Genomic DNA, 57,671 nt, shown 5'->3' on the forward strand with positions numbered 1-57,671 from the left:
ACCTCCGGGGGGGGGGGCCCGGGGGGGGCCGCCCGGCCCCCCCGCCCCTGTCTCGACGTCCCTCCCGACGCCCCGCGCTCAGCCGCTCGGCTGCGTCAGGTCGTAGAACGTCGCCGACCCCACCGTGACCTTCTTGAAGTTGGCCGTGACCCACGAGCTGATCTGCGAGGAGGTGCCGGAGTTGCCGCCACCGCCCATGGCGCCGCCCGAGATGAAGTAGTGGATCTTGCCGTCCGCCACGTACTTCTTGAACTGGGCCAGCGTCGGGGACGGGTCGGTGCCGTTGAAGCCGCCTATCGCCATCACCGGCTTGCCGGTGGCCAGCTGGTAGCTCGCGGAGTTCTGGGAACCGATGGCCGCGGCCGCCCAGGTGTACTGATCCGCGTTCTTCGACAGCAGCGCCTTGGCCGCCGAGCTGACGCTCGCGCCGTTGAGCAGACCGCCCGCGCCACCGCCGCCCATGCCACCCTCACCCGTACGACCACCGGGCATACCGCCCTGCTGGTTCTGGCCCTGGGTGTTGCCGTTGCCCTGCTGGTTCTGACCGGGGAAGCCACCGGTGCCGCCCGTCGGGGGCTGGCCCATGCCGCCGCCCCGCTGGGTGTTGCCGTTCCCGTTCTGCTGGTTCTGACCCGGCATGCCGCCGCCGAAGGCACCTCGGCCGGCTCCCCCGGGTCGGCCACCCCGGCCGCCCCGGCCACCCATCATGCTCGCGCCGGCCGGACCGGCCGTCACGATGGAGCCGGTGTGCCCGGTGTTCACCGTCGAGAGCGTGTACGCGGCCGGACCCGCGACTGCGGCCGCGAAGCTCAACGCCACCGCTGCGAGGGCAAGTTGACGCCCGAGCTTGGCCGCGAAGATCAGGCCGAGCGCGCCGACCAGACCCCCGATGAGGACGAGCCACTTGAGCCAGGGCAGGTAGTCGGACGTGCGGTTGAGGAGGACGTACCCCCAGGCCGCGGAGGCGGTGACCGACCCGGCGAGGGTGAGCGAGGCCCAGATCTTGGACCGCTCCTCCCACAGGACCGTGGCGCCCATACCGACGATGGCGGCGATATAGGGGGCCAGGGCGATCGTGTAGTACTGGTGGAAGATGCCGGCCATGTAGCTGAAGATGACCGTCGTCATCAGCAGCGCGCCGCCCCAGGCGAGGAACGAAGTGAGGGCCAGGTCGGTCCGCTTGGCCAGGGGGGTCCCCCCGCTCGGGCGAAGCCGAGAGCGGGGAAAGGTGAGCACGATGCCCGCGACGAGCAGGATCAGCGCGGCCGGGAGCAGCCACGAGATCTGGCTGCCGACCTCGGAGTTGAACATCCGGTTCCAGCCGGTCTCGCCCCACTGGCCGGTGCCGCCCCCGCCGCCACCGCCGCCGACACTGCCGGTCTCGTCGCCGTTGATGCGGCCGAGGCCGTTGTAGCCGAACGTCAGCTCGAGGAAGGAGTTGTTCTGCGAGCCGCCGATGTACGGACGGGAGGACGCGGGCCACAGCTCCACGATCGCGACCCACCAGCCACCGGAGACGACCATCGCGACCGCCGACAGACCGAGCTGCGCGAACCGCTTCCGCAGCTTCACCGGCGCGCAGACCGCGTACAGGACCGCGAGCGGCGGCAGGATCAGGAAGGCCTGCAGGGTCTTCGCGAGAAAGGCGAAGCCGACGGCGACACCCGCCCAGACCAGCCACTTCGTCCGGCCGTCCGCCAGAGCGCGGATCACGCAGTAGACCGTGACGGTCATGAGCAGCGCGAGCATCGCGTCCGGGTTGTTGAACCGGAACATCAGCGCGGCGACGGGAGTCAGCGCGAGCACCGCGCCCGCGATCAGACCTGCCGCCGGGCTGAACCGGCGGCGTACGGCCGCGTACAGGACGCCGACCGTGGCCACGCCCATCAGCACCTCGGGGACGAGGATCGCCCACGAACTGAGGCCGAAGATCCGCACCGACAGGTCCATCGGCCACAGCGAGGCCGGGGGCTTGTCGACGGTGATGGCGTTGGCCGAGTCGAGCGAGCCGAAGAACATCGCCTTCCAGCTCTGGCTCCCGGCCTGCACGGCCGCGGAGTAGAAGGAGTTGGCATACCCGGAGGCGCTCAGGTTGTACAGATAGAGCACCGCGGTGGCGAGCAGCAGACCGAGGAAGGCGGGGCGCACCCAGCGCGGGTCCTCGGGCCGGCCTCTCCAGGCCCGCCGGAACAACGGCTGCTTGGGTTCACCGGACTCGGGGGCGGCGGCGGGCACGACCGGCTCCGCGGGGAGCGTGGTGGTCGGCGGCCCCCACGCGAGCCCGGAGTTCTCGGCGGGACTCGCACCCCCCGGATGGCTCGTACTCGTATCGGAGTGTGTCGTCATCGCTCGTTCCTCGGATCGTGATCGTGCGGGCGCACCGCCTGCAACTGCATGGTCGAGTCCCCCCAGGTGCGGTCCGCGGCTTCGCCGGCGCGGAACTGGGCTGTGTCGTACGGAGATTGGGGCGCCGTCGGGCGCTGGGGCAGCGGTGGGTGCGCTGCCGAGGTGTGCTCGTGCCGGTCCGTCGGATAGGTGGGCGAGGCCGGATTGTGCGAGGCCACCACCTGCGGCGACGGCGTCTCCTCGCGGCGGTCCGGGAAGACCCAGGCGCGGAAGAGCAGGAACCGCAGCACGGTCGCCGCGAGGTTGGCGGCGATCAGGACGGCCAGCTCGGTGGAGTGCGAGGGGTCGGTTGTCGCCGCGTTCAGGGCGGCGAGGGAGCCGCTGGTGAGGGCGAGACCGATACCGAAGACGACCAGGCCCTGCGCCTGATGGCGGACGGCGCCGCCCCGGCCGCGTACGCCGAAGGTCAGCCGCCGGTTGGCCGCCGTGTTGGCGACCGCCGACACGAGCAGGGCGAGCGCGTTGGCGACCTGCGACCCCGAGAAGGAGCGGAAGCCGCTGTAGAGCAGCAGATAGAAGAGCGTGGACAGGCCGCCGACCACGCAGAAGCCGACGAGCTGGCGGGCCAGGCCCTTGGGTACGTCGACCAGCTCGCGGTCGCGCGGGTCGTCCCCGAAGGGCCGGCCGAGCCGGTCGAGCGGCAGCGAACCGGTGGCGAGAGCGCGTCCCACCCGCCACACCCCCTTGAGGTCGTCCGTCGCGGTCTTCACGATGTGCACCGTCGAGTCCGGGTCGTCGACCCAGTCGACCGGTACCTCATGGATGCGCAGTCCGGCACGCTCGGCGAGCACCAGCATCTCGGTGTCGAAGAACCAGCCGGTGTCCTCGACAAGGGGCAGCAGCACTTGAGCAACGTCACGCCGGATCGCCTTGAAGCCGCACTGCGCGTCCGAGAAGCGGGCCTGCAGCGAACCACGCAGGATCAGGTTGTACGTGCGGCTGATGAACTCCCGCTTGGCGCCGCGTACGACACGGGAGCTCCTCGACAGCCGGGAGCCGATCGCGAGGTCCGAGTGACCGGAGATCAGCGGCGCCACCAGCGGAAGCAGCGCGTTCAGATCGGTGGACAGGTCCACGTCCATGTACGCGAGGATCGGCGCGTCGGACGCCGACCACACGGTCCGCAGCGCCCGGCCGCGGCCCTTCTGCTCCAGCCGGAAGGACCTGACCTCCGGTATCTCCGCCTCCAGCCGCGCGGCCACCTGTGGGGTGGTGTCCGTCGACGCGTTGTCCGCCACCGTGATGCGGAACGCGTACGGGAAGGTGCGCTTGAGGTGCTCGTGCAGTCTGAGCACACATGGCTGGAGGTCCTTCTCCTCGTTGTAGACGGGGATCACTACGTCCAGGACAGGCGTACCAGCGTCTCCGGCCGGGAGGTGCTCCCGCGCCGGCAGGTTGCCGGGAGAAGAGTCGGTTCGCATGGAAGCGACTCTCGTCAAGCGCCCTGTTGCACCCATGTGGTGGCGCTGTGCTGTGCCTGTGAGTGCGATTGCCACAGTGTTTCCGGGGAAAGCGCAGGCAAATGGAGGGTGAACACGGTCCTGCCGGGCACGCTGTCCACGGTCACGGCACCACCGTGCGCGGCCGCGACGGCCTGCACGATGGCGAGCCCCAGACCGGTCGAGCCGGAGGTGCGGGAGCGCGAGGAATCACCGCGCGCGAACCGTTCGAAGACACGCGGCAGCAGATCAGCCGGAATGCCCGGACCGTCGTCCTGGACGTCCACGCACAGCCACGGCCCGTGCCGGTGCACGCGCGCCGTGACGGTCGTCCCCGGCGGTGTGTGCGTGCGTGCGTTCGCGAACAGATTGACCATGACCTGTTGCAGACGTGCGGCGTCCGCCGACACCAGAGCGGGCTCCTCTGGCAGTTCGAGCCGCCAGTTGTGATCCCGCCCGGCCGCCCGCGCGTCGCTCACCGCGTCGATGACCAGGGGTACGAGGTCGGTCTGCTCGTACTGCAACGGCCGGCCGGCGTCGAGTCGCGCCAGCAGCAGCAGATCCTCGACGAGCAGGGTCATCCGCCCGGCCTCGGACTCGATCCGCCCGAGCGCGTGCCGGGTGTCGGGCCCGGTCTCCTCCCGGCCGCGTCTGGTCAGCTCGGCGTACCCGCGAATGGAGGCCAACGGCGTTCGCAGCTCATGGCTGGCGTCCGCGACGAACTGCCGTACGCGCGTCTCGCTCTGCTGGCGGGCGTGCAGCGCCCCGTGGATGTGGTCGAGCATCCGGTTGAGCGCGGCGCCGACCTGTCCGACCTCGGTGTGCGGATCCGCCTCCGACTCGGGGACCCGCTCGTAGAGGGTCACCTCACCGGTGTGCAGGGGGAGTTCGGAGACGCGGGTGGCGGTGGCGGCGACTTTGCGGAGGGGGCGCAGGGCCAGGCCGACGAGCACACTGCCCGCGATGGCGGCGGCCACCAGACCGGCACCGGTGACGCTCACCTCGACGATGACGAGGGTGTTGATGGTGTTGGTGACGGATTTGGTGGGCAGGGCGGCGTAGAAGTTGCCCTTGCCGCCGTGGGCGTACATGACGCGGTACTCGCCCAGGCCCGGGATGTCGACGGTGTGGATGCCGGTCTTGGAGACGGAACCGAGTACGGCCTTCTGCGCATCTGTGAGCTCGACGGCCTTCATCTTCTCGACGACACCGCTTGAGGACTCCTCCTTTGCGACAACCGCCTGGGTGACCTCACCGCCGGCGTCGACCGCGGCGGCGATGGTGTCCCGCTGCGTCGGGCCCTGGGTGACGAAGGCATTGAGCCTGTCGCCCGTCGAGGAGCCACCGGAGGTGGTCGCCGACGAGCCGCCGTCCGGCTCCCTGGGATACTGATTGCCGTGGCCCAGATTTCCCGGGGGACCCCCGGCACGCTTGGCGGCCTCGGTGACCTGGCCGTTCAGCTGCTGATACAGATGCTGCCCCAGCGCGATGGTCGTCACCGTGCCGATGACCGCGCAGACCACGGCGATGAGGGCCACCGCCGAGACGACGAGCCGCGTCCGCAGCGTGCGCGGCTGTCGACCTCGCCTCTTCTGCGTACGCGGCCGTCGTCGTCCGCTCATGACGCGGCGGGCTTGATCAGGTAACCGGCCCCACGCCGGGTGTGGATCATCGGCTCGCGGCCCGCGTCGATCTTCCGCCGCAAATACGAGATGTACAGCTCGACCACGTTGGCCTGGCCACCGAAGTCGTACGACCACACACGGTCGAGTATCTGTGCCTTGCTGAGCACCCGGCGCGGATTGCGCATCAGGAAGCGCAGCAGCTCGAACTCGGTCGCGGTGAGGTGGATGTTCTCGCCGGCCCGCGAGACCTCGTGGCTGTCCTCGTCCAGGGTGAGATCGCCGACCATCAGCACGGAGTCGGAGCGCCGGTCGGCGGCACCGGAACGGCGGATGAGCCCGCGCAGCCGGGCCACGACCTCTTCGAGGCTGAACGGCTTGGTGACATAGTCGTCGCCACCGGCGGTGAGTCCGGCGATCCGGTCCTCGACGGCGTCCTTCGCGGTCAGGAACAGCACGGGAACATCAGGCAGTTCACGACGCAGCCGCCCGAGGACGGCCAGCCCGTCCATGTCGGGCAGCATCATGTCGAGAACGACGGCGTCGGGCCGGAACTCGCGGGCGGTCTGCACCGCACCCTGTCCGTCACCCGCGCTGCGGATCTGCCAGCCTTCATAACGAAGGGCCATGGACAGCAGCTCAGTGATCGACAGCTCGTCGTCCACCACAAGCACTCGGACGGGGCTCCCGTCCGGCCTCAGCAGTTCGGTGCGCCCCTGGGGCGAGGTCGTGGTCATAGCGGACACCTTGCTGGGCGCCGCTGAGAGCATCCTTTCGGGAACCTGTGATTTCCCTGAGAAACACACAGGTGCCTCTCAGGGAACTCCTGGGAAGATCACGCGGCTCCCAGGAAGACCGATCAGGGGGCGATCTCGAAGAGGCGTGCCCCGTTCTCGTAGCAGACCGCCCGCAGCCAGTCGTCCCCCAGTCCGAGCCGTTCCAGAGCGTGCAGTTGGTGGACGTACGCGTACGGGATGTTCGGGAAGTCGGTGCCGAGCAGGACCCGGTCGCCGAGGTCAGCGAGCCGGGGGAGCAGCTCGCGGGGAAACGGGGCGAGCCGCTCGCTGAAGTCCGTGAACGCCATCGTCGTGTCGAGCCGCACCTCGCCGTACCGCTCGGCCAGCGCGAGGAAGTCCTCGTACTCGGGCATCCCCATGTGCGCGACGACGAGCCGCAGCCGGGGATGCCGGGCGAGGACGTCGGCGACCGGAGCGGGCCCGGTGTGCTTGCCGGGCGAGGGGCCGGATCCGCAGTGCATGACGACGGGGATCCCGGCCTCGGCGAGCAGTCCCCACACGGGATCGAGCAGTCGGTCCGCCGGGTCGTACGCCCCCACCTGCACATGCGCCTTGAAGACCCGCGCGCCCGCGCCCACGGCCTCGCGTACGTACGTCTCGACGCCCGGCTCGGGGAAGAGGGTCGCCGTGTGCAGACAGTCGGGCGTCCGGCGGGCGAAGTCGACGGCCCAGGAGTTGAGCCACTGGGCCATGCCGGGCTTGTGCGGATAGAGCATGGCGGTGAAGGCCCGCACCCCGAACTCCCGGATCACCGCGAGCCGTTCGTCCTCGTCCGCGCGATAGGTGATCGGCCACTCGACGCCGCCGGTCATGGTGCCGAGCCCGTCGAAGTAGTCCCACACCTTGCGCAGCACCCGCTCGGGCATGAAGTGCGTGTGCACGTCGACGAGCCCGGGGAGCCCGAGCCGCCCCCAGAACCGGGTGACGTCCTCGCTACCGGGCACGCTCGAACCCATGGCTGTGCTCGACCTTGGCGATGTGGAGGGTGTAGCGCTCGTACCACTCGGCACGGCCGCGCTTCTGTGCCGCGCGGTGCTCGGCATGGGCACTCCATTCCTTGATGGCGTCCTCGTCGCGGAAGTACCCGACGGTGATGGCCAGGCCGCCCGGCGTACGCGCGTGATCCATCCCCAGATAGCCGGGGATGTCCTTCACCAGCTCTTCCATCCGCTCGGCGGTCTCGCCGTATCCCACGTCGTCCGCGGTCCGTACGGAGGTGAACACGACGGCGTAGTAAGGGGGTGCATGGGCGGTGACAGGTGCAAGAGAGTGATCGCTCATGTCCGCCACTCTCGGTCCGGGCGCCCGGCTCCGTCCAGCACCTTTCCGAAGGGGATCCCAAAGGGATCGAAGTCTTGACCATCCTCCTCCTTCTCAGAAGAGCCCGTCCTGTACGCCACTGTCCCTCAGCGCCCTGACCGGCACCGTCAACCCGCTGTCCGCGCCCCCCACAGGGGTCAGGTCCCACCCGGTCATCAGCCGCGTATCCACGACGGCGACCCCACGCTCGGTCGCAAGGTGCAGATCGGGTCCGGCGGCGGCGAGCAGCTCACCACTGACCACACCTCCCGCGACCAGCCCGCGCACGACACCTTGCACGGGCGGCAGCCCCGCGAGCCCGAACACATCGGTGTGGTCGACGGGTTCGAACGGTGCCCGCCGGAGCGACTCGGGCCAGGCGTCGAGACGGTCCACGCGCGCGTGCAGCTCCCGGATCTCGGCCACCCGCTCGCCGGGCCCCGGCAGGCCCGCCCGCACCGCCCGCTTGTCGGCGTACGGAATCCGGTCGGGCACCTTGAGCGCGGCCCGCAGCAACTCCTCGGCCCGCCGCGCGGCCATCAACGGCCCCTGCCCCAGCCAGCTGAAGGTGACGGCACCCTGCTCAAGAAGCCGCGCGGACCCCCGCTCGACTCCGGTGATCCCGACTTTCACCATTCCGGGCCCGAACCACGCCAGATACACGTGGTACGGCCGCGGATCATCGGCCATCGTGTCGGCGGCCACGGAATGCGCCCGGTCCAGCCGCGCACACTCCTCGCACCGGGCCCCCGTACTCCGCTCCGACACCACGGCCCCCACGGGACACTCATGGCCCCGAGCCCCCACACACGTCCGCACACCCCCCTCCACCACCCCGAACGCCACCCGCTGACCCCGGACCAGCGAGCTTCTCCGCCCCCCGTCCCACACCAGCACGGCCCCGTCCACCGACCACCGCAGCCCCGAACACCTCCACGCCTGCCGCACACCAACGACATTAGAGGGCGGCACTGACAATGGGTCTGACCAGGGATGTTGCGGGCTGCGTCGCTCTGAGCGACGCTTCGTGCAAGATCGCCACAACAACCGAGCGGGCAAACTCACCTCGCCGCCTGACAGCCAACCGATCCGGTACCGTACGGCGAAGCCCGAAGTCGCAACTTCGTTTTTGCGACTTCGGGCCTCTCTCACCGCGCTCCTACAGCGCTCCCACGGCGCTACGGCAGCACGTACACCGGCGCCCCGTCCGGCGCGCAGCCCTCCTGCCGCATGCAGCCCCGCTTGAGCAGCATCCGTACACAGTCATGGACGCGCGCCTGCGCCAGTCCCGTCCGGCCGGCGATCTCCTCCAGGCGGTAACGGGCACCTCCCCGCAGCAGCGCCGGCGCCAGGCAGGCCGCCACCGCGTGGACGTCCTCCGTGACGACGAGGTTCTTCGCCTTCCAGGCGGCGAGGAGTTCCTGAGGCGTCAGTTTCGGGGGGGTCGGCGGCCCCGGGACGGTCGGCAGGGCGAGCCAGAGCGTTGGCGATCTGCCGCAGCGCCTCAGCGATCGCGCTCTGGCTGTCGCTGATCTCCCGCTGGCTGCGGCTGATCTCCCGCAACAGCTCGCCGCGCTCCTCCTCCTGGAAGGCGAGCAGCATCTCGTCGGCCCGGACGTTCCGCTCTTCGAGCCGCACGATGGCGTCGGCGACCTGCTGAGGCATGACGTACGCGGTGCCGCCGCTGGGGGCGGGCTGCACGGGGGGCCGGTTCGAGGGAGTACGTGCCGTCTCGCTGGAGGGTCTCGATGACGTCGGAGACCCAGTTCCTGAACGGAGCACACTCGTGCTTGGTGCAACCGTTGACAAGCCTGATAAGGCCCCGCAGGTTCACCATCTTCATCGACTTCTTAAGCCCATGACCTGCAATCTTGCTCAAAGCGTCTACTCCATAGACGCTTCGCGCAAGATCATCCAAGGTCCGTTGGCAATCTGCTGCAACGTGCCAGAGCAAAGCCTGGCGTGTGTTCGCGTACGCCGTCCTCCACGACTGCTTCACCCGTGCGGGCAAGCTGATGGGCGACTACACGCAGGAGCTGCGCGAAGCGCAGGCCTGATCCCCGGAGCGGGGCTCCTACCTCCGTGAGCTCGGCACGATTCGAACCTGCAACCTTCCGATCCGGGGGTCCGTGCCCTGAAGGGCGCGCCCAGCCAGAGCAACGCTGTTTATGTTGCTCACCTCCGTGTGCGCCAGCGCTGACCAACAACCGCGGCACTGCACCCCCACCCACCGCTCGCAGCCGGAAGGGGCGTCTCTCACTCAGAGACGCCCCTTCCACGTTCCAGTCCTAGGACGAAGCGGTCATCCGCGCCGCCGAAGCGATCGTCGAGCGGGCCTCGCGTTCGGTGAGGCCCGCCTGGACGGCGGCTTGGACGAGGGGGTCGGTCAGTTGGGGGCCGATGCCGTTCTCGTAGGCGCGGCACGCGGCCCAGAAGAGGCGGGTGTTGCGCTGGCCCTCGTGGGCGGCGAGGACGAACTGGACCAGGCCCTGGCCGTGCCGGCCGGTCGCCGCGGGCGTGGCGTGGTGCCTACGCGGCGGGGGCGTGAGCAGGCGCAGGAGTTCGCGCGGGCAGGGCGCGGGTGCCAGCCGGGCGGTGCCCGGAGCCGTGCCGTACACGCCGTGTTCGGTGCGTGAGCCGGGGCCGACGAGGTATCCGCCGGCCCCGCGGATGTCGATGCCGGGGGCCAGGCGGCTCGCCGAGTTGGGGACGACCACGTCCGGCGGTCCGCTCAGCCAGAGGTGACGGCCGCCGCTGGGGGTCAGGACGACGACGGTGTCCGGGATCGTGAAGAGGTGGCGCAGGGCCAGTTCGCGGAGGGCCGCCGAGGAGTCCGTATCGGATTTGGTGTCGAGGTCGATGCCGATGAGATGGTGCGGATGCAGTCCGCAGGCGATGCCGTAGCCGGTGGCCCAGGGGGCGGCGGCGAAGAGTGCGCGGATGCGCCGGGGGTCGGTCGACGCGTCGTACACCCCGTGTCCGAAGCGGCCGCATTCGCCGTGACAAGGGGAGGGTTCGGGGTCGTCCCGGTGAGGGGAGCGCAGGGCCGGAAGCTTCGTTCGGGACAGCGGGATCACCGCGAGCCCGCGCTCGGCTGCGGACAGGGCGTGGGCCAGGGCCAGGGTCGTGGCCTGCCGGTCGATGGTGGCCATGCCCTCCATGTTCGTACGAGTGTTCGAAAAAGGGAAGGGCTCACCGGACACACGAGGGCGCGGGGTGGCCGATGGGTGAGATTGGCCGAAAATGTGCCGGAACGCTTCAGCCTTTGCGGCGCCCGGGATGGGGTCGCCCCCGGGCGCCGAGCAGGGGGTTTGTCTGCGTGAAGGTGGTTTATCGACATGTCCTCACGCTTGCGGGCGAATCACGGCTTCCGGGGTGGTTCGCCGGGGATTCGGTGGGCAACTCTGGATTCGCGACGTCGAGAACAACGCCGGGGCGGTCGGCCAACTGCCTGGGAACAAGCCGTATTTCACGTACGTCCCGGTTGACCGCCGGTGCGTACAACCGGTTTATGGAGGAATTCACATGGCAAGCATCCGTACCGCCCGCGTTCTCGCCGCGGTAGCGGCCCTGCCTCTCGCCGCCGCTCTCTTCAGCGGTATCGCGGCAGCGGACAACGGCGCCTTCGCGGCAGACGGATCGAACGCGGGCGTGGCGACCAGCAGCGGCAGCGGCGTCGGACACGACAACTACGGCAACTCCTCCACCACTCAGCAGCAAGCGGTCGGCTCAGGTGCTTCGAACCAGAGCAGCACGGCCCAGGTGAACGGTTCCGCCTTCACGGACATCGACCAGTCGAACACCGTCGTCAACTTCGCCGAGCTCTGGTGAGCCGGGGGCCGATGCGCTCTCATCGGCCCGGAAACTCCCGTGGGGGGTTGCGCTCTGTGGGGTGGTAACGCGTCTGCGCGGCGGTGCTTCGGTGCCGTCGCGCAGACGTTTTTCCGGCGGGGCGCGGTCGGTCTTCCAAGGCGGGGCGCGGTCGGTCTTTCAAGGCGGGGCGCGGGCCGTCCCGGTGACCTTGACACTGCGGGGCGCAGGCCGTCCCGGTGGCCTTGACAGTGCACGGTACCTGACGGACAGTCAGAAATCCTTGTCCGTACGAGGTCCGGGAGGGCCGCCGCCGTGCACCTCGCCCCCACCGAGCGCCAGCAGCGGCTGCGCGCCGAACTTCGTACGTACTTCCGGGACCTCATGCCCGACGGGCCGCCGCCCGCGGAAGACCCCGGACGACAGCGCGCACTGCTGCGCCGCATCGGCGCCGACGCGCTGCTCGGGCTCGGCTGGCCGGTCGCGTACGGCGGCCAAGGGCGCGGAGCGGACGAGCAGTTCGTGTTCTTCGACGAGGCCTACCGGGCCGGCGCACCGGTGTCGATGGTCACGCTGAACACCGTCGGACCGACGCTCATGAAGTACGGGAGTCAGCAGCAGAAGGACTACTTCCTGCCCCGCATCCTGAGCGGGGACCTCGTCTTCGCCATCGGGTACTCGGAGCCCTCGGCGGGAACGGACCTCGCCTCTCTGCGGACGCGCGCCGTGCGGGAGGGCGCGCACTGGCGGATCGACGGGCAGAAGATCTTCACCTCCAACGCCCAGAACGCCGACTGGATCTGGCTCGCCTGCCGGACCGACCCGGACGCCCCCAAGCACCAGGGCATCTCGATCCTCCTCGTGCCCACGGACGCGCCGGGCTTCTCGTGGACGCCGATCGAGACGGTGGGCGGCCTGACGACCACGGCCACGTATTACGACGGGATCCGCGTTCCGGCCGCGAACCTGGTCGGCGAGCAGAACGGCGGCTGGGGTCTCATCACCAACCAGCTCAACCACGAGCGGGTCGCGCTCGCCGCGATCGGCATGCAGGCCGAGGACTTCTACGCGGCCGCGCTGGAGGCGGCGCGTACACCCGATCCGGTGACCGGTCGGCGCCGCATTGACGAGCCGTGGGTGCGTTTTCAGCTGGCCGAAGTGCATGCCCGGCTGGCGGCATCACGCCTGCTCAACTGGCGTTTGGTGGGGGATGTGGGGGCCGGTCGACTGGCGCCGGGAGACGCGAGCGGCGTGAAAGTCATGGGAACGGAATCGGCGGTCGAGTCGTACCGAATATGTCAGCACATCGTGGGAGCGGAGGCACTGGTCCGCTCCGGTTCGCCCGGGGTCTTCGCGGACGGCGAGCTGGAGCGGATGAACAGGGCGGCACAGATCAACACCTTCGGGGGCGGGGTGAGCGAGGTGCAGCGGGAGATCGTGGCGACGATGCGGCTCGGGATGAAGAGGGGGCGGCGGTGAAGGGAGACATCGGGGAGAGTGCCGACGCTCACGGGCGTGCGGACAAGGATCGGGGCGAGCGGCGGGACGAGGCCCGGGAGGAGCGGCGGGACGGACAGCGGGACGAGCTGTACGCGCGACTCAAGGGGTACGAGGGGCAGGCCGCCGCCACGGACGGCGTGGGCAAGGACCCGGTCAACGAGCCGATGATCCGGCACTGGTGCGAGGCGATGGGCGACACCAGTCCGGCGTACCAGGGGCCGGACGCCGTGGCGCCGCCCACCATGCTCCAGGTGTGGACGATGGGCGGCCTCTGCGGGCACACGGGCCGCTCGGACGCGTACGACGAGCTGCTCGGCCTCCTCGACGGGGCCGGATTCACCTCGGTGGTGGCCACCGACTGCGAACAGGAATATCTGCGACCGCTGCGCCCCGGGGACGAGATCAGCTTCGACGCGGTGATCGAGTCGGTCTCCGAGCGCAAGACGACCAAGCTGGGGACGGGGCACTTCGTCACGACGCGCATGGACATACGGACAACGGGGGGCGAGCTCGCCGGGACACACCGCTTCCGGATCCTCAAGTACGCGCCCGCGCGCCGGAAGCCGAAGGGCAGGCGTCCCCGCCCGGTGATCAACCGGGACAACGCCGGCTTCTGGGAGGGCGTCGAGCGGCACAAGCTGCTGATCCAGCGGTGCACGGGCTGCCGGACCCTGAGATTCCCGTGGCTGCCGGGCTGCAACGCGTGCGGCTGCCTGGAGTGGGAGACGGTCGAGGCGAGCGGTGCGGGGACCGTCTTCTCGTACGTCGTCATGCACCACCCGCACTTCCCCGCCTTCACGGAATCCGATCACGCCGCTGACGCGGCGGGGCCGTACGCGGTCGCGCTGATCGAGCTCGCCGAGGGCGTGCGGATCGTGAGCAACGTAGTGGGGGTGCCGTACGACAAGGTGCGGATCGGAACGCCGGTACGGCTCGAATTCCGATGGTACGACGAGGAGTTGGAGCTGCCGGTGTTCCGTGCCGGTGACGGCGGCGAAGGGGGTGGGCGCTGATGGACTTCACGCCCACGGAGGAGCAGACGGCCGCCCGTGATCTGGCCGGGCGGATCTTCGGCGACCTCTCGACCCACGAACGGCTCGCCGCGGCCGGGACCGGCAGCGACCCCGAGCTGTGGAAGGAGCTGTGCGCGGCGGGGCTCGTGGCGGCCGTCCAGGACATAGGGCTCCTCGGCCTGGTCCTCGTCCTGGAGGAGCAGGGCCGCACCACGGCCCAGGTGCCGTTCGCGGCGAGCTGTGTCTACGGGCTGCTGGCGGTGTCGGCCCACGGTTCGCGGGAGCAGCGGGAGCACCTGCTGCCGGGTATCGGGGACGGGACGGTGGTGGTGACCGGGGCGATGGCCGGGCCGGGCACCGTGCGAGAGGGAGCGCCGGGGCGGCTGAGCGGCGTCGTCCCCGTGGTGCCCTGGCTGAGGGACGCCACCCATGTGCTCATAGCGGACGACCGGCGGCGCCTGTGGCTGGTGCGGGCCGCCGACGCGGCGTGCGATCCGGTGGAACTGACGGCGCCCTGGTCGGCGGGACGGCTGACGCTCGACGGGACGCCGGGTAAGCGGCTGGGACTGGCGGACGCGTATGAGGCGGAGGTTGCTTCCGGGGAGGAGCGGGCTTCCCGGGTGGCCTCCGTGGACCCGTACGACGACGTACTGGCCACCGCTCGCACCGCCTTCGCCGGACTCCAGGCCGGGGTGTGCGCGGGCTCGCTGGCCCGAGCGGTGGAGCACACCAACACGCGCGAGCAGTTCGGGCGACCGCTCGCCGCGAAGCAAGGGGTCCAACTCCGCGCCGCCGACGCATACATGGACACCGAGGCGATACGGGTGACGGCGTACGAGGCGGCATGGCGCCGCGACGAGGGGCTGGCGTACGCGACCCACGCCCTGACCGCCGCCTGGTGGGCGTCCGATGCGGGGCGGCGCGTGGTGCACACCGGCCAGCATCTGCACGGCGGGGCGGGAGCCGACCTGGAGCACCCCGTGCACCGGCACTTCCTCTGGGGGCGCCAGCTGGAGGCTTATCTGGGATGCGGCGGCGAAGTGCTGCAGGAACTGGGCGAGTTGATCGCCACGGGAGACGGAGAGGGAGAGGAATGAGACGCGGCGACCGATTGCCACCGCTGGAGATCGAGATCACCCGCACGCTGATCGTCGCCGGCGCCATCGCGTCGCGCGACTACCAGGACGTGCACCACGACGCGGAGCTGGCGAGAGCGAAGGGATCGCCGGACATCTTCATGAACATCCTGACGACCAATGGGCTGGTCGGCCGGTACGTCACCGATCACTTCGGCCCGGCCGCCGTCCTGCGCAAGGTCGCCATACGGCTCGGCGCGCCCAACTATCCCGGGGACACGATGGTGTTGACCGGCACCATCGAGGAGGTCGACGGCGACACGGCCACGGTGAGAATCGTCGGCGCCAACGCCATCGGCAAGCATGTCACCGGCACGGTCGTCGTCGCGGCGTCGGCAGGGGGTGCCCGGTGAGCGTGAGAAAGAGGGATGGCCTCGGCGGACGGGCGGCGATCGTCGGGATCGGGGCCACCGAGTTCTCCAAGGATTCGGGGCGCAGTGAGCTGCGGCTGGCGGTGGAGGCGGTGCGGGCCGCGCTGGACGACGCCGGGCTGACGCCGGGGGACGTGGACGGGATGGTGACGTTCACGATGGACACCAGCCCGGAGATCACCGTCGCCCAGGCGGCCGGAATGGGGGAGCTGTCCTTCTTCTCCCGGATCCACTATGGGGGCGGGGCGGCCTGCGCGACCGTCCAGCAGGCGGCGCTCGCGGTGGCGACCGGAGTGGCCGAGGTCGTCGTCTGCTACCGGGCGTTCAACGAGCGGTCGGGCAGGAGATTCGGTTCGGGGGTGCAGCAGCGGGAGCCGTCGGCGGAGGGGGCGGCGCTGGGCTGGTCCCTGCCGTTCGGGCTGCTCACACCGGCCTCCTGGGTGGCGATGGCGGCCCAGCGGTATCTGCACACCTATGGCCTGGCGCCCGAGGCGTTCGGCCATGTCGCCGTGGTGGACCGGAAGTACGCGGCGACGAACCCGGCGGCGTACTTCCACGGCAGGCCCATCACGCTCGCCGAGCACGCGGCGTCGCGGTGGATCGTCGAGCCGCTGCGGTTGCTGGACTGCTGCCAGGAGACGGACGGCGGCCAGGCACTGGTGGTCACCTCCCTGGAGCGGGCCCGCGATCTGCCGCACCCTCCTGCGATGATCCTGGCCGCCGCCCAGGGCGCGGGCCGGGCGCAGGAACAGATGACCAGCTTCTACCGGGACGATCTGACGGGGCTGCCGGAGATGGGCGTGGTGGCGCGGCAGCTGTGGCGGACGGCCGGGCTGACTCCGGCGGACATCGACGTGGGGATCCTGTACGACCACTTCACGCCGTTCGTGCTGATGCAGTTGGAGGAGTTCGGGTTCTGTGAGCCGGGTCAGGCGGCGGACTTCGTCGCCGAGGAGCGGCTGGCGCTGAACACGCACGGGGGACAGCTCGGGGAGGCGTATCTGCACGGGATGAACGGGGTGGCGGAGGCGGTACGACAGCTGCGGGGCACCTCCGTGAACCAGCTGGCGGGGGCCGGCCGGGTCCTCGTCACCGCGGGCACCGGGGTTCCCACCTCGGGGCTGATTCTGGGCAGGCAGGGATGAGAACGGCTGAGCGTGTGGGGGACCGGTGCACCGGCCGCGTACTGCCGCCGTAGTCGTCTCTCAGGGGTGAACCCTCAGGGTGCGGGCCGCTCTCGTCCACCTCCAGTAGGTGGGGCCAACCCTCTTCCTACAACCTGAGGGGGACACGGCTTCGGGACCTGCGGCCGATCCGCGAGAGTAGGGGGCGAACCTAGCGTGGAGTCATGACCACACCCGTCTGCACCAGTGCTTCGGACGCCGCCACACCGGCGACGCGGACCCTTCCGTACGCGCCGTACCCCTCGTTCGCGTCGTATGTGAAGGCCCGCCAGCCGGTGCTGCTGCGTACCGCCCGGTCGCTCACCGCGAACCCGAGCGACGCCGAGGACCTGCTGCAGACCGCGCTGACGAAGACGTACGTCGCATGGGACCGGATCGAGGACCACCGGGCGCTGGACGGCTATGTGCGCCGGGCGCTGCTGAACACGCGGACGTCGCAGTGGCGCAAGCGCAAGGTCGACGAGTTCGCGTGCGACGAGCTGCCGGAGCCGGAGGGGCTGCCCGCCGGGGACCCCGCCGAGCAGCAGGCGCTGCACGACGCGATGTGGCGGGCGATCACGAAGTTGCCGGCGCGGCAGCGGGCCATGGTCGTTCTGCGCTACTACGAGGACCTGAGCGAGGCGCAGACGGCGGAGGTGCTCGGGGTCTCCGTCGGTACGGTCAAGTCGGCCGTTTCCCGTGCGCTCGGCAAGCTGCGGGAGGATCCCGAGCTGAGCCCTGTCAGGTAGGTGGACCTGGGTCCGCGTGGTGTCCTCGGGGGGAGCCGGATGGCGCCCCGCGCTGATCGATCATCCGGGCCACTAGTGACATACCACGCGGTATGTGCGCAGAATCAGCGCAACCCATTACCACCGCGTAGGCAATGTCGCCCCGGGAGGACGCCGTGCTCAGCACGATGCAGGACGTACCGCTGACTGTGACCCGCATTCTCGAGCACGGGGTGCTCGTGCACGGCACGTCACAGATCACGACCTGGACGGGGGAGGGCGGACCGCAGCGGCGCAGCTTCCGCGAGACCGGGGCGCGCGCGGTCCAGCTCGCCCACGCCCTGCGCGACGACCTCGCGGTGACGGGGGACGAACGGGTCGCGACGCTGATGTGGAACAACGCCGAGCACGTCGAGGCGTACTTCGCGATCCCCTCCATGGGCGCGGTCCTGCACACGCTCAACCTCCGTCTGCCCGCGGAGCAGCTCGTCTTCATCGTCAACCACGCCGCCGACCGTGTGGTCATCGTCAACGGCTCGCTGCTCCCGCTGCTCGCGCCGCTCCTCCCCCATCTGCCGACCGTCGAGCACGTCGTCGTCTCGGGCCCCGGTGACCGTTCGCTGCTCGACGGCGCGAGCGTACGGGTGCACGAGTACGAGGAGCTGATCGCCGGCAAGCCGACGGCCCCCGACTGGCCGGAGATCGACGAGCGGCAGGCCGCGGCCATGTGTTACACCTCCGGCACCACCGGAGACCCCAAGGGCGTGGTCTACTCTCACCGTTCGATCTATCTGCACTCCATGCAGGTCAACATGGCCCAGTCGATGGGGCTCACCGACCGCGACACCTCGCTTGTCGTGGTCCCGCAGTTCCACGTCAACGCCTGGGGCCTGCCGCACGCGACCTTCATGACCGGCATCAACATGCTCATGCCGGACCGTTTCCTGCAGCCCGCGCCGCTCGCCGAGATGATCGAGAGCGAGCGGCCCACGCACGCCGCCGCCGTCCCCACCATCTGGCAGGGCCTGCTCGCCGAGCTGCACGCCAAGCCTCGGGATGTCTCTTCCCTCACCCAGGTCACGATCGGCGGCTCGGCCTGTCCGCCCTCGCTGATGCGTGCCTTCGACGAGCTGGGCATGCGGGTCTGCCACGCCTGGGGTATGACCGAGACCTCGCCGCTCGGCACGATCGCCCGCCCGCCGGCCCACGCCGTGGGTACGGACGAGGAGTTCGGTTACCGGCTGACGCAGGGCCGCTTCCCGGCCAGCGTGGAGGCCCGTCTCACCGGCCCCGGCGGCGAACGGCTCCCCTGGGACGGTGAGTCCGCGGGCGAACTGGAGGTCCGCGGGCCCTGGATCGCCGGTGCGTACTACGGCGGCCAGGGCGTCGAACCGCTGCGCCCCGCCGACAAGTTCAGCGAAGACGGCTGGCTCAAGACAGGTGACGTCGGCACCATCAGCGCCGACGGCTTCCTGACCCTCACCGACCGCGCCAAGGACGTCATCAAGTCGGGCGGCGAGTGGATCTCCTCCGTGGACCTGGAGAACGCCCTCATGTCCCACCCGGACGTCACCGAGGCCGCCGTCGTCGCCGTGCCCGACGACAAGTGGGGCGAGCGGCCGCTGGCCACCGTCGTGCTCAAGGAGGGGTGCACCGCCGACTTCGAGTCCCTGCGCGCCTTCCTCGCCGAGGAGGGCAGGATCGCCAAGTGGCAGCTCCCCGAGCGCTGGACGATCATCGAGTCGGTCCCGAAGACGAGCGTCGGAAAGTTCGACAAGAAGGTGCTTCGCCGACAGTACGCGGAGGGCGGGCTGGACGTCACCCAGCTCTGACTTGTCTGATCTTGGGGCGCTGTTTCACGTGAAACAGCGCCCCAACCGTCGTACGCGCGACGCCAGTTCGCGAGGCGTGGCGTGGTCGTTCAGTTCGTGCCGATGCGCGCCAGCAGGTCGACAATTCGGTCCTGCACCTCGGCGCTGGTCGAACGCTCGGCGAGGAACAGCACCGTCTCGCCCGCGGCCAGGCGCGGCAGTTCGGCCCGGTCGACGGCGGCGGTGTAGACGACGAGCGGCGTACGGTTCAACTGACCGTTCGCCCGCAGCCAGTCGACGATGCCCGCCCGGCGCCGACGTACCTGCATCAGGTCCATCACCACCAGGTTCGGCCGCAGCTGCGAGGCCAGCGTCACCGCGTCCGCGTCGGTCGAGGCCCGCGCGACCTGCATCCCGCGTCGCTCCAGCGTCGCGGTCAGCGCCAGCGCGATCTCCGCGTGCTCCTCGATGAGCAGCACGCGCGGCGGGTGCTGCTCGGAGTCCCGGGGCGCCAGGGCCTTCAGGAGTACGGCGGGATCGGCGCCGTAGGCCGCCTCGCGCGTCGCCTGCCCGAGTCCCGCCGTCACGAGAACGGGTACCTCGGCGGCGACGGCGGCCTGCCGCAGCGACTGCAGTGCCGTGCGCGTGATCGGCCCGGTCAGCGGGTCCACGAACAGCGCGGCCGGGAAGGCGGCGATCTGCGCGTCGACCTCCTCGCGCGAGTGCACGATGACGGGTCGGTAGCCGCGGTCACTCAGGGCCTGCTGGGTGGTGACGTCGGGCGCGGGCCACACGAGCAGACGCCGCGGGTTGTCGAGCGGCTCCGGGGGCAGCTCGTCGTCGAGGGGCCGCGGCTGCGGCGGGTCGGCCACCTCGACGGCACCGCCGGGACCGTCGAGCGGCTCGGGGCCCTCGGCGGCGTTCTCGTCCGGTGCTCCTATGGCGTACGACCGTCCGGCGCCCTCGGTGACTCCGGGCAGCCGGGGTGTGGAGGCCTGTCCGGTCCCCGGCTGCGGACGGGCCGCCGTCTCCGGGCGCTCGGCGACGGGCTCGGGGGGCGTACCGAGCTTGCGGCGGCGGCCGGAGCCGTTGGACTGCTGCGGGGGAGGCGTGGGCGTCTGCGACGCGGGCTGGGCCGGCGGAACCGGCTGGGTCGGAGCGGGCTGGCGCGCGAACGGGACGCCCTGGCCGAGTGTGCGCACGCTGATCGCGCGGCCCTGCGTCGAGTTGGGGTCGACCGGGGCCGCGGCCTCGGCGGGCAGCGGCTGAGCGACGCGCGGGTGCGCCGGACGCTCGGGGGGCAGCGGGGTGCCCGGGGCGGGGGTCGGCTGAACGGCGGCCGGTGCGTTCACCGCGGGGGGCGCCGCCTTGGCCCGGGCCGCGGGGGTGGGCGCACCCGCGCCCGAGGTGTCGTCGGCCTCGGCGTTCGGGTCCGGCCACGACTGGGGTGCGGGCACTGGCGTCGCGGCAGCGGTGGGCCCCGGCCGGGCGGGGGCGCCCGCGGCCGGTGTGGCCTGGGCGGCAGCGGCCCGCGGCGGCGGCGGTGTCTGCGCGGGCACCGGCTGCCCGACACGGGCCGCGCCCGGAACGTCCTGCGCGGGACCACCTTGTACGGGGACGGTCTGACCGGCTTGTACGGGGACGGTCTGACCGGGAACCCCCTGGGCCACAACCCCCTGCGCGGGCGTGCCGGTGGCCGCGGGCTGCCCCGCAGACCGGCTCGCGCGCCGCCGTCCCGTCGCGGCGGGAGCGGGGTGCGGCTGGGGCGGAGTGTGATCGTCGGCCGGGTCGTGCACCAGCGCGTCATGGCGGCCGTCGTCGGCCGACCGGTGACCGGCGCCTGCGCTGACGGCGCGCTGAACCTGCGGAGCCACAGCCGGAACTGGGGCCGAAGCCTGAACCTGGGCCTGGGCCTCGGCCTGGACGTACTCCGGTGAGCGGTCCGCTTCCGCGGGCGGCAGCGCGAACACCGTACGGGCGCCCGCCTCCTGCGCGGCGGCCCGCTCGGCCGCGGCGGCCAGCGCACGCCGACGCCGCCCGGTCGGCTGCCCCGCGTCCGCGGAGGCACCGGCGTCCGGCGCACCACCCTGCGGACCCGGTGCGACCGGCGTACTGGGCGCGGCGGGCAACGCGGCCGGCAGCGCGTGCTGCTCGCCGTCGCGCCGGGCGCGCCGCCCCGAGGGCAGTGGCACGCCCTGCGGAGGCACCGTCCCGCCCAGTCCGGTTCCCACGGCCGCGGTCCCGGCAGCGTGTTCGGCCGCCATGACGACCGCACCCTCCGAGACACCGCCGGAAGCGTTCGCGGTGCCACCGTCCGTCGTACCGTCGCCGGCGCCTTCGGCCGGGCTCGGCCGGCCGCGCCGCCGTCCGGTCCCACCGGAATCGGAGGCACCGTCGTCACCGGGCCCCTCAACCGCCGACGCCGACCCCTGCCGGGGAACCGACACCTCGCCGGTCCCCCGCTCTTCGGCCGTACGCCGCCGACGGCGCCCCGTGGGAGGGACCGCGCCGGCCTCGGTGGCCGTGGCGTCGGACTCCCCCGCGACCTCGCTGTCCAGGAAGGAGTCCACGGAGGACCGCCGGGCCCGCCGCCTGCCGCCGCCCTGATGCGAGGCCTGCTCGGGAAGGGCGACCGCGGTACCGGGGGCGTTCTGCGCCTCGGGAGCCGGAACCGCCCCGGCCCCGCCGCCGATCGGCACCTCCAGCACGAACGCGCTGCCGCTCATGCCCGGCACCTCGTGCGTCTGCAGCACGCCGCCGTGGGCGCGCACGATCCCGCGCACGATCGGCTCGTGCACCGGGTCTCCCCCGGCGTACGGCCCGCGCACCTCGATGCGGACGACCTCGCCGCGCTGCGCCGCCGCCACGACGACGGTGTTGTCCATGTAACCGCCCGCCGACACCGGCGCGTTGCCCGTCGCATCGACGCCGGCGACGTCCGCGATGAGGTGCGCGAGGGCGTTCGCGAGCCGCTGCGGGTCGACCTCGGCCTCGATGGGCGGCGCGTGCACGGCGAACTGGACGCGCCCCGGCCCGATCAGCTCGACGGCGCCGTCGACACCGGCCGCGACGACCGCGTCGAGCATCACGTTCGTACGGGTGATGCCCTCGGCCCCGGAGTCGAGGCGCTGAAAGCCGAGCACGTTGTCGACGAGTGTCGTGATCCGCGAGTAGCCGGCCGCGAGGTGGTGGAGGACCTGATTGGCCTCGGGCCACAGCTGGCCGGCGTCGTCGGCGGCGAGCTTCGAGAGTTCGCCGCGCAGCTGGTCGAGCGGTCCGCGCAGGGACTGGTCGAGTACGGCGAGCAGCTGCTCGTGCCGGGCTGCGAGTGCCTCGTACCGGTCCATCTCGCGCTCGCCGAGCGCCGCGTACCGCTCGTCGCCCGCCGCGAGTTCCTCCTCGTGCCGCTCGCCCAGCTCGGCGAGCTCGGCCGCGTGCTGTTCGCGCATGTCGGTGAGCTGTTTGTCGTGCTCCTCGGCCAGGCGCGCGAGCTCCTGCTCGTGGCGCTCCTGTGCCTGCTCCTTCTCCTCGACCAGGGTGTCGTACGGCCGTCGGTCGGTGAAGGTCATGACGGCGCCGACGAGCTGGTCCCCGTCCCGCACGGGAGCGGTCGTCAGATCGACGGACACCTTGTCCCCAGTCTTCGACCACAGCACCTGCCCGCGCACCCGGTGCTTGCGCCCGGAGCGCAGGGTGTCGGCGAGCGGCGACTCCTCGTACGCGAAGGGCTCACCGTCGGCGCGCGAGTGAAGGATGAGGGCGTGCAGGTCCTGGCCGCCGAGATCGCTGGCCCGGTACCCGAGGATCTGAGCGGCGACCGGATTGACGAGAACGACCCGCCCCTCCGTGTCGGTCCCCACCACACCCTCGGCCGCGGCCCGCAGGATCATCTCGGTCTGGCGTTGCGAACGCGCGAGTTCGGCCTCGGTGTCGACGGTGCCCGACAGATCGCGTACGACGAGCATGAGCAGCTCGTCCGGGGTGGGACCGTAGCTGTCGTAGGCCTGCTGGCCGTTCTCCAGATTCGCACTGGTGACTTCGACGGGGAACTCGCTGCCGTCGGTCCGCCGCGCGATCATCCTGGTCGGCTTGGTCCGCCCGCGCTGGTCGATGGTGTCGGGCCGGCGCATGGACCCGGGGATCAGCCGGGAGTCGAACTGGGGCAGTAGATCGAGCAGTCCCCGGCCCACCAGAGCCGTGCCCGGGGTCTCGAAGGCCTCCAGGGCGATGGAGTTGGCGTTGACGACGGTCCCATTGGCGTTGACCAGCACCAACGCATCGGGCAGCGCGTCCAGTATGGCTGCGAGGCGAGCAGCGCCTCGGGATGGCCTGCTGCTCACGAGACGCTTCCTCCCTGTTACCGCACCTTGCCGACCGCGGATGCCATCTTGCCAACCGGCCCGCGGCGTGTCACGCGAGGGAGTCTACGGGCAGTGGTTGCGCTCGCGACCCCGGATGAGAGGGAGGTCGCACGCAGAAGAGACGTAGAACCTGTGACCACGCATTTCGCCCGCACCCTCACCTCTTCTTCTGTCCCCCGGCTACGACCGAAGGTCGGGCAGCAAGGGCACGAGGGTGTCCCACCGCGCGATCTCACACCCGTCCGCGCGGTCGAACTCCGCGTCGACGGGCCGCCCCGCCCAGGTCCCCGTGACATGCGCGGTGGCGGGGCCGCCGTACTGCATCGTGCACAGGGTGCCGGGCGCCACGGGGGCGAAGGGGCTCGTGCCCCAGGTGGTGTTCCGGTCCAGCTTGGAGCAGGCCCCCCTCGCGTCGGGGTGGCTGCCGCCGCCGGGATGACACCGCAGCTCGTACGTCCCGTCCGCACGGCTTCCCACGTCGTGGACGGTCACGGTCAGCGAGTCCCCGGATTCGTCGCTGCCGACGGGCGGAGGCATGCGGGTGGCCGGGTTCGGAAGCACCGGTTCCCCATACGCGATGGTGGCGAGCCCCACGGGTACGGCCCCGGGCGCGCTCGGGGCGGCGGACGCGCCCGGTACGGCGGAGAGCGCGGCGGCGGCGGACGTGGCGGCGGTGAGAACGAGTCGGCGCAGCATGTCCTACCTAACGCCGGGCAGGCCACGCGGTTGCGCGGCGGCTATGTGCTTTGCTCTGCGGCCCGCCTGCCTAGTACCGTAGGGGGCGATTGGTGACACCGCGCTCGACTGTGTCATCATCTGCACGCACCACTCGCGCTCGCGCGGGCGGCTGTGCGGGAGGCGTCGCCTAGTCCGGTCTATGGCGCCGCACTGCTAATGCGGTTTGGGACTTCAATCCCATCGAGGGTTCAAATCCCTCCGCCTCCGCGGCAAGATCCGAAGCCCCGGTCCACTGGACCGGGGCTTCGTCGTTCAGCCCGCGCCGTGAGGCCCCTCAAGCCCGTTTGCCCAGCTCACAAGGGGTGAGGCAAACGGATTTCACATGGCGGCGGCAGTCATGTAATGTTCTTCCTGTCGCCGCGAGCGGGTCGAAAACCCCGGGAACCGAAGACGCAAGCACAACAAAACAAGCACTCGTAGCTTAACGGATAGAGCATCTGACTACGGATCAGAAGGTTGCAGGTTCGAATCCTGCCGAGTGCACATCAGTTCAGAGGCCCCGTGGAGCAATCCACGGGGCCTCTGGCTTTTGCCTTGACGGCAGTGATTGACGGCAACCGCCGGGGCGGGAGAGCCGTCTACTCCTCGGACGCGAAGTGACGGATGACGGTGTCCGGGCCTGGGCTCATCAGCGTCTCGTGCCCGTCCTCGAAACGGACCCGGTAGGGAGGCCCTCCATCGATCCCGAGCACCTCGATGATCTCTGCGGTGCGATCTTGCCGCCCCACGATCCGGCCATGAACAAGAAGCCTGTCACCAACACTGGCCTGCACGCTGGCACCTTTCTGTCGCTGTCCTCCGCTGCTTTCCCCGCGAATCGCTGGGTCGCAACGAAGGGCGCCATCAGTTCGACCTAACCGGTGAGTGGGGCCGATCAAACGGCTACGAGGACGCCGGCGGCGCCGTCGTCATCGTCCGTCCTGTTGTCGTCACCTCTGAGCGCATCCCCGACGCGATCGAATGCTGAGCGCTGCGAGTCCAGCCGTACGAACGTGTAGATGTCCATGGTCACGCGGATCGAGCTGTGGCCGAGCACTTCCATGATCATGCGGGCGTCGGCGCCCTGCTCGTGGAGGAGGGACGCGCAGCTGTGACGCAGGTCGTGCAAGCGGACCGTGCGGACGTCGGCGCGGATGCACAGAGCCTCGAACGAGCGGTTCAGGTTGCGCGGCTCGATGGGGGTCCCGTTCTTGGTGGTGAAGACGAGGCCGTGGCCTGTCCCCTTCCAGTTGTGACCCGCCGCTTTCCTGTCGGCGGTCTGCTGGGCACGCTGGGCGCGGAGCGCCGTTACGCACTCGGACGGCAGGGCTACGCGGCGGGCCGAACGCTGCGTCTTCGGCGCGACGATCAGCAGTTCACCACTGACCCGCTGTAGGGCCTGCCGGACGGTGAGGACCCCTTCGTAGAGATCCACGTCCGACCAGCGCAGCCCCAGCAGCTCACCGCGCCGCAGGCCGATGCGGACCGCCAGCTCGTACGCGGCCCACAGCCGGTTGTCACGGGCCGCCGTCAGGAGCTGACGCCCTTCCTTGGCCGTGAGCGGTTCGATCTCGCGCTTCGTTCCCATGCTCAGCTCCACGTTTCGGGCCACGTTGCGGGGCAGCTCGTCCTCACGTACGGCGTGCTGGAGAGCCGCACGCATGATCACCAGCAGGAAGCGCACGGTCCAGAGGGGAGCTTCTTGCAGCACTTGCCGAGGGCGCAGCAGCGCCGCTTGTGCTCCGGCCGCTTCTTGTCTTTGCCCTGTGCGCAGCACTGGCAGGTGGCGGCCGTCTTCGCGAGGAAGGCGCGTATGTCGCGAGCCGTCAGCCGGGCGAGCTTCTTCTTGCCGAACTCCGGGGTGACGTAGTTGCGGACGAGGGACTCGTAGTTGACGTAGGTCGTCCTGCGAACCTTGCCCTGGGCGACGTTCGCCAGCCAGTACGCCAGGTACTCGGCGAGCGTCATCTTGTTGGTTGCGACAGGAGACCGCTAAGGGAGTCGGCCTTGAGCTTGGTCAGCTTCTCGTGCGCCTCATCCCAGGTCTTGCCGTAGACACTGCGTCTCTTGTACGTGCCGTCAGCACGAAGGCACTGCCCTCCCAACGACCGTCCTTGCGCTGGTAGATGGTGCCCTCGTTGTTGGGGTTCTTCTTCGGCTTGGCCACTAGGCGGCTTCCTGTTCGGTGCGGAGGGATATGTAGTCGTGCACAGCGGCTTCGCTGATGCGGCGGCAGCGGCCGATCTTGAAGGAGCCGAGTTCGCGGGAGCGGATCAGGTCGTGGACCTTCCAGCGGCTGATGCCGAGACGATCGGCGACCTGGTCCACGGTGAGTACGGCCGTCGTCATACGGGCACCAGTCCTCTTGCTTGAGGCGTTCGGCGTGGGCTCTGTCGTGGCGGACTTGGGCGGCGAGGAGTTCTTCGCCGGGGCGGTAGCCGCTGCTGAGGTAGGTCCACGAGGAGGCGGTGACGAGGGTGGTGTTCTCGTCGTCGATCGGAAGGCCCGCCCGGACGCGGGCGGCTTCGGCCTGCGCCGTACGCCAGGCACGGCGTACGTCGCGGAGCGCGCCGAGGGTGGTCGAGTAGGCACGGGATTTGCTGGAGAAGTGGCCGCGGAAGCCGAGCATGTGAGCCCACCTCCAGAGCTTGAGGTGGGCGAACTCGGGGAGGTGGCCCAGCGCCCATGTGGTGCGGATCATCTGCCGGGCGTGCTGCTGGACGGGGAGATCGGTGAGGGGCTCGGCTTGGCCGGTGCCGTCGCATTCGTCGCACAGGTCGCGGAAGCCGTCCGGGCCGCGTACGTAGCCGCGTCCGGCACAGGGGCGGCATACGAGCGTGCGGTCCACGGTGCCCGCGCCCTCGGCGTTCTTCGTGGCGTACTTGGCGACGTATCCGGCGACCTTGGCATCCGTGAGTTCGCCGTCCCCCATGGCGGAGATCTGATCCACCTTGAATCGGTCGCCCCATCTGATGACGCGTTCACCGACCGCGTCCGACTCGACGGTGAGCCGGGCACGGTCGACCGCCAGGCCGACGGCGACGTGGAGGGCGTCGAAGGTGGCCCAGGCCGGGGGCGAGGTGGTGTGGCCGTCGGGTCCGTCGAAGCGGACGACCGCGTGGAAGTGGACCAGGCCACGTTGCTGGTACTCGGCGACTTTGGCGAAAGAGACGCGGAGCGCCGCGTTGAGTGCCTTCTGCGTCATGCCGAGGTGCTCGGCGAGAGCGCGGCGCAGGTAGGTGGTGAAGCGCGCCCACAGGGCCCCGGCGTGAGCGTTCCACAGCACGGCGCCGGTGTAGTCGTAGCCTGCCGGGCGCAACGGGGTGCCGAGCTCGGGCGCGTCCTGGGCGTGGCTCTTGCCGCACGCGCAGGGGCGGGGCTTGCCTGCGTCGGTCGTCGGGCGGTTGTGGACTGGACCGAAGGACGGGGCGGTGAGGGTGACGAAGGCGCGCGGGTGATCGCGGACGGAATTGGCGACGCTCTTGCCGCCGGACAGTCCGGCCTTGATCAGGTGATAGGTGTCGGCGGCGTAGAGGCGTGAGCAGGCGGGGCAGCGGGAGGCGCGGCGGTTGCCGCAGGTGGTCAGGAGGCGTCCGGAGGGTTCTTCTTCGGAGCGGTAGGAGCGGACCACTTGCTTGGTGGCTTGGTCGGTGGTGACCGTCCAGCCGTGGAGGTTGACGGGCTGGGTGCAGCCGCGCAGGTTGCGGACTTGTTCGTTGACGCGATCGAAGTCGTGAGTGTTGGCCAGTTCGATCAGGTCCCGCAGGCCGGGGCTGATCACGTGGCGCAGGTCGAGGGGGCGGCGCATGGGTGGCGGGGGTCCCTTCTGGCGTGCGGGTGGGCCTGCGGGCAGCAGCGATTCAGTGCGCTCGGGCTGCTGCCCGCAGGCATGACAGGTCAGCCCAGGGGCGGGCGGGGGTGGGGGTGCCGGGAAAGACCGGCGGAGGGCGCGGCCCTACAGGGCGGCGTGGAGGGCGGCGGCCATGGGGAGGCCGATGCCGAGCCGTGTCTTGAGCTGAGCCGGAGTAATCGTTTCGCCGTGCTCGGCGTGGTGGGACGTGGCGATGGAGCGTGCTTCGGTGAGCAGCGGTTCGGGCACCTTGACCGCCGGCGGGGCATGAGCCGGAACAGTGACCGGAGCGACCGGCGCCGGGATGACGGGCGGGGCCGAGTCGGTGAGCGGTGCTGCGGAGGGGGCTGGGGCGGAAGCCGTCTCGGGCTCCGGCTCGATCTCATCCGGCACGGGGGCCGGGTCGGCAGCACGGGTGACCGCGTGGAAGGCGCGCAGGAGCTGCGGGCCGACGGTGCCCCAGCCGAGCAGGAGCAGGGGGGCCACGGCGTCCACGGCGGCGCGGCCGTAGTGTCCGGCGGCGATCGGTTCGGCGACGTTGAGGGCCAGGGTCAGCAGCCCGGACCATGGGGACGGTGGCGGTGGCCGCCGTGACCACGAACGCGACCGCCTGGTCGGCGATCCTCTCGGCACGCTCGGGCGACTGCCCGTTGTGTAGGACCACGAAGTGGGCGAGGCTCTCGAACAGCTCCTCACCAGCCACCGCGCGACCGGTCTTCTGATCGTTTGCCGTTGCCGTCATGTGCAACCTCCTGGTGTGGGGTGGTGCGTGGCACGTGATTCCGCCCTGGTCGCCAAGCTCGGCTCGTAGGCGATGGAGAAGCGGACTGGGAGGCCAGCCCCGAACGGGAAGGGGGAGCCGGGGAATTGGCACCCGTTCGGGGCGGCCGGTCTACTGGCTGATGCCGAGAGCCATGCCGATCACCAGGCCACACGATCCGCTGACGCAGATGATGAACAGGACTCCGGCGTATCGGCCGAGGGCGCGCATCACAGCCCGACCTGACTGTTGCCGTTCTTCTCAGTCAGACGTGCGCTCAGTTCCTCCCGCGCGCTGAGCGCCACCACCCGGTCCGGCATGGCGTCCCACTCGATGCCGCCTCGGAGCGGCCTCATCTGCACACGACCGCCGATCTCACCCATGACGACGCCGATACGCCCCCGGACGCTGTCCTTTGCCAGTTCGCCGATGCCTGGTCTGGTCTGCTGGTTGCTCGCCATGTCTAGGAGCATCGCGAGCGGGGGGCCGTCGCCAAAAGGTCAGGCTGATTACCCAACTTGGGTAACATCGCGGCAAGTAGAGAATCAGCGACGTTGCGTAGCCCTCGCAGTGTGGGAGCTTGCCCAATGCCCGAAGCCGACCGGCCGCAGGAACTGCCCGCCAGGTTGCTCACCGATCCCGAGATGATCAATGCCTGTCGGGTACGGGACTTCGCGAGAGTCTTCCGGCTGGTGAAAACCAGGGCGGGCATCTATCCGTCGATGATCGCCAGGCGATGCGAGCTGACCCCTAGCCGAGTCGGCGAAGTGATCGCTGGGCGACGTCAGTTGCTGCACATGGACGTCATCGAGCGCATCGCGGATGGCTTGCGCATCCCAGGACACATGCTTGGTCTTGCTCGCCGAGCGTGGGAGACGCCTCAGGCCCTCGTGGTCGCCGAGCGCGAGGCACCCCAAGGGCTAGAGCCCGAGCAGCAGGCCCCCGCGCCGCTGCCAGGTCCCGATGTGGACAGCATCTTGGCGCTGGCCACGCGAACGAGCCTGAACGCGGCCACCCTTGAAGCCTTCCGTTCCTCCATCGAGGACTATTGGCGACGGGACGACCAGCACGGCGGCGAAGCTCTGAGGCCGGCCATCGTCGGTCAGCTCCGGTACGTGGTCAGGCTCTTGAAGGAGAGCCGACCGCCGTCCATCCAGAACGGCCTGTACGGAATCGCAGCCGAGTTGGCGCGCCTCACCGGCTGGACCTACTTCGACGCCCGCCAGTACAACCAGGCCCGCACGTACTTCACCGAGGCTCTGCAATTGGCCAAGGAAATCGACGACCGGCAGTTCATGGCCAACGTCCTGGCCTGCATGAGCTTGCAGGCGACCTATCAGGACAAGCCCGCGGACTCCTTGGCACTCGCGACCGCCGCCCAGGACCAGGCCCGCTCAGCTCTCGGCACCACCCCACGGGTGCTGTCCATGCTGTTCATGCGGGAAGCCTTCGCCCATGCCACCCTCGGCAACCGGGACTCGACCCACCGGTCGATCGGGGAAGCGCACCGCCATTTCGAGGAGATCCAGACGAGCGACCCGGACCCGTCATGGGTGACCTACTTCGACGAGCCGAAGCTCATCGTGGACACCGGTATCGCCCACGGGCGACTGGGCGAGGCAGCGACCGCCGAACCCTTGATCGCGGATGCTCTGCGGCGAGAGGACCGCACCAACCAGCGCGGTCGCGCGTTCCACGCGTTCTGGCTGGCTCGCACGCAACTGGACCCAGGGCAAGCTTGATCAGTCGTGCCACACCGCCACGCAAGCTTTGGAGTCCGCATCGGCGGTGGCTTCCGAGCGAGTGTCCGGCCACCTCAGGGAGTTCTACGACCAGTTGGCCCCACACAGGCAAGAGCCCGTAGCCCTGGCCTTCGAGGCGAGGCTACGGACACTTCTTCCACCGGTCAGCGGATCGCTTCATCCATGAGCAGGTACAGCAGACCGACGAGCGATCCGCTGCTCACGATCTCTCGGCGGTCGATCATGCTGCGTACCTCCGAGAGTGGTATCCACTCGATGCGGTCGGACTCGTTCTTCTCCGTGGGCGGCCCGTCGTAGGTCGCCCCGTCCACCCGGAAGACGTGGTGTTGCGAGTCGGTGATCCCGTTGGCCGGCTCGGCGTAGATGAGCGGCTTGGTGGGGCCAGGCCGCCAGCCTGTTTCTTCCAGAACTTCGCGGGCCGCCGCCTCTTCAGGAGTCTCGCCCTCCTCAACCAGGCCCATGGGCAACTCCCAGGCCCACGAGTCCGTGATGAAGCGGTGCCGCCACATCATCAGGACCTCTTGGCGGTCGTTGACCACGGCGGCCACGGCCAGGTGCCGAAGGCGAACGACGTGGTATTCCCACCTGCGCCCGTCAGGCTGCTGGACGTCGACCAGACACAGATTCACCCACTTGTTGGTGTAGATCTGTCGCTCACCGTGGGTCTTCCACTCCATACCTGCGGCCCCTCTCGATCGGTCTCCAGGATGGCAGACCGATCCGGAGGCGGACGCAGCTTCGGCTCTTTTCGCGTCACCTAGACGAGAAGTTGTCGGGCAGACAGTCTGCACCCTGCCGACCATCTCTTCCGCCACCGACCGGAGTTCATGCCCAGCCACTCCGAACCAAAGGATCACGTTCGGAAAGTGGATGGCGTCTGAACTTGATCTTTAAATATGCAACCGAACGTGCTCTCCGAAGGTGTCGGCCCGGTTCACGGTTTGCCGACGTCGTGCCTGGTGGCGGACTGTCAGTTCTTGGACCCGAGAGAGCGGCCCGGGCCGGGGTGGGAAGCTCTCGAGTCACGGGCCGGGCATGCCATGTGCGGGCGGAGGTTCCGAAACCCTCGCCGAACTCAGGCCGGAGTGAGGCGGCCGGGGTTGGGGGGCTTCTCCTAGGACGCCGGAGGTCCTCAGCGATAGCGCGGAGGAGCCGGAGTTGGGTATGGGCCGCGAGACGAGCCAGGTCCAGCGGTCCGAGGCGTCGGGCTACGAAGACGGTAATGGGGGGCGGGTCCAGCCGAGCGTGGTCAGGATCAGTGCAACAGTGCCGCCCTCGCTGGCGAAGAGAGTGTCTAAATTGACACACCTCCTGCCGCTGTCACTGCAGGTGGAGCGGGCACACGTTCGCGGGACGGCCCGTTAAAGACCGTCCCGCGAATATCGGGCACCCGCTGCACCTCTCTCCGCCAGGCCGTTGATCAGGGCAGATCTATGAAGGCCGGCTGGAGTACTAGGGCTTGTAGCAGGCGATGCAGGCGTCAGAGTTGAGCCAGTGGGTCCAGTGAGGGCGTCCAGCCACCTGCGGCATTTTCACGGAGATCTGGTGCTCGGTCCCCCGGGTGCCGTCGCGCTTGCCTTCCCAGTAGGACGACATCTTGCCCGCTTCGGTGTACTTGTAGATCTTCTGTGTATCGCAGTGCCGGTAGTCGCCGCCGATCGAGATGGGGCCCGCTGACACGCTGATGCTCTTCGTGCGGCAGTCGCCCGTGGAGTCGGAGCGGGGTGCCCAATCCTGCCACTGGGGGTTGCCGGCTTCCTTCGCTTTGTCCTGCTTGATGCCGTGGCCACAGGAGGTCAGCACGCTCGCGTGGTCGTTCGCGCAGGTGCTTATGCTCTTGACGGTGTAGTAGTTCCACGCGCTGTTGCCGTCGTAGCGCACGACGTCGTCCGCGTAGCAGCCGTCGTTCCAACTGATGCGGACCGCCCTGCCGCTCAATGTGACGTTGTTGTTTTTTCGGCCGAAGCAGTCGCCCGCGTACTTGAAATCGTAGGGGCGGTTAGCGGCGGGGGCGGCGAGATCGTCGTTGGTGTTGCCAGTGTCGGCTTCGTCCCAGACGACGCTGACGTCACAGCGGTCCGGCTGTCCGTCGGAGCCGGGGGTGCCACTCTCCAGGCTGTCGGTCGTCTCGTACCGGATGTTGGTCGCGCCGGGCGGCACAACGAGCACATCCTCGATGTCGGTGTCGCCCTCGGCGTTCGCGCAGGAGGCACCGGGCGCGATGCTCGCTTGCACCTTCTCCATGTCGACCTTGAGGACGCGGTAGCTGGAGGTGAGCCGCCCTATGGTGGGGACCGCAATATGTTCCCCAGTTGGCGTCCGAAAGGCAGCCGGGACGATGCCCTTGGGCGCGGCCGTCGCTGCGGCGTTGGACGGGGAGCCCTCGGTCGCATCCTTCATATGGTCGGCGAACTCCTGGAGTTCCGCCGTACCTGCCGCCGTGCCGGTGATGTTGTCCGCGTTGGACGCGGTCACGCTAACGCTGTCAAGGGGCGCGGCTTCGTCAGCCGCTGCGGGCTGGTAGACGAGTACGCTCCCCGCGAGGGCAGCCACTGTGGCCGCCATGACGCCCGTTTTCCATCTGCGCATGCGCAGACTCATGGATCCTCCCCCATTTGCTGTGCTGTGGTCATCAGGGAGTCTGCACGTCAGGACCATGATCCGCACGTTTCTCTCACGAACTCTGAGCTGCCTTTGAGGTTGCTGTCGGACATGTCGGAGTGTGACGGACGTAAGACCTCAGATTTCCCTCAAAACCAGTCGCCACCTGCACGTAGGCCCCCGTGCTGGGGCATCATCAGTGCGCCCACATCACCCCCCTAGCGGAGCGGATACACCCGACATGCGCCCCACACGAATGGTCGGCCTCGCTGCCCTCGTCGCAGCCCTCGCCACAGGATGCGGCGGCTCCTCCGGCACAACTGCCCACGCGAGTGCGCCGCCCGTCAGTCAGAAGCAGGCAGTCGCCGTCCTGGACCGCCTGATGGCTGCCGCGCCGGGGGAGAGTGCCCACGCTTTCTGCGCGAACACCTATCAGACCAAGACATGCGAAGACACCTGGAAGCAGGCGGCTGAGTTCTGCCTCAAGCCAGGGGCCGCACCGCACATCATCGACTCGGCCGTGGTGGAGAATACCGACACGATGGACGGTGGGCGTGTGCTGAAGGTGGAGGGGAAAACCGCCTCGGGGCAGCGGTATGTGTCACAGGTGTTCGTCACAGCCGCGACCGGCACTCCGCAGGCGTCGGTGGGGGTGTACTGGTCGGGACTCGGGCTTGGTGACTCGCCATTCGGGGAGAATAAGACAGCGGTGCCGCAGTCGGAGTGCGGCAGGAAGTAGCTCAGACAGCCAGGAACTCGCGACCGCCCAAACAGGGGTGAATCGGGTGAAAAGGCTCAGCCGACGCAGTAGAGGGACGTGTTCGAACGGCGAGGACAAATCTCAAGCTGCGGGGGTGACGGCAACGCTGACGGCAACGACAGCACTCACAGGCTCATGATTACGACCTACAGCGATCAACTCAGAAGAAGGCCGAGACCCCGCTCAACGAGCTGCCCGATCCTACGGATCAGAAGGTTGCAGGTTCGAATCCTGCCGAGTGCACATAGATGAGAGGCCCTGGAGAGATCTGGGGCCTCTTGCGTTTCCAGCGCATACAGCAGCGAAGTACGGCAACGAACCCGATGTTGCTGTGGCAGAGCCGTGGGTGCACGTTCCAAGCACCGTCGAAACGTGCGTCCTCCGCTCGGCATGGGCGTCTTCATGGCTCTAGGGAAGCTCTCAGCAAGTAACCCACTGCGGTACTCCGCCGACCGCCGTGTCAGCCCAGCACGGTCACCAGCCCCAGCACCACGTTCGCGGGTGCCGGCGGATTCGTGGCGAGCGTCGTGGGCTCCGGGGTGAGTGGTGGGTTGAGGTGGGAGTGTGAAGGCCCGCTGTAGCGTGACCACATGGATGAACCCCGGATCAAGGTGTACGGCTCAGCCACCGAAATCACTGTTGCGGGCAACGCCGCCGGGCTGCGGGACCTGGCCGAGCGGCTCGTCGGTCTCGCCGATCCCGAACTCAGCGACGGCTACCACGAGCACCTTGAGAGCGGCATCAACCTCGAAGACGGCTCGATCAGCCTGATCCTGCAACGCGATGACAAGCTGTAGGACTCACTCCGGCCCGGCGATCGGCAAGGGACTCTCGCGTCATGACTTCCTTGAAGGGATCGGGCGCATCGTCGGACATGGCTGGACCGTAGCGTGGTCGGCGTAGTGCCGTCCGTCGATTGGTGACGGCTCCGCGCAGGCTTTGCAGTCTGGCCTCATCTCGACCAGGTCGCTCGTGAGGCGCTGTCGACGTCGGTCAACCCCTCCTGGGCTCCGGCTGGAAGCCCGCTGACGTCCTGCAATGACCGGCACTGTCCGCCACTGTTGGTGTCAGGCGGTGATGTCAGGACTCGGGGCTCTCCCTGACAGGCGGCGCACCCTGAAGCATGCGTCGCGCGCCCGAGCGATGACCGACCACAAGACCGGCAAAGAATGACCAGACCACCAGGAGTATTCAGAGCCGTTCAGTCCCGTTCCCGCATCTTCGTCCGTAGCGTGAACGGCTGTGGACGGCTCCGGACGGGGATGAATGAGACGGAAACTGAGACGGAGTCCTCCCCGGCTGACCTGCGCATCAGCATTCTGAAGGTCAGGGCGAGCGGAATCTAGAGCCGCGATCACGGCCGCAGTGTCTCCAGGACGAGGCGGGCGGCGTGCTGTGAAAGCCGCGTCCCGGGCATCGACTGGGGGATGCCCGGGACGCGATCCGCCAGGGACGGACGGGAAGGGACGGTCAGGAGGTCTTCGCACTCGCGCGGCGACGCCGTACGGCGAGGACCAGAAGGCCGCCGAGCGCTGCAGCGACGGCTGCGGCGCCGGTGATCAGCGGGGTGCCGTCGGAGCCGGTGCTCGCCAGGTTGCCGGTCGCGGAGCTGTCGGCGGACCCGTTTGTGGAGCCGCTCGTCGACGCACCGCCGGTCGAGGAGCCCGAGGTGCCCGTACCGCCGGCGGCCTGCCCCTGCGGGTCGTTGCCGCCCGTGTCGGAGCCGCCGTCCCCGGAGCCGCCGGTGCTGGAGCCGCCCGAGGTGCTGGGGCCGTCTTCGTTGTCGGTGGGGATGGCGATGTGGATCTGTGCCTTGTCGTTGGCGGGGTTCTTGTCGAAGGCCGGGTGGATGTCGTAGACCGAGGTCGCCTTCACCTCGCTGGTGGTGGTCTTGGTGCCCTCCTTGATCTTCAGCATGAAGGTGAAGGTGGCCGTCTCACCGACGTCGAAGGTGGCGTCGGCGGGCCGGCAGACATAGCGGGACTTGCCCGGCTGCCCCGCGGATCCGGCGGGCCCGTCGATCCCGAACGGCACGCACTCCTTGGGCACTTCGGTCGCGACGGTGCCTGCCGGGATGTTCACCATGAGCGCCGTCAGGTCGTCGCTCTCCTGGTTCTGGATCCAGCCGGGGCCGTCGTTGCGCAGACTCACGTTGATCGACTGATTGCCGCCGGCGAGTGCCTCGGTGTCGTCACCGATGGCGACCAGGTCGGCCGTGCTGTCGGCGGTCAGGGTCAGACGCTTGTAGCTGTCGCCGAACCCCTCGCCCGGGGTCTCGCCGGTCTTTCCGGTGCCGTACTCGACGGCTTCCATCAGCGCCTGCGGCAGGGCCTTGAACCGTACGGGAGTCTCGATGGAGGCGCCGGGTTCGATGACCTTGTCGAGCTGGCACAGGGCCTGCCTGACCTGGTTCTCGATGGTCGAGTAGATGCAGCCCTCGACGGGCTTGGGAAAGTCGAGCCCCCTCGTCAGCCGGATCCGGAAGCTGACGCCGTCGGCTGCCGCAGTGCCCTTGTTGGTGATGACGACGTTCTCGTCGTACACCTCACCGGGCTTCGGCGAGGTACTCGGCAGCTCCGAGATCACCAGGTCGGCCCCGGCCTCCTCGGCATACGCCGCGGGGGCCACGACTGCGGGCACGGCGGCGGCGATCGCGGCAGCGGCCACGACGGCGGCCGATGGGCGGATGTGCGAGCGCATGTGCTGGCGCACGGTGGATCTCCTCGTCGGAACAGGAAGCACGGCGACCGGAATGTTGGCCATCCGGTCATGCACTGGACACCTGAGGTGCGCGGAGGGTTGTGCCCGCGTTCCCGACTTGGCCGCGCCGTATCTGCCGCCCACGCCAGTTTCCTGCGCCATCTTCTGCACCGACGGGCGATGAAAAGCGGCACCCCACCGGGGCGCCGCCCTTTGTCACGAACGCTGGAGGAGGCGTCGATGTAGGAGCTTCTGAAAGCGGTGCTGTGCAAGAGATGGAGGTAGGTCCTCCGGGGTCGCCCTGCAGGGGGAGGCTCCAAACCACCGCAGGCTGCGTCGGTTAAGTGCCGTTCGTGGTGAGCGCTGCGGGAAAAGGCGCGGCGATGATCGCGTCAGGTGTGGGTCAGGAAGGCGAGCGGGAGCGAACCGCTGATGACGTGTCGTAACAAACTTCAGTGGCGTCGAAACCAGGGCGAGACCAGGGCTCTGGGACAAGTCCGGGGGGAGCCTGCTGACTGCCCGGATGGCGTCCGGCATGTAGGCGGCGCGAGCCTGATCTGGGCTTTTGCGCGGAACGTGAGAACCTGTCGCCCCGATAGTGCTGCTGGCCTGCGAGGCGGGCGGCGAGAGGGAGATCCCCAAGCGGCCAACACCGCAAGGGGCCGAGTACCGATGCGGGGCACGGGGGCAGACCGTCTCGTAGTAGTGAGGAAGCCCGGTAATGCGGGTGGAGCGAAGGGGACGGATCATCCAGGTCTGCTTGGCGGTCAACCGGAGTTCCCGGGAGGAGCCGGGTGAGCGGGCCAAAGTCGTTCGAGATTTCGAAGCATGTGGTCTGGGAGGCGTATCTCAGGGTCAGGGAAACCCGGGGAGCGGCCGGGGTCGACGGCGAGTCGATCGAGCAGTTCGGGGCTGACCTGCAAGGCAACCTCTACAAACTGTGGAATCGGATGTCGTCGGGCAGCTACTTCCCGCCGCCGGTGCGGATGGTGGAGATCCCCAAGCCCGGGGGAGCAGGCAAGGTCAGGGTTCTCGGGGTGCCGACAGTCGCGGACAGAGTCGCGCAGACAGCGGCGGCCATGGTCCTGGAACCGGAGGTGGAACCGCTGTTCCACCCTGATTCCTATGGATACCGGCCCCGCCGAAGCGCGCTGGACGCGGTCGCGTCCTGTCGGGAACGGTGCTGGAGGACCGACTGGACGGTCGACATTGACATCCAGGGGTTCTTCGACAACCTCGATCACGACCTGGTTCTCAAGGCGGTGGCCCACCACACCGACCAGCGGTGGATTCTGCTGTATGCGGAGCGCTGGCTGAAGGCCCCGCTGCAGCACAGGAGTGGTGAGCTGGCCGCGCGAGATCGCGGGAGTCCCCAAGGCTCGGCGATCTCGCCCCTGTTGGCGAACCTGTTCATGCACTACGCGTTCGACACCTGGATGGACCGGGTCTTCCCGGGCGTCCCGTTCGAGCGCTACTGCGATGACATGGTGGTTCACTGCCGCACCGAGGCCGAGGCGCACCAGGTGCGTCAGGCGATCGGCCAGCGGCTGGCCGAGTGCGGGGACTTGCGGCTGCATCCCGACAAGACCCGCATCGTGTACTGCAAGGACGGCAAGAGGCGTGGTTCGTACGAGCACGTCTCGTTCACCTTCCTCGGATACACGTTCCGCTCGCGGAAAGTCCGGTCGAGGACGGGGAGCTACTTCTTCGGCTTCAACCCGGCGATCAGCGACGAGGCGGCCAAGCGCATTCGGGCGCAGATCCGCCGATGGCGGCTGCACCAGCGCAGTGGATCGTCCCTGGCAGACCTCGCACGGGAGATCAATCCCATCTTGCGGGGATGGATCAACTACTACGGCCGGTTCTATCCGTCCGCGTTGGTCCAGAGCCTGAAGGGCATCGATCAGTACCTGATGCGGTGGGCCACGCAGAAGTACAAGCGGCTCCGGCGTCGCCGGAGCCGGGCGTGGCAGGGCTTGGAGAAGACCGCCAAGCTCTACCCGGGGCTCTTCGCCCACTGGAAAATCCTCCGGCCTCGAACGACCGGGTGATGGGAGCCGTGTGAATCGAGAGGTTCACGCACGGTTCTGAGAGAGCCGGGAGGTGAGATCCCTCCCGGCTACTCGCTAGGCAGGCAGAGGCCGTCCGCAGGAATTGAACCCACGTGCCTCGCTTTGCAGGTCTGTTCGTGCTGGTCAGAGGGGGATTCGGAGCCGTTCAGGCGAGTTCATTTCCGTACCCGCGCCTGCCGCGTGAACCACTCTGGATGGCTCCGGACGGGGGTGAATGAGACGAAACTGAGACGGAGCACCGCAGTGCTGACCTGCGCTTAAGCCCGTAGTGCGTCATGGGCGAGGGGCTTCCATGGCCGCGATCACGTCCGCAGTGTCGCCCGAGTAGACGAGGTGCTGTTCGTCGTCCTGAGGCGGGATGAACCGGGTTCGGTACCGCTGAAGATCGCTCTCTGAGAAGTATGCGCCTGCTGATCCTCGCCCAGAGTTCATCATGGCTGGCTGCAAGATAGACCAGTACAGGGGTGGCGCCGGCGTCGGCGGCGATGGCTCGCCATCCAGCCCGGTCTTCCGGGGTCTACGGCGCCCGATTGCGAAGCGCGTGCGCACGGTGCTGGAACACCTGGCCAAGCGGCAGGACGGAAAGCCCGCCGCCGCCAACACCTTCCGTCGGCGTCGCGCGGTGCTGAGCAACTGTCTGCGGTTGGCCGTCGAGCACGAGCTACTGCCCGGCAATACCCTGCTGCGCGTGCACTGGGAGACGCCCAAGGCGGTAGAGGAGTTGGACACCCGAAGCGTCGCCACGCCGGCGCATGCACGGGCCCTGCTGGACGCCGTGCGTGCGCAGTGGACGCGCGGCGTCCACCTGGTCGCGTTCTTCGCGTGCATCTACTACGCGGCGATGCGACCGGAGGAGGTGTCCATGCTGAGCGCCAACCAGTGCGACCTCCCGCAGAAGGGGTGGGGGCGGCTCATGCTCGCCGGCGCCCGGCCGCAGGTCGGTTCTGCGTGGACGGACGATGGCAAGCCGTACGAGGAACGCCAGTTGAAGCACCGGGCCCGCCGCGCGGTCCGGCCCGTGCCGATCCCGCCCGTCCTGGTCGCTATTCTGCGGGCTCATCTGGACGCGTTCGGGACCGCGCCGGAAGGCCGACTGTTCAGCGCCCCCACGCGGCGGGCCGATCCGGTCGCAGGAGTATGGCGCCGCGTGGAAAGAAGCCCGCCGCAAGGTACTCACCCCGGCACAGGCGGCCTCTCCGCCGGCAGCCATCCCGTACGACCTCCGGCACGCCTGTGTGTCGTTCTGGCTCCGCTCCGGGGTGAGCCTGGCCGAGACCGCGCGGCGGGCCGGTCAGAGCGTCGCCGTTCTCCAGCGCTACTACGCCAAGGTGCTGGACGGTGAGGAATCCAAGATGAACGCGCTGATCGAGCAGGGGTTGGCAGAGCAAGAGGGGGGCGGCGAGGGCGCGTGATTCCTGGCCGCAGGTTGGCCGCACGCACTGGTCAGAGGTGGGATACGGCCGGATCAGGGTGAGACAAGGTGCACGCAGAAGGGGTGCCGCCCTGGAGAGTGGCACCCCTTCTGACCTGCAACCTTCTGACCTGCTGCGGTGGGTGTGGGATTTGAACCCACGGTCACATCGCTGCGACGACGGTTTTCAAGACCGTTCCCTTAGGCCGCTCGGGCAACCCACCTCGGCCCCGCCCACCAGGGACGGAGCGGGTACAGCCTACCGGCCGCGAGCCTGCCGCGGGTGTCATGGTCATATGGGGTCCACCGGCTCTGTTCCGCTCCCGCGAACGCCGCTCCGCATCCGGCCGCGGACCCCAGCCGACGCGTGGATGCCCGGGGCTGTGCCGACATCCCCAGAGGAAAGGCCTCCGCTGGGATCTTTGCTCAAGCCCGCCGCCGTGGCTCCGTGGAGTTAGAAACGCAGAAGGGCCTGCAACCTGCCGATCGAACAGCGCACGCTCCCGGATCAGGCGCCGACGAGTGTCCTCACGCCCGTCCCTGCGCCCACGAGCAGCTTGGCCCGCGCGAGGTCCCTGTTCGCGATGACCCGTTGGCGATGGTCTTCGGGCAACTTCCCAGCGTCCAGCAGCTTCTCGCAGCACTCCAGCGATTCCCGGTACTCGCCCATCCAGTACGACGACACCGCCAGCTCGTCCAATGCCCGCCAGTCATACCAGGCGTGCTCCACGAACAGGATGTCATTCGGTCGCGGAATCTCCGCCGCGCGCCGCGCGAACATGTACGCGAGCGGCCAGCGCTCCCCGTTCACACGGTAAAGATGCGCGAGCTCGCCGAGCGGTTCGACCCGTGTGGGCCGGTACTCGTGAGCATCCAGGAAACGCGCCGTGACCTCGGGCGCCCGTCGCTTGACCTCCACCGCTAGTCGCGCCGCATAGAGCCGAGCACAGAACGCCTCCTCGGCGAAGCCACCCATGCCCGCGCGCCGGTCGTACGCGGTGAGCGCCTTTCCGGGTTCGCCGGCGTCGCGCCAGCTTTGGGCGAGGTAGAAGACGTAACGGGCGTTGTCCGGCTCCTTGGTGAGCCCGTCCTTGAGGATCGCGGCATCGCGCAGGTACTTCTGCCGCTGGCTGCCCCGGAGGCGCCCGCCGCCGCCCATGATGACCATGCGCGCGCCTTCGAGGGTCGCCCGGCTGAAGCGCGTGTCGCACTCCAGGTACTCGTGCAGCACACCGACGTACCGCCAGGGGAGGCGGGTCGACACCATCGTCGAGCGCCAGTGGACGACGGGACCGTGGCGCACCTCGAAGTCGTAGCAGTCATGAGTCAGTTCCGGCATCGTGAAGCCGGGCCCGGTCTCCAGCACATCGTCGGCGTCGATGAACAGCAGATAGTCCGCGCGATCCCGGGCCAGATCGATCGCCTCGGTGCGGCTCACGTCGAAGCCCTTCCAAGGGCTCTCGTACAGAGCCCCGGGCAGGTCGGCGAGAGTTTCGCGGATGACGTCCTGGGTGCCGTCGGTCGAGCCTGTATCAAGGATCACCCATGTGTCGATAAGGGGGCGCACGGATTCGAGGCAGCGCCGGATCACATGCGCTTCATCCTTGACGATCATATTAAGGCAGACCGTTTTCATGACTTTTTCTTTTCTGTAATGAAGAGGATCGGTGGGTGAATTTAACTGAGTCACGGAACCCCACACAAGGACCGCCACGAGGACTTGGCATCCATACAGGTGATGGCTCGACCGGATTGCCGTCCCAGCTCCCCACGCCTGTGTATAAGTGAGCAGTTCCTGCTGCAGGGCATGGGAGATTTTTATGGTAGTCATCGCACCGCTTCCCCTTCCACGCGAAGAAATCCAGAGCGCTGAGGCGACCGAAAACAGAAGACGTCGGACGGGGCTGTGGCTGTGGCCGTTCGTCCTGACTTTCGGCCTGACCAGCTACGGACTGACCGACTCCCTGCTGGGCCGCGATGAACTGGTCACCTGGGACATGGTGAACCGCAACACCGGTCAGATCCTCGCCACTCTCCAGAACGTCGACGCCGTGCACGGCACGTATTACCTGCTGATGCACCTGTGGGTCGGACTTTTCGGCGATTCCGTCTTTTCCCTGCGCTTCCCCACTGCATTGGCCGTGGCCGGATCGGCGTCTGTCGTGGGTCTCATCGGAGACCGGCTCTTCGGATATCGTGCCGGAATTCTCGCCGGAATTCTCTTCGCGGTCGTGCCGGCGGTGAGCCGCTATGGCCAGGAAGCCCGCAGTTACGCGCTGGTGATTTTCGCCGTCTCCTTGGCGACGCTCCTGCTGCTCCGGGCGCTGGAGACCCCTCGCGGCCCCCGGCGATGGGCCGCCTACTCACTCACGCTGGCCGTCGTCGGATTTCTCCACCTGATCGCACTGTCCGTCGTACTCGCCCACGTCTGTGTGCTCGCGGCCCATGCGCGACAGAACCGCTCCCTGTGGTGGAAGTCCGGCCTCGCTCTTCTGGCCACCGCCGGCTGCGCCGCGCCGGTCGCCCTGCTCGGCCGTTCCCAGGCGCAACGCCAGCTGTACTGGGTCCCGGAGCCCGACTCCTGGGCATTCCTGTCCATGATGCGTGACGTCTTCGCCTCCGCCCTGTGTGCCGGAGCACTGATCGCCCTTGCCCTTGTGGCCCGTTCGCCACGCAAGGCCCCCCTGTTCTTGTGCGGCACCTGGGCCCTTGTGCCCCCCGTCCTCGTCTGGCTCACTTCACACGGCGAGGTCTCCTACTTCCGCCACGTCTACGTCCTCTTCACCCTCCCGGCCTGGGCACTCCTCGCAGGCGCCGGCCTCGCCGCGGCCTCCCGTTCCCGGAAAGCCACCGCGGCCCTCCTCGCGACGCTGGCCGTCCTCACGCTGCCCGACCAGAAGCAAATGCGGCAGCCGTTTGAGCATGACGCCCCCGTCCCCCTCGACTACGCGGCGGCGGCGGACGTGATCAAGCAGGGCCATCACGCCGGGGACGCCGTCGTCTACGACCGCGAGAACGCATGGAAGCTCGACAGCGGAGTTCAGTACTATCTGCCCCGCGACCTGAAGCTGCGCGACGTCTTCCTGGCCAAGGCCCCCACCGCGATCAACGACCTTTACGCGGTCCAATGCTCCGTCGCGGTCCTGTGCCTCAAAGGCGAGCAGCGCATCTGGCTGCTGACCCAGGGCACCGACTTTCCCTTCAACGCCATCACCCCGGGACAGGCGAACGCCCTGCAGAGCCAGTACAGGGTGTCCATGAGCCGATCGGTGACGGGGATGACCGTGAGCCTGCTCGTGCGCAGAGAGAAGAGTTAGCCCCGGAACGCGAGACATTCCGTCAGGCGCCGGCTCAGCTCGGTGAAGCGATACCGCACCACTGCGCAACCCACAGCGACGCCATCGCCGGACAAGGCAAGGATCCGTGCCGACCCGGCAGTCGTCGAGGCGATGAAGGGGGTCGGCATCGACATCTCCACCGAGACCCCGAAGGTGCTGCCGTCGACGCCGTGCGGCGTCATGTGGTGATCATCAGGGGATGCGGCGACACATGCCCGGTCTTTCCGGCAAGCGATACCTCGACCGGCAGCTCCACGACCCGGCCGGGCAGCGGTCGAGGCGGTCCGCCCGGTCCGCCCGGTCCGCGACGAGAGCGAGCGGCGGATCCGGGGGTTGTCAGCTGATCTGGACGATTGGCCGAATCAGCACATCGTGTGGTGCTGCCCGTGCCCTACCCCACTGAAAACAGCAGCCCGTTGTGGTGCGGCTAGGGGTGTCCGATGGGTTGTGACGACCCGTCGGACACCCCTTGAGCCTTACCGGCCCGGCGGACTCATGCGGTGAGAGCCGGGTGCAGGGCGTCGGTCACGGGACGATGGTCCCGCCGTTGACGGCCCCGGGGGCAGGCCGCCTGTTCACCTCGGCCCAGGCGGGGTCGCAGGTCAGGGTGGTGTTTGGTGGGTTGGCTCCCTGCACCGCAGTGCAGAGAATCTCGTAGACCCGCCCGGTGGTCGTGATGAGATCGAACTTGATGCGTGCACTCGTCTGGTGCTCGTTGACGGACGCGCCGCAGGGGACGCCTGTCGTCAGCGGGTCGGTGGGGTAGTTGGTCCTGCCGCTGAGGTCGGTCCACAGGAAGGGGGGATTGGCGCTGCTCCCCCGGAGGTCACGGACGCCCGCGTAGTAGATTCGGCCAGACAACGCGGCCCGGAGCTCGTAGTTGCCCGAGTCCTGTTCCGCGTCGATGTCGGAGCACGGTCCGGTCGCGCCGGTGGCACCCGTCCCGCCGGTGGCCCCCGTGGCCCCAGGAGTACCCGTCCCACCGGGACCCGTGGCTCCCGTGGCACCGGTTCCGCCAGTGGCACCCGTCGCGCCAGTCGCACCCCGTGGGCCCGTCGCTCCCGTCGCGCCCTTGCACTCGTCCTTGCCGTCGCCCTTGCCGTCGTCGTCGCCGCCGTAGGCGAGCAGGCGGGGCATCGACTTGTGCTGGTCGTGTTCCTTGCAGTTGTCCCCGCCGCCGTAGCGGCTCATCATGGCCGCTTGGTCCGTCATGCTGCGTGCCGTCGCGGCGGCAGGGCTGACCACGCCGGTCGCCACGACCAGTGCGAGGGAGGCCACCATTCCGGCCTTCTTGAACCGCTCTCGCGCCAGCGGCCCGAGTAGCGAAGTCGTCCTGTACTCAGGACTCATCTGCATGCTCCTTGAGTCAACAAGTTCGGGTGAGCACCCGAATCCGAGTGCGAGCTTGACGCCTGCGCGGCTGCTTGACCGACTTACCGGCCGAAACTCGCCTGCTTGTCGACGTATCGGACTAATCAGTGCGTTCGGATGGGTCATTTATCGTTCTGCCGCGCTCACTTGGGCTCATACGCGGCCGATCGGGCATCGTTGCGGCCCGCCTCGAGCGCGGATGAACCGCCACGGGTCCGGCATCTGCCACATTGACCTCGATTCTTCAGCGGAGTTGAATCGCTGACCCTCTCGGCGGTTCGCCCGTCCACGGGCCCGGAGCGCCCTCGGGCTCGGCGTCGGCGAAATCGTCGATGTCGGGCAGCGCGAGCACTCGTAGTCAGGCGTCGAGGTGGGCGGCGAGGTTCGAACTCAGCATCCAGCCGCGAGTACCCGGGACTTGGAGGGCAGTTGTGCAGGCCCATCGCCTTGCTCGTGTGGACGTGGTCTTCCACCCCTGCGTCCGAGGGATGCGGGACATCGAGCAACTGATCTGGTGCGAGCCGAAGATGCCCCACATGTGGCGGCCGTTGGTGGCGGTGATGCTGTAGCGCCAGCGATCTTCTTCTCGAAGGCGGTGAGCTTGGACGGCTGCCGACCCGACGGCTTGACCCGGCGGACGATCTAGCCGCGTCTCCTCCGGCCGGCCCGCGCGGGTGTTCAGATCACTCGGCTCGGCGATCAAGCAGCCCAGGCGGCGCCCTCGGCTTCGCGGTTGGCGCGAATTCCGCGGCGGCGAGGACTACTTGTTCGAGCGCGTGAAGGTCGCCATCAAGGGCGCGTATGAAGCGGGAATGAGCATCCCGGACTTTTGCCGCTCTGAACGCAGGCACTGGCGATCTGGTCCACGCCTGGTCCACACGAACTGATCAACAACGTGACGGAACCGAATCAAGGTGAGACAGGCTCCACCACTCAGAAGGGGTGTCTCTCGATAAGAGACACCCCTTCTGAGCTGTACGTCCGTGACCTCCGGAGGTGGTGGGATTCGAACCCACCCCGCGCCGTCAACCGTGGTGAACGGCGCGGGGACGAGACCAACCGCTCAGCTGTCGCCCTCGCGCTCGCCCAGGGTGGCCTCTGTGGTGTGGGTCTTGCCGTCGCGCGTGTACGTGAGCTTGACGGTGTCGCCGGGCTGGTGGGTCCAGATCTCGCCGATGAGGGTGGGGCCGCTGTCGATCACCATGTCGTCGAGCTTGGTGATGACGTCGCCGGGCTTGAGGCCCGCCTTGTCGGCCGGACCGCCGGACTCGACGGCGGCCGAGCCGCTAGCGCCCTGCTCCGTGATCTTCGCGCCGCCCGTGCCCTCCTCCAGGGAGACCGACGCGCCGATCTTCGCGTACACCGGCTTGCCCGTCTTGATGAGCTGCTGGGCCACGTACTTCGCCTGGTTGACCGGGATCGCGAAGCCCAGGCCGATGGAGCCGGACTGGCTGGTGCCGCCGAGGCCGCCGCTGCTGGAGGACTGAATCGCCGAGTTGATGCCGATGACGGCGCCCTGCGCGTCCAGGAGCGGGCCACCGGAGTTGCCCGGGTTGATCGAGGCGTCCGTCTACAGGGCGCTCATGTACGAGGCCTTGCTGCTGGCGCTGCCGTCACTGGAGGCGACGGGGCGGTTCTTGGCACTGATGATGCCCGTGGTCACCGTGTTGGAGAGGCCGAAGGGCGCGCCGATCGCGATCGTGGAGTCGCCGACGGCCACCTTGTCGGAGTCGCCGAGGGCGAGCGGCTTCAGGTCCGACGGAGCGTTCTTGAGCTTGATGACCGCGACGTCGTAACCCTGCGCGTGGCCGACCACTTCGGCGTTGTACTTCTTGCCGTTGGGGAAGGTCGCGGTGAGCTTGCCGCCGTCGACCGCGTCCGCCACGACGTGGTTGTTGGTGAGGATGTGGCCCTGGGTGTCGAAGACGAAGCCGGTGCCCGTGCCCCCCTCGCCGCTGGTGCTCTGAGCCTCGATGGTGACGGTGCTGGGCAGCGCCTTGGCGGCCACGTTCGCGACCGTGCCCGAGGCGCGCTTCACGTCGCCGCTGCTGCTCGGCGCGGAGACCGTCGTCGAGTCGGTGCTGTTGTCGTTGTTCTTGGCCAGCGAGTAGCCGATGCCGCCGCCGACGCCGCCCGCGACCAGTGCGGCCACCAGGATGGCGGCGACCAGGCCGCCGCGCCCGTTCTTCGGCTTCGGCGCGGGCTGGTAGGAGGAGCCCCAGCCGCCGGCTCCTGAGCCGCCGCCGTCCGCGTACGACGGAGTGGCGGGCGGCGGAGGCGGCCAGCCCGCCTCGGCGGCCGAGCCCGGCGCTCCGGAGCCCTGCCCATAAGGCTCGGAGCCCTCTGAGGGGCCCTGCCCGGCCCCGACCGACGCATACGCCGGCTGCTCCGCCGGCGCCGGTGCGTGCTCCGGCGCGCCGGGGGCGCTCGGAGGCACCGCCGGGATCGGAGCGGTCGGCGCGCCCCCCTCGGGCGCAGCGGCCTGCGCGGAAGCAGCGGGAGTTTCCACCGGCACGGGAGGTGCGGACGGGGCCGGGGGTACCGCGGTGCCCTCGTTCTCGGTGCTCACAGCTCTTCTCCTCGATCCACGGCTGTTGTTCTCGGTCGCACTCGGTCACGCTCACTCACGCTTGTCGACGGTCCGGCGCGATTCAGCTGTGCATGTGCTTTTGTACGCCGTCAGCTTTTCCCACCGGCCGTCAGAGCACCATAAGCGGTGGCTGTGGGTCCGGGGCGATCCTTTATAACGGACCTGTTGGACGAAAAGGAGTGATTCCTGACGTCTTGGGACTCACGTCTACCCCGCGACGGTGGCACCATGACGCGGTGACCCTCGCACGACAGCACCCGATTCAGGTCGTCGCCCACCGCGGAGCCTCCGAAGAGGCCCCCGAGCACACCCTGGCCGCGTACAAGAAGGCGATCGAGGACGGTGCGGACGCCCTCGAGTGCGACGTACGGCTGACCGCGGACGGCCATCTCGTCTGTGTCCACGACCGGCGAGTCAACCGTACGTCCAACGGCCGCGGGGCGGTCTCGGCCCTGGAACTCGCCGATCTCGCCGCCCTCGACTTCGGGGCCTGGAGAAGTCGCGACGAGGAACCCGACTGGGAGCACCGCCCCGAGGACCGGGAGGACACCTCCGTCCTCACCCTGGAGCGCCTGCTCGAACTCGTCGCCGACGCGGGCCGCCGCGTGGAGCTTGCCATCGAGACGAAGCACCCGACCCGGTGGGCGGGCCAGGTCGAGGAGCGGCTGCTGCTCCTGCTGAAGCGTTTCGGCCTGGACGCCCCGGAGTCCGCCGCCGAGTCGCCGGTGCGGGTCATGAGCTTCTCGGCGCGCTCACTGCACCGCGTCCGGGCCGCTTCCCCGACCTTGCCGACGGTCTATTTGCTGCAGTTCGTCTCGCCCCGGCTGCGCGACGGACGGCTGCCCGCGGGTGTCCGGATCGCGGGCCCCTCGATGCGGATCGTACGCAGTCACCCCGGATACATCGAACGGCTGAAACGAGTCGGACACCAGGTGCACGTCTGGACCGTGAACGAGCCCGAGGACGTCGATCTCTGCGTTGAGCTGGGCATCGACGCCATCATCACCAACCGCCCGCGCGCGGTGCTGCGCCAGCTCGGCCGCTGATCTCGCGCCACCTCTTGAGGAAGCCGCCTTCAAACCCCAGAATCCGGCATTGATCCAGCGTCGAATTCCGGCCACTCGATTACAGGGAGTGCACCGGCGCGTTCGGTCCGTATTCGATCGTTACGAGTGCGTCAGCAGACGCGTGTTGGCCGGTTTCCGGTCCAGTCCAAAGGGGCATCCACACCGTGGCGTGGGGCAAAGGAGGTCTCGGGGGTGGCGTTGGTGGTGGCACAGGAGGTGCCCACGTCGTCGAGCATGGCCGTACCCCATGGCCCTGCGGGCGTGGGGGAAGCAAGACACCGGATGCGTGACCAGCTGCGCTCCGGTGGCGTGGCGGACTCGGTCATCGACGATGCCGTACTGATCCTTTCCGAACTGCTCAGCAACGCGTGCCGGCATGGCAGGCCGCTGGGCGACGCCCTCGCCGGGGACGGCGACGTCCGTGCCGCATGGCGCGTCGATCAGTCCGGAAGGCTCACCGTCGAGGTGACGGACGGCGGTGGTCCGACCCGTCCGGTTCCGGCCACGCCCTCGGTCACCGCGCACGGCGGCCGCGGGCTGAACATCATCACGGCACTGGCCAAGGACTGGGGCGTACGGGACGACGCACGCGGTGAGGTCACGGTGTGGGTCGTCGTCCAGGACGACGTGGACGACACGACAACCGCGCACCGGCGCGACGACTTCGCTACGCGCGTCGCGTCCCCGAGGGTGGCCGGCGCGATACCCGGCATGGACTTCGCGGACGCCTTCGACGATGTGGACTGAGGCACACGGGCGTTCGGCATTCGGCATCGGCCTGGGGCACACGGACCGAACCACCGATTCGGCGACGACTCGGTGCGTTGTCCACAGGGTCCCGTCAGCCGTCTCACGAACGACTAGGCTCGCGCCCGTACGAGACGAGCCGTAATCGGGAGACACCCACGATGGCCAAGAAGCGACCCCAGACGAAGGCCAAGCAGCCTCAGCTGAAGGATGGGGAGATCCCTGTTGTCGGCGCTCGAGAGCCCTGCCCGTGCGGCAGCGGCCGCCGCTACAAGGCCTGTCACGGCCGAGCCGCCGCGCACGCCGTGACCGAGCTGGTGCGGCGCCCCTTCGAGAGCCTGCCGAGTGAGGGCGACTGGGTCGCGCTGCGCGAGCTGGTGCCCGCCGCGACGGTCGAGCTGAAGCTCAAGGAGAGCCTCCCCGAGGGTGTCCCGTCGGTCACGCTCGCCACCGTCCTGCCGATGGCGTGGCCCGCGCTGCGCCGCGACGACGGCTCGGTGCTGCTCGGCCTGCAGAACGACACGGCGTCCGGCGACATCAGCCGCGATCTGGCCGACACCCTCCAGCGCGCGCTCACCGCGGAACCCGGCACGCCGGTCGAGGGCCGGCGCGCGCCCGCCGACGGTCCCCGACTCCAGGATCTGCTGGACCCCGAAGGCGCGTTCGAGCCAGTTGTGCACAGCGGCTTCGAGTTCTGGGTCCCGGACGCGGAGAACGCGACGCCGGAGGTGACCGCCTCCCTGGAGCGGGCCAACGCCGCCGCCATCCCAACGGTGAAGCTCGCCGGGGTCGACGCCGCCTACTGGTGCGAGACCCCCGACAAGAACCATCTGCGCTGGGTCATGCCGCACCCGGAGGAGCAGCTTCTGGACGCCCTCGCGCGGCTGCACGCGGCCGGTCGCTCGAGCCTCGGGGAGGGCACCCGTCTGGTCGGCTCCTTCCGTGCGCACGGGCTCACGGTGCCGGTCTGGGACCTCCCGACGGGCGTCACGGCGGACGACATCGAGAAGCCGGCGACCGAGTTCGCCGAGCGCCTCGCCACCGCTCTGGCCACGGACGCGCCGCTCACCGCGGACGAGCGCAGGGCCCGCGGCGGCCTCACCAACCGACAGGTGACGCTCAGCTGACTCACAGATGGGGGGAACTGACCGACCGGTCAGCTGGTCAGGGGCACCCGGCAGGGTGACTCCTGTCACAACTCCCCGTTGTGACAGGTAAATCCGTGTCCGAATAGCCGAGATCGAATTTGCGAACTGCCGATCTCTTGTTACCGTTCGAGTAGCCCGGTTGCTGGTGCATCCCCCGTCGCCAGCAACCGGGTCTTTCCATGTCCGGAATCCCGCGCGAGGTCAACCTCCTTGCTACCGGCCCGAGTTGCTCCCCGAGCGCAGCAGCAGCGGCCCGCCGGACCCGGCGCCTTTCGCGAACTCCGCGACCGCCGTGAACGCGCCCACGTCGCCCTTCGTGCGCTCCCTGGGCGTCTCGCACACCCCCGGGTCGTCCTCCGCGTCCACCGCGCAGTTCATCCGCACCGTACGGCCGCCCGGCCCCAAGAGGCTCAGTACGGAACTCAGCTCGTCGCCCGTAGCGTTGCGGTAGTAGGTGCGCGCCCAGGTGTCCTCACCCTGTGTGAGGACACAGGTCTGCGCCTCGATGCCGTCCGGCGAGGAGAGTTCGGGGCCGCACCGGGCGGCGGTGGCGAGGCCGAGACCGAGCAGCAGGGGAGCGCGTGCGGGTTCGGACGCCCGCGGTCTGCCATCGCCGCGAGCGGCCCTGTGTACGGCTCCGGACTGTTCGTCGCCCACGGGGCCGGCGGACGCCACGGTCAGCGGCAGGGCGACGATGAACGCCACGACGCCTACCAGCGCCACCAGGCGAACTCTTCGGAGGTCTGGCCCGTCGCGCAGCGACGATGAGGCTCTGTGGCCTCCGGAATGACGCAGCATAGACGGACGATAACGAGCGCGGGCGGGCGCGCGGTTCACCGCGCGCCGGTCGCCCCTACAACTCGGGCGCGCTCACACCCGTACGAGTGAGTGCCTCCACCACGGCGTCCACCACGGCCTCCACACCGGGCACCCAGGGAGCGGCCGAGCCGGGCAGCGGGGCGCGCTCCCAGCGGATCTGGCCCTGTCCGGTCTCGGACGGCGGCAGCGCGATGTAGCCGCCCTCGCCGTGGAAGCGGAGGGAGCCGGGGACGAAGTCCTTGGCGTAGAGCAGTTCGCCCAGCTGCTCCATGGAGTACGGGGCGACAAGGATCGCCCAGCGCGTGGGGGCCGCGACGACCGGGCCGAGGCGCATGCCCTTGCGGTCGAGGGCGTCGAGGGCGCGGGACGCCGCGAGGGCGGGCAGGCTCACCGCGCAGGGAGCCTTGCCTCCGGTGGCCAGCACGATGGGTGCCGACGGTCGGTTGGTCCACCACCAGCGCACCATGCGCTCGTCGGTGGTGGCCGCGAGGAGGCCGGGGTCGAAGGGATGGGCACCCGGCACCGTGCACTCGGGGTCGGGGCATCCGCAGCGGGCACGCCCCTGCGGATCCGCCGCCACACCCGGGAGTACGGGCCACTGCCATTCGGTCGCGAAGGTCAGGGCCGCGCCGAGCACCTCAGGCCTCCCGTTGTTTCGCCTGGACAGGAGCCTGCGTCGCCTTCCGAGGATCTCGCGCATGAGCGCTCGTTCCTTTCCGTTGCACGCCTGGCAACACTGTGGACCACTCACATCATGTGTCGATCACTTCACTGTGCGTACCTGCTGGCGCATCACACCCCTGCTGGAGACAAGGGGAACCCCTCTGGGCCGAGCGTTTGGCTGCGTCCGCGTCCATACTGCGTCTGTCTGAAGCATGGGCATGGCGTGGGGTGGCGGCGCCTGGCGTTTTGCCGTCCCGCGTATTTCTTGCCGCCTCCGCCACGGGAGGATGGGGCACGGTCGTCGGTGGTTAAGACGCCCGGTTCCATTGCCAGGTTCCGGGCTGATCCCAACCAGCCCTGACCTTCACCGAGTACGTACCCACCACGACCGCTGTGACGCTCCGTCGAACTAGGCCAGTCGACCGCAATAAGCCGTTACCCGAGTCAGTTTTAAGCCAACTTTGCTTTCCCGCAAGGGTTACCGAGAGTCTCATGGACACCAGGAATCCCAGCAGGACAATGCTGGACATCCCCTCACGAGTGCGTGTACATGTGGAGACACTGCTAGCGGCGCAGGACAACATGGGGGTTTGCGATGCTATCGAGCAATACGCACCGGTCGGAAAGCCGGACGCCATGAACGCCCCTCACCTTCCGAAAGTGGCTGGAATCGATTCAACGGTTCCTTCGCCCGCACACACTGTTGCGCCGACGCCGAACCCCACGGGTGCCTCTTCGGCCACCTTTCCCACCGGCCCCGGAGCCGTTCTCCAAGATCGCCTCGCGGGCTGGGTCTCGGACCTCACCACGCTCCACGAACTCACCGAGCGTCTGGCACGCACCGCGACGCTGAGCGACGCGCTGCAGGAACTGCTGCGCGCCGGAGCCGCCCTCGTGGGCGCCCGGCGCGGTCTCGTCGTCATCGAACCGGGCGACGGCCTCGGCCCCGACACCACGATCGGCCTGGGCCTCGCCCGGGCGGACCTCGGCCACATCGAGACCGTGCCGCGCAGCTCCATGTCGTACGGCAGGATCCTGGAAGGACTGCCCGGCGGCGACGGCGAGATCGCCCAGCCGGACCTCTTCTCCGAGGACGGGCTCGACCCCCGCCACCGCGAGGTGGCCGCCCGCCTCGGCTACGCCGCGAGCTACGCGCTGCCCCTGTCCACCGAGGCGGCGGGCCGCCTGGGTGCCGCCGTATGGCTCTACGACGAGCCCGCCGAACCGGTCGAGCGCCAGCGCCACCTCATCGGCCTCTACGCCCGGTACGCCACCGAGCACCTGGCACGGCTGGTGGAACTGGAACGCACGCGCGCGTGCATGACGACGATCTCCGAGGAGCTGCTTCCCCCGCGGCTGCCCCGGGTCTCCGGCGTCCAGCTCGCCGCCCGGCACCGCACCGGTCCGCGCGGCGGCGGCGACTGGTACGACGCGCTGCCGCTGCCCGACGCCGCGCTCGGCCTCGCGGTCGGCTCCGTCACCGGGTCCGGGCCCAGCGCCGTCGCCGCGATGGGCCGGCTGAGGGCGTCCCTGAGGGCGTACGCCGTCATGGAGGGCGAGGACCCCGTAGCCGTCCTGTCCGACCTCGAACTGCTGCTGCGGCTGACCGAACCCGCCCGCTCCGCGACCGCCCTGTTCGCCTACTGCGAGCCCGCCCTGCGCAAGCTCACGCTCGCCGGTGCCGGGCACAGTCCGCCCCTGGTGATCGGCGCGCGGCGCACGGAGTTCGTGGAGACCTCCCTGTCGGCGCCGCTGGGAATGCTCGCCTGCTGGGAGGCGCCGAGCGTCGAACTGACGGCCCAGCCCGGCGAGACCGTGCTGATCTACACCGACGGACTGCTGCACCGCACCGGCGACCCCATGGACCGCGCCTTCGCCCGGCTGCACGCGGCGGCGGCGAGCGTCCCGAAGGCGTTGCGCAATGATCCGGGCGCGGTCGCCGATCACGTTCTCCGGAGTGTGCTGCCGGACGGGCTGGACGAGGCGGATTCCGAGGAGGACGTGGTGTTGTTGGCGGCTCGTTTCGAGTGAGCTGTCGGTAAGAGGTCTTCCGAGCCTGGGCCCCCTTCAGCACGACCGTACGATGGGGGAGGTCCAGAGTCGTATCTAGGAGGCAGACCGTGTCGGAGGCGCTCACCCCGGAGACCCCGGAAGCCGTGCTCGACGAAGCCGCTGACGAAGCGGGCGAAGAAGAGCCGATCAAGCAGCGCAAGAACGGCCTGTACCCGGGCGTGTCCGACGAGCTGGCCGAGAACATGAAGTCCGGCTGGGCCGACACGGAGCTGCGCGGCCTCGAGCCGATCGCGCAGGCCGAGTACACCGCCGCCCGCCGTGCCGCGCTCTCCGCGCGCTTCCCGGGCGAGCGCCTGGTGATCCCCGCGGGCAACCTGAAGACCCGCTCGAACGACACGGAGTACCCCTTCCGCGCGTCGGTCGAGTACGCGTACCTCACCGGCAACCTGACCGAGGACGGTGTCCTGGTCCTGGAGCCGGTCTCCGTCGGCCACAAGGCCACGATCTACCTGCTGCCGCGCTCCGACCGCGAGAACGGCGAGTTCTGGCTGTCCGGGCAGGGCGAGCTGTGGGTCGGCCGCCGCCACTCCCTCTCCGAGGCCGAGCAGCTCTACGGCATTGCCGCCTCCGACGTTCGTGAGCTGGCCGAGAAGCTGAAGGACGCCACCGGGCCGGTCCGGGTCGTGCGCGGCCACGACGCCGGCATCGAGGCCGCCCTGACCGACAAGGTCACCGCCGAGCGCGACGAGGAGCTGCGGGTCTTCCTGTCCGAGGCACGGCTGGTCAAGGACGAGTTCGAGGCCGGCGAGCTGCAGAAGGCGGTCGACTCGACCGTGCGCGGCTTCGAGGACGTCGTACGGGTCCTGGACAAGGCCGAGGCGACCAGCGAGCGCTACATCGAGGGCACGTTCTTCCTGCGCGCGCGCGTCGAGGGCAACGACATCGGCTACGGCTCGATCTGCGCCGCAGGTCCGCACGCCTGCACGCTGCACTGGGTGCGCAACGACGGCCCGGTCCGCTCCGGCGACCTGCTGCTGCTGGACGCGGGCGTCGAGACCCACACGCTCTACACCGCCGACGTCACCCGCACGCTGCCGGTCAACGGCACGTATACGGAGATCCAGAAGAAGATCTACGACGCCGTGTACGAGGCCCAGGAGGCCGGTATCGCGGCCGTGCAGCCGGGCGCCAAGTACCGCGACTTCCACGACGCCGCACAGCGTGTGCTGGCCGAGAAGCTCGTCGAGTGGGGTCTCGTCGAGGGCCCCGTCGAGCGCGTCCTGGAGCTGGGCCTGCAGCGCCGCTGGACCCTGCACGGCACCGGCCACATGCTCGGCATGGACGTCCACGACTGCGCTGCCGCGCGGACCGAGACGTACGTGGAGGGCACGCTGGAGCCGGGCATGTGCCTGACCGTCGAGCCGGGGCTGTACTTCCAGGCCGACGACCTGACCGTGCCGGAGGAGTACCGCGGCATCGGCGTCCGCATCGAGGACGACATCCTGGTCACCGAGGACGGCAACCGGAACCTGTCGGAGGGGCTGCCGCGCCGCTCGGACGAGGTCGAAGCCTGGATGGCGTCCCTGAAGGGCTGACATAGTGCCCCGCGAGGGCTGAGACGACACCAATGGCCGGGTGCCCTCCTGGGTACCCGGCCATTGGTGTGCCCAGGGGACTTTCGGTGTCCCTCCGGCTTTTTGTGTGCCTAGGGGGGCGGCTTTTCGTGGACGACTTCTGGTCCGGCGTCGGTGTGGACCTGCATCTGGAGCCGGACGCGGCGGCCGGGCGCCGAGCGGGACTCGAACGGGCGCTCAGGGACGCCGTGCGCGACGGACGGCTCGCCCCGGGCATCCGGCTGCCGGCGACCCGGCGGCTCGCCGCCGAGCTGGGCATCTCCCGGGGCACGGCGAAGGCGGCGTACGACCAGCTGGTCGCCGAGGGATATCTGACGGCGCGGCAGGGCTCCGGCACCGAGGTGGCGTCTCTGCCCGCCGACGACGCGTCGGTGGCCGTGCGTGCTCCACGCGCGCGTGCACCCCGTTTCGATCTGCGCCCCGGCAGCCCGGACGTCGGCACGTTCCCGGCGGCGGCCTGGCTGCGGGCACTGCGCCGCGCGATCGCGACGGCGCCCTCCTTGGCGTACGACTACGGGGACCCGCGCGGCCGACTGGAACTGCGGACGGCGCTGTCGGGCTATCTGGGGCGGGCACGCGGAGTGATCGCGCCGCCGGAGCGGATCGTCATCACTTCGGGGTACGTGCAGGGGCTCGCGCTCCTCACCCGCGTGCTGGACGGCGGGACGGTCGCCATGGAGGACCCCGGGTTGCCGTTCCACCGGAATGTGGTGCGCAAGGGCGGTGGGACCGTGGTGCCGCTGTCCGTCGACGAACGCGGCGCCCGCGCGGAGGAGTTGGCGTCCCTCGAGGCGGAGGCGGTGGTCGTCACGCCCGCGCACCAGTACCCGACCGGTGTCACGCTCCACCCCGAGCGGCGGCGCGCGCTCACCGACTGGGCACGCGCGCGTGAGGGGCGGCTGATCGTCGAGGACGACTACGACGGGGAGTTCCGCTATGACCGGCAGCCGGTCGGTGCCCTGCAGGGGATGGCACCGGGCCACGTCGTCTACTTGGGTACGGCCTCCAAGACACTCGGACCCGCCCTGCGCCTGGGCTGGATGGTGCTGCCGCCCCACCTGGTCGACGCGGTGGCCGACGTCAAGCTGCACAGCGACCACCACACCGAGACCATCGGGCAGTTGGCGCTCGCCGGAATGATCGACAGCCACGCGTACGACCGCCACGTGCGCGCGTGCCGTCTGCGCTACCGGCGCCGCAGGGACCAGCTCCTGGACCGGCTGGGGGCGCGCAGGAGCGTACGGGGGATCGCCGCCGGACTGCACGCGTTGGTGGAGGTGGCCGACGAGGCGGAGGCGCTGGCGCGGGCGGAGGAGGAGGGGCTCGCGGTCGGACATCTGGGGGATCACTGGCACGCTCCGGGCGACGGCCGGCCGCAGGGGCTGGTCGTCGGGTACGGGACGCCTCGCGAGCGGGTGTATCCCGAGGCGCTGGAGGTGCTGGGGCGGGTGCTGGACGGGCCCCCGCGCCGGCTGGGGGTGCCGGGCCGAGTCTGACGGACTGGGCGGGGTGCCGGACCGAAGTTGACGGATTGGGCGAGCTGCCGGACCGAAGCTCACAGACCGCACGAGCTGCCGGGCCGAAGCTCACCGAAGTTGACGGACTGAGCGAGGTGCCGGACCGAAACTCACAGACCGCACGAGCTGCCGGACCGAAGGTGGCAGACGTCATGGGGTGACCATGAAATGGGTCATGAAAAGCCGTGAGGAATGGGCCTGTTGAGCAGTCCATCCAGCCCATAGCGTCGAAGACATGACGAACCGCGCCGCACCATCCGCAGGCCTCGCGAAGGCGAGCCGCCTTGTCCCGTCGGCGGGCCCGCAGCGCGTCCTCGCCCTCGCCCAGCTGAGCAACTCGGTGGGGGACGGCGCCTATTACGTGACCTCCGCGCTGTACTTCACGCACGTCGTCGGCCTGGCTCCCGAGCGCGTGGGGCTCGGACTGACCGTCGCCTGGGCGATCGGCTCACTGGTGGGCGTGCCGCTGGGCCGGTTCGCCGACCGGCGCGGGCCGCGAGGCACGGCGGTGCTGCTGGCCCTCGCGACCGCGGCGGCGGTGGCGTCCTTCCTCGTCGTCCACGGCTTCGTCCCCTTCGTCCTCGCGGCGTGCGCGTACGCGTCCGCGCAGTCGGGGCTCGCGGCGGCCCGGCAGGCGCTGCTCGCGGGGCTGGTACCGGCCGGGGAGCGGACCG

General features: G+C 69.3%; 45 protein-coding genes, 3 tRNA genes and 6 pseudogenes (1 of these 54 running past the window's edge). 25 read left to right on the top strand and 29 right to left on the bottom strand.

Going from position 1 to position 57,671, the window contains the following annotated elements; translation table 11 throughout:
- Window positions 1-78: 78 nt before the first annotated feature.
- From AB0D27_RS11925 to AB0D27_RS11960, 8 genes are all read right to left on the bottom strand, one after another.
- Window positions 79-2,346, bottom strand: a complete 2,268-nt coding sequence (locus AB0D27_RS11925; protein ID WP_362505825.1) for a glycosyltransferase family 39 protein — start codon at window positions 2,344-2,346, stop codon at window positions 79-81.
- On the bottom strand, window positions 2,343-3,827 hold the full coding sequence (locus AB0D27_RS11930; protein WP_362505828.1) for a bifunctional glycosyltransferase family 2/GtrA family protein: 1,485 nt from the start codon (window positions 3,825-3,827) through the stop codon (window positions 2,343-2,345). Before AB0D27_RS11930 ends, AB0D27_RS11925 begins: the two co-directional genes overlap by 4 nt.
- A gap of 14 nt (window positions 3,828-3,841) precedes the next feature.
- Window positions 3,842-5,467 carry a HAMP domain-containing sensor histidine kinase gene (locus AB0D27_RS11935; RefSeq protein WP_362505831.1) on the bottom strand — a complete coding sequence of 542 codons (1,626 nt, stop codon included), beginning with the start codon at window positions 5,465-5,467 and terminating at the stop codon, window positions 3,842-3,844.
- Window positions 5,464-6,204, bottom strand: a complete 741-nt coding sequence (locus AB0D27_RS11940) for a response regulator transcription factor (RefSeq protein ID WP_362505833.1) — start codon at window positions 6,202-6,204, stop codon at window positions 5,464-5,466. Before AB0D27_RS11940 ends, AB0D27_RS11935 begins: the two co-directional genes overlap by 4 nt.
- Before the next feature lie 122 nt (window positions 6,205-6,326).
- A complete protein-coding gene (locus AB0D27_RS11945; RefSeq protein ID WP_362505836.1) occupies window positions 6,327-7,220 on the bottom strand; it encodes an amidohydrolase family protein in 894 nt (297 codons plus the stop codon).
- Window positions 7,198-7,545, bottom strand: coding sequence for an antibiotic biosynthesis monooxygenase (locus AB0D27_RS11950; protein WP_362505839.1), 348 nt, complete (start codon window positions 7,543-7,545; stop codon window positions 7,198-7,200). The genes AB0D27_RS11945 and AB0D27_RS11950 overlap by 23 nt, the downstream gene beginning before the upstream one ends.
- A gap of 93 nt (window positions 7,546-7,638) precedes the next feature.
- Entirely contained in the window at window positions 7,639-8,511 is an 873-nt protein-coding gene (locus tag AB0D27_RS11955) for a DUF2797 domain-containing protein (protein WP_362505842.1), read from the bottom strand.
- Between the two features lie 230 nt (window positions 8,512-8,741).
- Window positions 8,742-8,927: a hypothetical protein gene (locus AB0D27_RS11960; protein WP_362505845.1), complete on the bottom strand. Its 186-nt coding sequence runs from the start codon at window positions 8,925-8,927 to the stop codon at window positions 8,742-8,744.
- A 119-nt stretch (window positions 8,928-9,046) separates the two neighbouring features.
- On the opposite strand from AB0D27_RS11960, the gene AB0D27_RS11965 reads away from it, so the two are divergent.
- A complete protein-coding gene (locus AB0D27_RS11965; RefSeq protein ID WP_362506130.1) occupies window positions 9,047-9,223 on the top strand; it encodes a hypothetical protein in 177 nt (58 codons plus the stop codon).
- A gap of 150 nt (window positions 9,224-9,373) precedes the next feature.
- Here the strand turns inward: AB0D27_RS11965 and AB0D27_RS11970 are convergent.
- A pseudogene (locus tag AB0D27_RS11970) lies at window positions 9,374-9,562 on the bottom strand (DNA-binding protein); the annotation flags it as partial.
- A gap of 289 nt (window positions 9,563-9,851) precedes the next feature.
- The gene (locus tag AB0D27_RS11975; protein WP_362505848.1) at window positions 9,852-10,715 is read right to left on the bottom strand and encodes a bifunctional DNA primase/polymerase; all 864 of its coding nucleotides are present in this window, start codon (window positions 10,713-10,715) and stop codon (window positions 9,852-9,854) included.
- A gap of 373 nt (window positions 10,716-11,088) precedes the next feature.
- On the opposite strand from AB0D27_RS11975, the gene AB0D27_RS11980 reads away from it, so the two are divergent.
- The 8 genes from AB0D27_RS11980 to AB0D27_RS12015 all read left to right on the top strand — a co-directional run bounded on the left by AB0D27_RS11980 (window position 11,089) and on the right by AB0D27_RS12015 (window position 19,116).
- Window positions 11,089-11,394, top strand: coding sequence for a hypothetical protein (locus AB0D27_RS11980; RefSeq protein ID WP_362505851.1), 306 nt, complete (start codon window positions 11,089-11,091; stop codon window positions 11,392-11,394).
- A gap of 294 nt (window positions 11,395-11,688) precedes the next feature.
- A complete protein-coding gene (locus tag AB0D27_RS11985; protein WP_362505854.1) occupies window positions 11,689-12,852 on the top strand; it encodes an acyl-CoA dehydrogenase family protein in 1,164 nt (387 codons plus the stop codon).
- Window positions 12,853-12,959: 107 nt separating this feature from the next.
- On the top strand, window positions 12,960-13,886 hold the full coding sequence (locus AB0D27_RS11990; protein WP_362506118.1) for an OB-fold domain-containing protein: 927 nt from the start codon (window positions 12,960-12,962) through the stop codon (window positions 13,884-13,886).
- Window positions 13,886-14,983, top strand: a complete 1,098-nt coding sequence (locus tag AB0D27_RS11995; protein WP_362505857.1) for an acyl-CoA dehydrogenase family protein — start codon at window positions 13,886-13,888, stop codon at window positions 14,981-14,983. The genes AB0D27_RS11990 and AB0D27_RS11995 overlap by 1 nt, the downstream gene beginning before the upstream one ends.
- Window positions 14,980-15,375, top strand: coding sequence for a MaoC family dehydratase (locus AB0D27_RS12000; RefSeq protein ID WP_362505860.1), 396 nt, complete (start codon window positions 14,980-14,982; stop codon window positions 15,373-15,375). Before AB0D27_RS11995 ends, AB0D27_RS12000 begins: the two co-directional genes overlap by 4 nt.
- A complete protein-coding gene (locus AB0D27_RS12005; RefSeq protein ID WP_362505863.1) occupies window positions 15,372-16,538 on the top strand; it encodes a lipid-transfer protein in 1,167 nt (388 codons plus the stop codon). The genes AB0D27_RS12000 and AB0D27_RS12005 overlap by 4 nt, the downstream gene beginning before the upstream one ends.
- Window positions 16,539-16,741: 203 nt before the next feature.
- The gene (locus tag AB0D27_RS12010) at window positions 16,742-17,305 is read left to right on the top strand and encodes a SigE family RNA polymerase sigma factor (protein WP_362505866.1); all 564 of its coding nucleotides are present in this window, start codon (window positions 16,742-16,744) and stop codon (window positions 17,303-17,305) included.
- A 134-nt stretch (window positions 17,306-17,439) separates the two neighbouring features.
- Window positions 17,440-19,116 carry a long-chain fatty acid--CoA ligase gene (locus AB0D27_RS12015; protein ID WP_362505869.1) on the top strand — a complete coding sequence of 559 codons (1,677 nt, stop codon included), beginning with the start codon at window positions 17,440-17,442 and terminating at the stop codon, window positions 19,114-19,116.
- Window positions 19,117-19,205: 89 nt separating this feature from the next.
- Here the strand turns inward: AB0D27_RS12015 and AB0D27_RS12020 are convergent, their stop codons facing one another.
- A complete protein-coding gene (locus AB0D27_RS12020) occupies window positions 19,206-23,435 on the bottom strand; it encodes a PAS domain-containing protein (protein WP_362505872.1) in 4,230 nt (1,409 codons plus the stop codon).
- Window positions 23,436-23,636: 201 nt separating this feature from the next.
- On the bottom strand, window positions 23,637-24,152 hold the full coding sequence (locus tag AB0D27_RS12025) for an SSI family serine proteinase inhibitor (RefSeq protein ID WP_362505875.1): 516 nt from the start codon (window positions 24,150-24,152) through the stop codon (window positions 23,637-23,639).
- Between the two features lie 158 nt (window positions 24,153-24,310).
- Here AB0D27_RS12025 and AB0D27_RS12030 point away from each other — a divergent pair.
- Both AB0D27_RS12030 and AB0D27_RS12035 read left to right on the top strand, forming a co-directional pair.
- Window positions 24,311-24,401, top strand: a tRNA-Ser gene (locus AB0D27_RS12030).
- A gap of 203 nt (window positions 24,402-24,604) precedes the next feature.
- Window positions 24,605-24,677: transfer RNA gene (locus AB0D27_RS12035), tRNA-Arg, on the top strand.
- Between the two features lie 95 nt (window positions 24,678-24,772).
- On the opposite strand, the gene AB0D27_RS12040 is transcribed toward AB0D27_RS12035, so the two are convergent.
- The 7 genes and pseudogenes from AB0D27_RS12040 to AB0D27_RS12070 all read right to left on the bottom strand — a co-directional run bounded on the left by AB0D27_RS12040 (window position 24,773) and on the right by AB0D27_RS12070 (window position 29,256).
- Window positions 24,773-24,967, bottom strand: coding sequence for a DUF1918 domain-containing protein (locus tag AB0D27_RS12040; protein ID WP_362505878.1), 195 nt, complete (start codon window positions 24,965-24,967; stop codon window positions 24,773-24,775).
- Window positions 24,968-25,068: 101 nt separating this feature from the next.
- Window positions 25,069-25,857, bottom strand: coding sequence for a site-specific integrase (locus AB0D27_RS12045; protein WP_362505881.1), 789 nt, complete (start codon window positions 25,855-25,857; stop codon window positions 25,069-25,071).
- Window positions 25,839-26,141 carry an N-terminal phage integrase SAM-like domain-containing protein gene (locus AB0D27_RS12050; protein ID WP_362505884.1) on the bottom strand — a complete coding sequence of 101 codons (303 nt, stop codon included), beginning with the start codon at window positions 26,139-26,141 and terminating at the stop codon, window positions 25,839-25,841. Before AB0D27_RS12050 ends, AB0D27_RS12045 begins: the two co-directional genes overlap by 19 nt.
- A gap of 198 nt (window positions 26,142-26,339) precedes the next feature.
- Window positions 26,340-26,522, bottom strand: a complete 183-nt coding sequence (locus tag AB0D27_RS12055; protein ID WP_362506121.1) for a helix-turn-helix domain-containing protein — start codon at window positions 26,520-26,522, stop codon at window positions 26,340-26,342.
- Between the two features lie 19 nt (window positions 26,523-26,541).
- Window positions 26,542-27,981 (bottom strand): annotated as a pseudogene (locus AB0D27_RS12060) (replication initiator); the annotation flags it as partial.
- A 147-nt stretch (window positions 27,982-28,128) separates the two neighbouring features.
- Complete coding sequence (locus tag AB0D27_RS12065) at window positions 28,129-28,509, bottom strand: hypothetical protein (protein WP_362506133.1); 381 nt, start codon at window positions 28,507-28,509, stop codon at window positions 28,129-28,131.
- A gap of 504 nt (window positions 28,510-29,013) precedes the next feature.
- Window positions 29,014-29,256: a hypothetical protein gene (locus AB0D27_RS12070; protein WP_362505887.1), complete on the bottom strand. Its 243-nt coding sequence runs from the start codon at window positions 29,254-29,256 to the stop codon at window positions 29,014-29,016.
- A gap of 114 nt (window positions 29,257-29,370) precedes the next feature.
- On the opposite strand from AB0D27_RS12070, the pseudogene AB0D27_RS12075 reads away from it, so the two are divergent.
- Window positions 29,371-30,712: pseudogene (locus AB0D27_RS12075) on the top strand (helix-turn-helix transcriptional regulator).
- On the opposite strand, the gene AB0D27_RS12080 reads toward AB0D27_RS12075, so the two are convergent.
- The 3 genes and pseudogenes from AB0D27_RS12080 to AB0D27_RS12090 form a co-directional block, all read right to left on the bottom strand.
- Window positions 30,690-31,223, bottom strand: a complete 534-nt coding sequence (locus tag AB0D27_RS12080; RefSeq protein WP_362505889.1) for an NUDIX hydrolase — start codon at window positions 31,221-31,223, stop codon at window positions 30,690-30,692. The pseudogene AB0D27_RS12075 and the gene AB0D27_RS12080 sit on opposite strands and share 23 nt — an antisense overlap.
- A gap of 296 nt (window positions 31,224-31,519) precedes the next feature.
- Window positions 31,520-31,793: pseudogene (locus AB0D27_RS12085) on the bottom strand (transposase); the annotation flags it as partial.
- 205 nt (window positions 31,794-31,998) lie between these two features.
- Entirely contained in the window at window positions 31,999-33,147 is a 1,149-nt protein-coding gene (locus AB0D27_RS12090; RefSeq protein ID WP_362505892.1) for a hypothetical protein, read from the bottom strand.
- A gap of 241 nt (window positions 33,148-33,388) precedes the next feature.
- Here AB0D27_RS12090 and AB0D27_RS12095 point away from each other — a divergent pair, with 241 nt between their 5' ends.
- The gene (locus AB0D27_RS12095; RefSeq protein WP_362505895.1) at window positions 33,389-33,886 is read left to right on the top strand and encodes a hypothetical protein; all 498 of its coding nucleotides are present in this window, start codon (window positions 33,389-33,391) and stop codon (window positions 33,884-33,886) included.
- Window positions 33,887-34,497: 611 nt separating this feature from the next.
- On the top strand, window positions 34,498-34,704 hold the full coding sequence (locus AB0D27_RS12100) for a hypothetical protein (protein ID WP_362505898.1): 207 nt from the start codon (window positions 34,498-34,500) through the stop codon (window positions 34,702-34,704).
- Between the two features lie 673 nt (window positions 34,705-35,377).
- Here AB0D27_RS12100 and AB0D27_RS12105 read toward each other — a convergent pair.
- Window positions 35,378-36,619, bottom strand: a complete 1,242-nt coding sequence (locus tag AB0D27_RS12105; RefSeq protein WP_362505901.1) for an LPXTG cell wall anchor domain-containing protein — start codon at window positions 36,617-36,619, stop codon at window positions 35,378-35,380.
- 782 nt (window positions 36,620-37,401) lie between these two features.
- On the opposite strand from AB0D27_RS12105, the gene ltrA reads away from it, so the two are divergent.
- On the top strand, window positions 37,402-38,658 hold the full coding sequence (gene ltrA, locus AB0D27_RS12110) for a group II intron reverse transcriptase/maturase (RefSeq protein WP_362505904.1): 1,257 nt from the start codon (window positions 37,402-37,404) through the stop codon (window positions 38,656-38,658).
- A 562-nt stretch (window positions 38,659-39,220) separates the two neighbouring features.
- The gene (locus AB0D27_RS12115; RefSeq protein ID WP_362505907.1) at window positions 39,221-40,021 is read left to right on the top strand and encodes a hypothetical protein; all 801 of its coding nucleotides are present in this window, start codon (window positions 39,221-39,223) and stop codon (window positions 40,019-40,021) included.
- A gap of 206 nt (window positions 40,022-40,227) precedes the next feature.
- Here AB0D27_RS12115 and AB0D27_RS12120 read toward each other — a convergent pair.
- Together AB0D27_RS12120 and AB0D27_RS12125 are read right to left on the bottom strand one after the other, a co-directional pair.
- Window positions 40,228-40,314, bottom strand: a tRNA-Ser gene (locus AB0D27_RS12120).
- A gap of 284 nt (window positions 40,315-40,598) precedes the next feature.
- A complete protein-coding gene (locus AB0D27_RS12125; protein ID WP_362505910.1) occupies window positions 40,599-41,921 on the bottom strand; it encodes a glycosyltransferase in 1,323 nt (440 codons plus the stop codon).
- Between AB0D27_RS12125 and AB0D27_RS12130 the strand changes: the two genes are divergently transcribed.
- Window positions 41,911-43,407, top strand: coding sequence for a glycosyltransferase family 39 protein (locus AB0D27_RS12130; RefSeq protein ID WP_362505913.1), 1,497 nt, complete (start codon window positions 41,911-41,913; stop codon window positions 43,405-43,407). The genes AB0D27_RS12125 and AB0D27_RS12130 overlap by 11 nt on opposite strands.
- A 108-nt stretch (window positions 43,408-43,515) precedes the next feature.
- A pseudogene (locus AB0D27_RS12135) lies at window positions 43,516-43,776 on the top strand (phosphotyrosine protein phosphatase); the annotation flags it as partial.
- 177 nt (window positions 43,777-43,953) lie between these two features.
- Here AB0D27_RS12135 and AB0D27_RS12140 read toward each other — a convergent pair.
- Together AB0D27_RS12140 and AB0D27_RS12145 are read right to left on the bottom strand one after the other, a co-directional pair.
- A complete protein-coding gene (locus AB0D27_RS12140) occupies window positions 43,954-44,778 on the bottom strand; it encodes a hypothetical protein (protein ID WP_362505916.1) in 825 nt (274 codons plus the stop codon).
- Window positions 44,779-45,862: 1,084 nt separating this feature from the next.
- Window positions 45,863-47,368 (bottom strand): annotated as a pseudogene (locus AB0D27_RS12145) (trypsin-like peptidase domain-containing protein).
- Between the two features lie 257 nt (window positions 47,369-47,625).
- Here AB0D27_RS12145 and AB0D27_RS12150 point away from each other — a divergent pair.
- From AB0D27_RS12150 to AB0D27_RS12160, 3 genes are all read left to right on the top strand, one after another.
- Complete coding sequence (locus AB0D27_RS12150; RefSeq protein WP_362505919.1) at window positions 47,626-48,435, top strand: glycerophosphodiester phosphodiesterase; 810 nt, start codon at window positions 47,626-47,628, stop codon at window positions 48,433-48,435.
- 126 nt (window positions 48,436-48,561) lie between these two features.
- Window positions 48,562-49,203, top strand: a complete 642-nt coding sequence (locus tag AB0D27_RS12155) for an ATP-binding protein (protein ID WP_362505922.1) — start codon at window positions 48,562-48,564, stop codon at window positions 49,201-49,203.
- A 161-nt stretch (window positions 49,204-49,364) separates the two neighbouring features.
- Window positions 49,365-50,330 carry a DUF5926 family protein gene (locus AB0D27_RS12160; RefSeq protein WP_362505925.1) on the top strand — a complete coding sequence of 322 codons (966 nt, stop codon included), beginning with the start codon at window positions 49,365-49,367 and terminating at the stop codon, window positions 50,328-50,330.
- A 234-nt stretch (window positions 50,331-50,564) separates the two neighbouring features.
- On the opposite strand, the gene AB0D27_RS12165 is transcribed toward AB0D27_RS12160, so the two are convergent.
- Both AB0D27_RS12165 and AB0D27_RS12170 read right to left on the bottom strand, forming a co-directional pair.
- The gene (locus tag AB0D27_RS12165; RefSeq protein WP_362505928.1) at window positions 50,565-51,149 is read right to left on the bottom strand and encodes a hypothetical protein; all 585 of its coding nucleotides are present in this window, start codon (window positions 51,147-51,149) and stop codon (window positions 50,565-50,567) included.
- A 55-nt stretch (window positions 51,150-51,204) separates the two neighbouring features.
- Window positions 51,205-51,870 (bottom strand): bifunctional DNA primase/polymerase, encoded by a 666-nt coding sequence (locus AB0D27_RS12170; protein ID WP_362505931.1) that lies wholly within the window; start codon window positions 51,868-51,870, stop codon window positions 51,205-51,207.
- Between the two features lie 482 nt (window positions 51,871-52,352).
- Here AB0D27_RS12170 and AB0D27_RS12175 point away from each other — a divergent pair, with 482 nt between their 5' ends.
- The 4 genes from AB0D27_RS12175 to AB0D27_RS12190 all read left to right on the top strand — a co-directional run.
- Window positions 52,353-53,864: a PP2C family protein-serine/threonine phosphatase gene (locus tag AB0D27_RS12175; RefSeq protein ID WP_362506124.1), complete on the top strand. Its 1,512-nt coding sequence runs from the start codon at window positions 52,353-52,355 to the stop codon at window positions 53,862-53,864.
- Window positions 53,865-53,989: 125 nt separating this feature from the next.
- Window positions 53,990-55,441, top strand: a complete 1,452-nt coding sequence (locus tag AB0D27_RS12180) for an aminopeptidase P family protein (RefSeq protein ID WP_362506127.1) — start codon at window positions 53,990-53,992, stop codon at window positions 55,439-55,441.
- Window positions 55,442-55,569: 128 nt separating this feature from the next.
- Window positions 55,570-56,976 (top strand): PLP-dependent aminotransferase family protein, encoded by a 1,407-nt coding sequence (locus AB0D27_RS12185; RefSeq protein WP_362505934.1) that lies wholly within the window; start codon window positions 55,570-55,572, stop codon window positions 56,974-56,976.
- A 256-nt stretch (window positions 56,977-57,232) separates the two neighbouring features.
- Window positions 57,233-57,671, top strand: the beginning of a protein-coding gene (locus tag AB0D27_RS12190) for an MFS transporter (RefSeq protein ID WP_362505937.1). The gene runs 836 nt beyond the window's last position; only the first 439 of its 1,275 coding nucleotides appear in the window; its start codon is at window positions 57,233-57,235; its stop codon lies beyond the right edge, outside the window.

This window comes from Streptomyces sp. NPDC048415 (assembly GCF_040651675.1).
Classification (GTDB): domain Bacteria; phylum Actinomycetota; class Actinomycetes; order Streptomycetales; family Streptomycetaceae; genus Streptomyces.

Bases quoted from the DNA above. Each gene is read 5' to 3' on its own strand.
- AB0D27_RS12175 (WP_362506124.1), top strand. From the start codon at position 52,353: ATGCTGGACATCCCCTCACGAGTGCGTGTACATGTGGAGACACTGCTA.
- AB0D27_RS12010 (WP_362505866.1), top strand. From the start codon at position 16,742: ATGACCACACCCGTCTGCACCAGTGCTTCGGACGCCGCCACACCGGCG.
- AB0D27_RS12095 (WP_362505895.1), top strand. From the start codon at position 33,389: ATGCGCCCCACACGAATGGTCGGCCTCGCTGCCCTCGTCGCAGCCCTC.
- AB0D27_RS12140 (WP_362505916.1), bottom strand. From the start codon at position 44,778: ATGAGTCCTGAGTACAGGACGACTTCGCTACTCGGGCCGCTGGCGCGA.
- AB0D27_RS12050 (WP_362505884.1), bottom strand. From the start codon at position 26,141: ATGACGCTCGCCGAGTACCTGGCGTACTGGCTGGCGAACGTCGCCCAG.
- AB0D27_RS12090 (WP_362505892.1), bottom strand. From the start codon at position 33,147: ATGAGTCTGCGCATGCGCAGATGGAAAACGGGCGTCATGGCGGCCACA.
- AB0D27_RS12160 (WP_362505925.1), top strand. From the start codon at position 49,365: ATGGCCAAGAAGCGACCCCAGACGAAGGCCAAGCAGCCTCAGCTGAAG.
- AB0D27_RS12000 (WP_362505860.1), top strand. From the start codon at position 14,980: ATGAGACGCGGCGACCGATTGCCACCGCTGGAGATCGAGATCACCCGC.
- AB0D27_RS12165 (WP_362505928.1), bottom strand. From the start codon at position 51,149: ATGCTGCGTCATTCCGGAGGCCACAGAGCCTCATCGTCGCTGCGCGAC.
- AB0D27_RS12100 (WP_362505898.1), top strand. From the start codon at position 34,498: ATGGATGAACCCCGGATCAAGGTGTACGGCTCAGCCACCGAAATCACT.
- AB0D27_RS12025 (WP_362505875.1), bottom strand. From the start codon at position 24,152: ATGCTGCGCCGACTCGTTCTCACCGCCGCCACGTCCGCCGCCGCCGCG.
- AB0D27_RS12015 (WP_362505869.1), top strand. From the start codon at position 17,440: ATGTCGCCCCGGGAGGACGCCGTGCTCAGCACGATGCAGGACGTACCG.
- AB0D27_RS11995 (WP_362505857.1), top strand. From the start codon at position 13,886: ATGGACTTCACGCCCACGGAGGAGCAGACGGCCGCCCGTGATCTGGCC.
- AB0D27_RS11935 (WP_362505831.1), bottom strand. From the start codon at position 5,467: ATGAGCGGACGACGACGGCCGCGTACGCAGAAGAGGCGAGGTCGACAG.
- AB0D27_RS11945 (WP_362505836.1), bottom strand. From the start codon at position 7,220: ATGGGTTCGAGCGTGCCCGGTAGCGAGGACGTCACCCGGTTCTGGGGG.
- AB0D27_RS12130 (WP_362505913.1), top strand. From the start codon at position 41,911: ATGGTAGTCATCGCACCGCTTCCCCTTCCACGCGAAGAAATCCAGAGC.
- AB0D27_RS12055 (WP_362506121.1), bottom strand. From the start codon at position 26,522: ATGACGACGGCCGTACTCACCGTGGACCAGGTCGCCGATCGTCTCGGC.
- AB0D27_RS12080 (WP_362505889.1), bottom strand. From the start codon at position 31,223: ATGGAGTGGAAGACCCACGGTGAGCGACAGATCTACACCAACAAGTGG.
- AB0D27_RS11930 (WP_362505828.1), bottom strand. From the start codon at position 3,827: ATGCGAACCGACTCTTCTCCCGGCAACCTGCCGGCGCGGGAGCACCTC.
- AB0D27_RS11950 (WP_362505839.1), bottom strand. From the start codon at position 7,545: ATGAGCGATCACTCTCTTGCACCTGTCACCGCCCATGCACCCCCTTAC.
- AB0D27_RS11940 (WP_362505833.1), bottom strand. From the start codon at position 6,204: ATGACCACGACCTCGCCCCAGGGGCGCACCGAACTGCTGAGGCCGGAC.
- AB0D27_RS11980 (WP_362505851.1), top strand. From the start codon at position 11,089: ATGGCAAGCATCCGTACCGCCCGCGTTCTCGCCGCGGTAGCGGCCCTG.
- AB0D27_RS12170 (WP_362505931.1), bottom strand. From the start codon at position 51,870: ATGCGCGAGATCCTCGGAAGGCGACGCAGGCTCCTGTCCAGGCGAAAC.
- AB0D27_RS11975 (WP_362505848.1), bottom strand. From the start codon at position 10,715: ATGGCCACCATCGACCGGCAGGCCACGACCCTGGCCCTGGCCCACGCC.
- AB0D27_RS12125 (WP_362505910.1), bottom strand. From the start codon at position 41,921: ATGACTACCATAAAAATCTCCCATGCCCTGCAGCAGGAACTGCTCACT.
- AB0D27_RS11925 (WP_362505825.1), bottom strand. From the start codon at position 2,346: ATGACGACACACTCCGATACGAGTACGAGCCATCCGGGGGGTGCGAGT.
- AB0D27_RS12070 (WP_362505887.1), bottom strand. From the start codon at position 29,256: ATGCTCCTAGACATGGCGAGCAACCAGCAGACCAGACCAGGCATCGGC.